This window comes from Pseudooctadecabacter sp. (genome assembly GCF_965657175.1).
Taxonomy (GTDB): Bacteria; Pseudomonadota; Alphaproteobacteria; order Rhodobacterales; family Rhodobacteraceae; genus Octadecabacter.
Genome location: NZ_CBFHNH010000015.1, coordinates 1 through 56552 on the forward strand (window position 1 = coordinate 1; position 56552 = coordinate 56552).

Below are 56552 nucleotides of genomic sequence, written 5' to 3' on the forward strand. Positions count from 1 at the left end.
GGCCCTTGGGTGATGCCGCATCTTGGACACAGCCGATCCCGTAGGGATCGGCGGATCGGATTTGCGCAGCAAATTCGAAAAGGTCAGATCGACATCTTCTTGAAAATAGGCTCAGGGATCAGCTTGATCACCGTCATGACCGGCCACCAAATCCACTTGGTATAGAGCGTGTTGCGCTTCGTGCTCAGGGCTTTGTGGATATCTTCAACAACGGCGTCCGCCGTTGTCATAAACGGCTGCGGGCCAAGGCCTTGGGTCATGGCCGTGTCCACCGGACCCGGCTTCACGGTCAGCACATGAACGCCGTGGCGTCCCAATGCGTTGCGCAACCCGCTCAGATAGGTGGCGAAGCCCGCTTTGGCCGCCCCATAGACGTAATTGCCCACACGGCCCCGGTCGCCCGCGACGGACCCGACACCCACAATGGCACCGTCACCGCGCGCTTGCAGGATAGGGGCCAGCATCTGCAAGACCCGCGCGGGTCCGGTCAGGCTGTCGGCGATCACGCCGTCCAGCATGCTGGGGTCCGCGTCAATCGCCTCTTGCGCGGGCATGGACCCCACGAAGACCGCGCAATTGATCGTGCCTTCCTGTGCGGCTGCCGCATCGATGATTGCCTGAAACGGTGCCGGATCGCGGGCGTCAAACATCACCTGATCGGCCCCCGCGGCCCCGCGGGCTGTGGCATCCGCAGCAGAGGCCGCAAGATAGTCCATCCGACGCCCCGCCAAAATCACATGCGCGCCCTGTTCGGCCACAGACCGAATAAAGGCCTTCGCAATGGTGGAGCTTGCGCCCAGAATTATCCAAGTGTCGGTCATGTCAGGTCCTTAGGTCTAATCTGCGGATCATGTCGGTTTTTAGGTGGCCATCAGGGTCGGCCTTGGCCGCCGCTTTGGCCCATTTGGGGTAGTCGGGGTACATCGCTTTGATCGCGGGGCCCGAAGACAACGCGTCCTTGGCCAGATAAAGCCGCCCACCGGCAGCCACCGTCGCCTCTTCCAGCCGCGCAATCAGGCGGCGGGCTTGGGGGCGGTTGGGGAAATCGATGGCCAGCGTATAGCCTTCCATCGGGAAAGACATATAGCCCGCGCGCCCCGGTCCCATCCGTTTGAGGACCGCCAAAGGTGAGGCCAGACCAGAACGCGCAATCACTTTCAGCATCTCACGCAGCGCATCGGCCTGATCCAGCGGCACCACACATTGAAACTGGTGAAAGCCGCGCTTGCCATAAAGCCGGTTCCAGTCGTGAATTTTGTCCAGCGGAAAGAAGAAGTCCTGCAAGGACCGCACCACTGTGCGCCCCGACTTCGGGACCCGCGCGTAGTAGGCCGCGTTAAAGGCTTTGACGATGGGCCCCGACAGCGCCCAATGGGGCGCATCAAGTGGGATTCTCTTGGCGGGGCGGGCTTTGGCCCGCAGCCCGCGACAGGTTTCACCCGTTTCAACGATGCCGCGCCCAAGGGCGGCGCCGGTCGCGGTCGCATCGATCCAGCCCACGGTATAGGGCGCATCGGCGTGATCCAGCAGGGCGATGTGGTGGTCCCAATCCGTGGCCCGTTGTTCGGTGACCAGCATCAAATCACCCTTGGCGGGTGTCAGCTGCAAGGTCGCTTGCGTGATAACACCGGTCTGCCCAAGGCCCCCGCAGGTGGCCCGCCACAGCGCGCCTGTTTTGGGCGTGATCCGCCGCGTTTTGTCACCCTGCATAAGCGTGACCTGCGTCACATGCTGGCAAAAGCTGCCCGCGTGATGGTGGTTCTTGCCATGCACATCCATGGCAATGGCGCCGCCCACGGTGGCAAAGCCGGTGCCGGGCATAACGGCGGGCAGCCAGCCTTGGGGGGCGAGGATGCGGGCAAGCTCACCCAAGGTGGCGCCTGCCTCAACCGTGATGACACCTGCGTCGCGATCAAAGTCGAGGATGCGGTCAATCCGCGTCATATCCGTGGCCGCACCACCGTGGTTTAGCGGCGCATCGCCATAGGACCGGCGGTTGCCAATCGCCGGAGCACTGGTATCCACGTGGCGCGCATCATCGGGGCGGGTCACATCCCCTTTGGCCTGCAGGGCGCGGCCCCAGCCCGTATAGGTTTTATCGGTGGTCATGGGCGTGCGGCGTTTGATTTGGCTTCGGCGACGGGGAAAATCGCCAGCCCGATCAAAATGGCGAACCATAGGGTCGTCAGGCGAATGACGGCCGTGGCGGGAATCGACACTTCAAGCGGGATTCCTTCGAGGGACAAAAGGGCCACCATCGCAGCCTCCGCCCCGCCGACACCGCCCGGAGCCCCCGTCAGTCCACCCGCGAGGGTCGAGAAGGTGAAAATGGCAACCGCTTTGGCAAAGCCGATGTCGGCCCCCATCCAGATCAACAACAGATGAAAGGCGTAGCCTTCAGCGATCCAGCCGATCAGGCCCAAGGTGAGTGCTGCCGCCATGATAGGCCCGTTTGAAAACACGCCCAAAGACCGCGCCGCCGTCCGCACCCGCGCCATGAGGCGGGGAAACCGACCAAGGCCGCGATAGACCCATGTGATGCAAGCCGCCAGCAGGGCAGGGCGGGTCGCAACAAAGGCCGCGATCAGGGCGACAATCGCCACAGGCATTGCCATGGCAATGCCGCCCGCTGACAGCGCCACGCCGCCTGCCAAAATCAAGGCCATCGCCGCCAGATCGGACGCGCGGTCCATCAAGACCAAAGGCGCTGTGCGTTCGACGGCCCAACCGGTTTCGCGCTTGAGCCACCGCATACGGATCAATTCGCCCACGCGGCCCGGTGTGACAGACATGGCGAACCCACCCAGAAAGTGGCGCAGGTCCTGCATCAACGCGGTGGGCAGACCCAAGCGGCGGGCAAAGACATGCCAACGCACACCCCGAAACAGGTAATTGACAAGGCTGAGCGCCAAAAGCACCGCTATTTGTGCGCCCGTCAGACGCATCAATTGTTCCTTCGTATCTTCCCAGCCCGTGGCGGCTGCCAATCCGGCAAGGCCCGCGATCACGAAGGCAAACAACACCGCCAAAAGTGCGATATCGCGCCAGCGGCGTTTGCTGCTGTCGGGGGCGGGGTGGGCCATCTGCTGGGCGGGATCTGCGCTGCTCATGCTCATCCTTTCGCGATTAGCGACAGAATAGGGCGAGAGTATGACTTTGTCGCAAAATTGGAAACGACGTACCCTTGGGATCGCTGTGTCCGGCCGAGAGGTTGGATTTAGGTATTTTTGAACCAGAGAAACGGGGCCGGACGTCAGACGGAGAAGTGGTCCGCCCATTCAGGGTGCTTGGCGCGTTGGGCGTTCACGTAGGGACACAAGGGCACGATTTTGTAGCCGTTGGATTTGGCGTCCTCAATCAGATGCAGCATCAGCTTGTAGGCAAATCCCTGACCTTCGAGGGCTTTGGGTACGCCCGTATGGTCAACGATCCGCAGGGAGGGCGAGAGAACGGAATAGGTCATCTCAGCGTCACCCTGCGGTGTACGGATGACGAAACGGCCCTTGGGGCCGTCCCGTTCTTCGGTGATCTTTGGATCAGACAAGCGTGGCTTCGGTGGCAGCGCGCACTTCGTCTTCGGTGACGCCGTCGGCGCATTCGACGATGCGCAAGCCACCCTCCACGACATCCAGCACGCCGAGGTTTGTGATAATGCGGTCGACCACGCCTTTGCCGGTCAGCGGCAGGGTGCAGGCCTTCAGCAGTTTGCTGTCGCCGTGCTTGTTCGTGTGGTCCATCACCACGATCACGCGGCCCACGCCTGCGACCAGATCCATGGCGCCGCCCATGCCTTTGACCAGCTTGCCGGGGATCATCCAGTTGGCCAGATCGCCGTTTTCGGCCACTTCCATCGCGCCCAAAATCGCCGCCGCGATTTTGCCGCCGCGGATCATGCCGAAGGAGGTGGCTGAATCAAAATAGGCCGTGCGGTCCATCTCGGTGATGGTCTGCTTGCCGGCGTTGATAAGGTCCGGGTCCTCGTCGCCTTCAAGCGGGAAGGGACCCATCCCCAACATGCCGTTTTCCGATTGCAGCGTGATATCTTTGTCGCCCACGTAATTGGCCACCAGCGTCGGAATGCCGATGCCGAGGTTCACATACCAGCCGTCTTCAAGTTCTTGCGCCGCACGGGCGGCCATTTGGTTGCGATCCCACATTATGCCGTCCTCACTGTGCGCTGTTCGATGCGTTTTTCGTGCTCACCCTGGATGATCCGGTGCACGTAGATGCCCGGCAGGTGGATGTTGTCGGGATCGAGGCTGCCTGTCGGCACGATTTCCTCAACCTCGACCACGCAGGTTTTGCCGCACATGGCCGCAGGCGGGTTAAAGTTGCGTGCGGTTTTGCGGAATACCAGATTGCCGGTTTCGTCGGCCTTCCACGCCTTCACGATGGCCAGATCGGCGAAGATGCCTTCTTCCATAATGTAGGTTTCCATGGCGCCGTTTTCGCCTGTGGGGAAATCCTTGTGATCCTTGCCTTCGGCGATCACCGTGCCCACGCCGGTCTTGGTATAGAACCCTGGGATGCCGCACCCGCCCGACCGCATACGTTCAGCAAGCGTGCCTTGGGGGTTGAATTCAAGCTCCAACTCACCGGACAGATACTGGCGCATAAATTCCGCGTTCTCACCGACATAAGACGAGATCATCTTCTTGACCTGACGGGTCTGCAACAGGATCCCGATGCCGAAGTCGTCCACGCCTGCGTTGTTGGACGCGAACGTCAGATCCTTGGTGCCCGCATCTTTGATGGCCGCCAGTAGCAGCTCAGGAATGCCGCACAGACCAAAGCCCCCTGCCGCAATGAACATGCCGTCGTGCAACAGCCCGTCTAGGGCCGACGCGGCATCTGGATAGATTTTTTGCATGGTGTCCCCCATATCGGTTTGCGCCATTGATACGGGGGGGCGGGGCGGAGTCAATGATTATGCCGCAATGCGGCGTTATTTTTGCAACCGGTTGCAATGGCGGGTAGGATAGCAGAGCGCCTAGATCACAAGGGTATTGTCGGCTTCTTCATCGCGGCTTTCATCGGCGGTGGCCAGAGCGATGCCAAAGGTCAAAAATCCCGACCCGCCCTGCGGTCATTAGGATAATGATGATCAACTTGCCTAAATCTGACAAATCCCCTGTCAGCCCCATGGACAGGCCAACCGTCCCCATGGCCGAAATCGCTTCGAACATCAAAACCTCAAACGGTGCGGTTTCGGTGAGCAAAAGAAGAAACATCGAAACCGACAACAGCACCATGTAGTACGTTAACTCGGCTGCAGCGTTTTGTCATTTGTCCAAGGGGACGCGACGTTTGAAAAACCGGATCTGGTCGCGACCCTTGAGGGTGGAGCGCACCAACCCGATCAGGGCCGCCAAGGAGGTTGTTTTCAACCCCCCGCCCGTCCCCGCAGGGGAGGCCCCGATGATCATCAGAAAGAAGAATACCATCAAAATGGCCGGGGCCATGGACCCGATGGGATGGGTGTTGTTGAACCCTGCGGTGCAAAACGCCGAAATTGCGTGAAAAATCGCGGGCCACAAAAGGTCGGCGACGCCAGCTTGTGTGAAAATGACAAACAGGACGGCGGCGCCCACGGCCTCGACCAGAAGGGTGAAGATCAGGACCGACCGGATGAACACGACGGGGGCGACATCATCGGGCAGATTGAACGCAGCCTTCGTGGTGCGGCGGCGCGCATGGCCCAATCGGTGGTGGATCGTCAGGACCATAAATGACCCGATTGTCATATAGCCCAAGCCACCCCACCTGGATCAAAAGCAGGGTCACGACCTACCCGCCGAAGGTGAACCTGCGGGCTGGGTCGATGCTGACGAGGCCTGTGGTGGACACCGCAGAGGTTGCGATGAACAACGCATCGAGCGCATTGACGCTGACCTGCTGAAAAAGAGGCAAGCACAGCAGAGCCCAGCCAATAAGAATGTAGGACAGATACCCAAATAGGAGGAGTTTGGCCGGATGAGTGGTCGTGAAAAAAACCGGTTCACCCGTGCGAGAACGCGCATTTGTTGGGCGGACTGAGGATCAGAGGCCATTTTCGGCTCCGGTGGTTACAAGTGGCAAAACCCCGGTAAAGCGCATTGGTTCTGAGTGAATTTACGTTTTCTTCGCCGCCGGTTTCTTTTTGGCGGCAGGTTTTTTCTTCGCCGCAGGTTTCTTTTTGGCCGCTGCCTCCTTCGGCGCGATCTTTTTGCCGGATTTGGCGGCGCGTTCCTCAATCAAGGTGACCGCTTGGCTCAGCGTGATGTCGGCCACCTCAATGGTGTCAGGGATCGTCGCGTTGATCTTGTCCCACTTCACGTAAGGCCCGTATTTACCGTCGAAAACGTTAAGAGGTCCGCCCACATCGGGGTGTTCGCCCAACTCCTTGATCGGCGTCGCCGCCTTGCCACGGCTGCCGCGTGAGGCGACTTTTTCGGCCAAAAGCTGGACGGCGCGATTCATGCCGACCTCCCACACCTCATCAAGACCTTCAAGATTGGCGTTGGTACCGCCTTTGAAAGACGTCGTATCGGCGTGTTTGATATAGGGGCCGTAGCGCCCGATGTTGGCCCAGACGTTGACGCCGTCCTCTGGATGCGGGCCGATGAGACGGGGCAGGGCCAGCAATTTGACCGCCGTTTCCAGCGTCACCTCTTCGGGGGCCCATTCTTTGGGGATGGACTGACGCGGTGGCTTTTTGTTGTCGTCCGTGACCTCACCCCGTTGGGCATAGGGACCAAAACGACCCTTGTGGATCCAGATTTTGTCGCCATCGTCTTCGCCCAGCATCTTGCCTTCGGGCGGAATGCCGGAGGCGTCTTCCGCACCCGGAGGGCCGAAGGCGCGGGTGTATTTGCAATCGGGATAGCGCGAACAGCCGATGAAGGCCCCGCCGGACCGCGCGGTGCGCATGGACAACCGGCCTTCATGGCAGTTGGGGCACAGGCGCGGATCGGTGCCGTCCTCATTGGGTGGGAAAATGTGCGGGGCCAGCACGTCGTTGATCTTTTCCAGCACCTCGGTGATGGAATTGTCCATGGCCTCATCGATGGTGACCTTGAAGTCGCGCCAGAAATTTTCCAGCACTTTCTTATAATTAGCGTCGCCCGCGCTGACGTGATCCAGCTCTTCCTCAAGCGACGCAGTATAATCGTAGCCCACGTATTTGCGGAAATAATTGGTAAGGAAAGCCGTCACCAGCCGTCCCTTGTCTTCGGGGATCAGACGGTTTTTGTCTTTGCGGACGTATTCGCGATCCTGAATGGTGGTCACGATTGAGGCGTAGGTGGAGGGGCGGCCGATGCCCAATTCTTCCATCCGTTTGACCAAGGTGGCCTCGGTATAACGGGGGGGCGGTTGGGTGAAATGCTGTTCCGGCGTGACGGAGGTTTTGGCCATGGCCTCACCCTCATTCATCTGCGCCAGACGCTTGTCGTCATCATCCACGACCTCATCGTCGCGGCCTTCTTCGTAGACCCGCAGGAAACCGTCAAACAACACCACCTGACCGGTGGCGCGCAATTCGACCTGACCATCGCCGCTGGCGATATCCACGGTCGTGCGTTCCATGCGCGCGGCCTCCATCTGGCTGGAGATCGTCCGCTTGTAGATCAGATCATATAGCTTGCGCTGGTCGGGGTCCGCGATCTTGGCGTCCTCGGCGGACAGGGCCAGATCGGTGGGACGCACGCATTCGTGGGCCTCTTGGGCGTTCTTGGCTTTGTTCTTATAAATCCGCGGCTTATCGGGCACGTACTCCGTGCCGTATTTGTCTTTGATGGCGTCGCGGGCGGCGGTGACGGCCTCTGGTGCCATGTCGATGCCGTCGGTCCGCATGTAGGTGATCAGGCCTGCCTCATACAAACGTTGGGCCGCGTTCATGGTCATGCGCGCGCCAAAGCCGAACTTGCGCGACGCCTCTTGTTGCAGGGTCGAGGTCATGAACGGCGCGGAGGGGTTGCGGTTGGCGGGCTTGGCCTCAACCGATTTGACGGTCAAGTCACGGGACATGACGGCCTGCTGGGCCATTTCCGCCTGCGTCGCGTTTTCCAGATCGAATTTTTCGAGCTTTTTGCCAGCCAGCACGGTCAAGCGCGCCTCGACACTTTGATTGCGCGGCGTTTCAAGCTGGGCTTTGACGGACCAGTATTCGCGGTTGTTGAACGCCTCGATTTCCATCTCGCGTTCGACGATCAGGCGCAGGGTGACAGATTGCACGCGGCCTGCGGATTTCGCACCGGGCAGGCGGCGCCACAGCACGGGCGACAGTTTGAAGCCCACCAAATAATCCAGCGCGCGGCGCGCCAGATAGGCGTCCACCAGTGGCTGGTCCACCTGACGGGGGTTTTTCATCGCCTCGGTCACGGCGGCCTTGGTGATCGCGTTGAACACCACGCGGCTGACGGGGGTGTCTTTCTTGATCGACTTGCGTTTGCGCAGCGCCTCTTCAAGGTGCCAGCTGATGGCCTCCCCCTCACGGTCGGGGTCGGTGGCGAGGATCAGGTTATTGTCCTCAGCCAGCGCATCGGCAATGGCTTTGATGTGCTTTTTGCTGTCGGAGGCGACCTCCCACTGCATCTCGAAATCTTCATCCGGATCAACAGAACCGTCCTTGGGCGGCAGGTCACGGACGTGACCATATGAGGCAAGAACGGTGTAGTCGGACCCCAAATATTTGTTGATTGTCTTGGCCTTAGCCGGAGACTCTACGACAACAACGGGCATGGGAATCCTTCCGAAATACGAATACTGAATTGGTCGGCAAGATGTGGGCGCGCTTGGCGAATTGTCAATGGAGGTTCGTGGCGGGGAATTTTTGTGCGGCTGTCACCCCGCATTTTTCACGCTCAGATTGTGCGGGCGAGGATGCCGCCGGACTGCCGGATGACCTTGCCGTCCAGTTCCAGATCAATAAGCGCGGGGGCGATGGCATTGGCGGGCGCGCCCATGGCGCGGATCAGCTGATCCTCGGCCAAAGGGCCGGGCAATAGGCGCTCAAGGATCGCATCATGCAGGGCCGCGACCTGACGCAGGGGGCGCTGCGCGGGGGCGGCTTGATGGGCGGGGGCGGCTTGATGGGCGGGGGCCGTGTCACGTGCCGGTGGCAGATCAAACGGCAGTTCAGGGGCGGCGGTTTTGGGGTCGCCCAGATGATCCAGAATATCCTGCGTGCCGCGCACCAAGGTGGCCCCGTCGCGGATCAGCATGTTGCAACCGGCCACCCGCGCATCGAAGGGATGGCCGGGCACGACCAGCACGTCGCGGCCCTGATCAAGTGCCGTGCGCGCGGTGCCAAGGCTGCCGGATTTGGCCGCAGCCTCAACCACGACAACCGCAGGCACGAGGCCAGAGACAATCCGATTGCGCGCCACGAAATGCCGTGCGCGGGGCTGAAACCCCATGGGTTGGTCGCTGAGACACAGGCCGTCTTTGGCGATTTGTTTGGCAAGTTCGGCGTTTTCGGCGGGGTAGAGGACATCAACGCCCCCTGCGACCACGGCGATGGTGCCTGTCGGAAGCGCCTTAAGGTGCGCCGCCGCGTCAATGCCGCGTGCAAGGCCTGAGACCACGGTAAATCCGGCCTCCCCCAGCTCCGCCGCCAATTTTGCGGCCATACGGGTGCCCAGTGAGGACGCGGTGCGCGCGCCGATCAGGGCCACCATGGGGGTTTTCAACAGCGATGCGCGGCCTTTGATCCATAGGGCCACGGGGGCATCGTCGATATCGGCCAAGGGGGCAGGGAAATCAGGCTCACCGGCGAAGACAAGGCGTGCCTGTGCCAAGCGGCCAGCCCTGAATTCCGCCTGTACAACGCCTTCGGGGCAGACCTGATATCCGGAGACACCTGCGGCCGCTGCAATTTGGGGGAGGGCCTCAAGGGCTGCTTGCGCTGATCCGTGTTCGGCAAGCAGGCGCCGGTAGGTCACAGGACCCACGCGGCGGGAGCGCAACAGGCGGAAGTGGGCGACGCGATCATCTTCCGTGGTGGGTGGGAGTGGGGGGTGAGTAGAAGACTTATCGTCCTGTGTCATCCGCGCCTCCGCCTGTTGCAGAATCAGAATTAAGCCAACGAGGTTAACAAGGTGTTACCTACCAAACACCATATATGGGGGGTCTTGCGGGGCTGGCCGGCGCGGGTGGGCGCGGCAGGCGACCCGACGCAAGGGGCCGTTCAAACGGTAAAGACGTCGCGGTGCATGATGCGCGCCGACAGCCAATAAAGCCCGCCAAAGGGCAGCCCGAAGATCGCGCTGACATAAACAACAGTCAGGTCAAGATCGCGGTTCACCACGGCAAAGACCACAAACGTCGCAAACATCCCCGCAAGGCTCGCCACGGCCCAACCGGCTAGCCCGCGCCGCAGCGCCCATGCCGCCGCGGGGATCGCCAGAAGGCAGGCGAAAAACGACAGGAACGGCGAAAACACAAGAAGCATTCCAGCCTCGCCCAGTTTTTGGCCCCAAGGGCCGCGCCCGATCAACATCTCGAACGCTGTGCCGACACCTGCGAGGATCAACCCCAACACAATGGGCACCAGCAACACCCCCAGCGACGCGTTCAAAATCACCAGCGCGACCCGTCCTTGGGCCGCCGCGGGATCTGTCCGGATCACAGGCCAGCGCGTCACCCGGCGGCAGCCCCGCCGACGGTAAGGCCCCCGATGAGAAGCGATGGCTGGCCCACGCCCACAGGAACCCACTGGCCCGCCTTGCCGCAGTTGCCGATGCCGGGGTCCAGTGCCATATTATTGCCGATGCCGCGAATTTGTTTCAGCGCCGTGGCCCCGTCCCCGATCAGCGTGGCCCCTTTGACGGGTGCGCCGACCTTGCCGTTTTTGACGCGGTAGGCCTCGGTGCAGCTGAATACGAACTTGCCGTTGGTGATGTCCACCTGACCGCCGCCAAAGCCCACGGCGTAAATCCCATCCTGAAGACCCGCCAGCATGTCTTTGGGGTCGGCGTCGCCGCCCAGCATATAGGTGTTGGTCATGCGCGGCATAGGGATGTGGGCGAAACTTTCGCGCCGCCCGTTGCCCGTGGGGTCAACCCCCATCAAACGCGCGTTCTGGCGGTCCTGCATGTAGCCAACCAAGACGCCGTCCTCGATCAGCACGTTTTTGGCCGATGGTGTGCCTTCGTCATCCACGGTGATGGACCCGCGCCTGTCGGGGATGGTGCCATCGTCCAGCACGGTCACGCCTTTGGCGGCGACCTGCTGGCCCATCAGACCTGCAAAGGCGGAGGTGCCCTTGCGATTGAAATCCCCCTCAAGCCCGTGGCCCACGGCCTCGTGCAGCAAGATACCGGGCCAGCCGGGCCCAAGCAGCACGTCCATCACACCGGCGGGCGCAGGTTCCGCTTCAAGGTTCACCAGCGCGATGCGCAACGCCTCACGTGCGACCGGCTGCCAATGGTCGGGGGAGGTCAGGCCAATCAGCCCCGCACGTCCGCCACCGCCCATGCCGCCGCTTTCACGGCGGCCCTGATCTTCGACGATGACCGAAATATTGAGCCGCGACATGGGCCGTGTGTCGGTGACCAGCGTGCCTTCGGGCCGCAGGATCAGAACCTCTTGATGGGAGGCCGCCAAAGTGGCGGAGACCTGAACGACCCGCGGGTCGAGGTCGCGACAAAAGGCGTCGATTTCTTTCAGCAGGTCGATTTTGGCAGGAAACGTGGCCTCGGCCATGGGGTCGGCATCGGTATAAAGGACGGTGTTGGTGCCCTTGGGGGCGTCGGCAATGGTGCCACCGCCGTCGCCGACGGCCAGCCGGGCTGTGGCCACCGCACGTTTCAGCGCGTGTTCGTCGATGGTTGTGGAATGGGCGTAGCCTGCGACCTCACCACGCACAGCGCGCAACCCGAATCCTTCGGAGGCGTCATAGCTGGCGGTGCGAATACGCCCGTCGTCGAAGGCCAGAACCTCGGACCGGCGACGTTCCAAAAACAGCTCCCCGTCATCGGCGCCTGCCGTTGCCTCACGGACCAAGGACAACGCGGTGTCGTGGTCCAGATTCGTTTCAAACGGGCGGAAGGGGTCGTGCGCCATGACAATTCCTGACTGTTTCTATGATTTGGATCAAAAAGCGACCGTTTGACACGTCTGGATCGCTTGAGTTGGTGGTCAGGATATGGGATGACCCCGCTCAAATACAATGGAATTCCGATGGGGGATTCCATCCCGATATCCGGGGAACCACCAAGTCGGCGCACAGCCCTGCGCCAAAATAGGGATCGATATGCACATGATGAAGTTTGCAAAACGTTTTGGTCTGGCCGCTGCGGGTGCAGTGGCTGCGGGTGCCGCGCAGGCACAGACCGCCATTGAGGATCTTGAGATCGTCGGCGCGCCAACACCCGGCGCCACTGGGTTCCAGCCTGCCGCGACAGAGCTGATGCGCGATCTGGTCTGGCTGGACGGCATGCTGCTGGTCATCATCACGATCATTTCGCTGTTCGTCACCGGCCTGCTGGCATGGGTGGTGATCCGCTACAATGCCAAGCGCAACCCTGAGCCTGCGACATTCACCCACAACTCCCCGCTTGAAGTGGCGTGGACAATCGTTCCCATCGTGATCTTGGTGTTCATCGGTGCGTTCTCCCTTCCGGTGCTGTTCAAGCAGCAGGAAATCCCTGAAGGCGACATCAACATCACCGTCACCGGCTATCAGTGGTTCTGGTCTTACGAATACACCGACGAAGACGTGTTCTTTGAAAGCTACATGATCGGCTACAACGAAGGTAACCTGAACGACGGCATCATCGCCCAGCTTGAGGAAGCCGGTTATTCTGAGGACGAATTCCGTCTGGCCACCGACACTGCCGTTGTTGTGCCTGTGGGCGCGACTGTTGTGATGACCGTGACAGGTGCTGACGTGATCCACGCCTGGACGATCCCGTCCTTCGGCGTGAAGCAAGACGCAGTGCCCGGCCGTTTCGCCCAGCTGTGGTTTGAGGCCGAGCAGGAAGGCATCTACTTTGGCCAGTGTTCCGAGCTGTGCGGCAAGGATCACGCTTATATGCCCATCACCGTTAAGGTCGTGGACCCAGCCGTCTACGAAGAATGGCTTGCCGAAGCGAAAGTCGAATTCCCGGCCTAAGCGTTTTCAGACCCCCGAAGGGCGGGACCTCTTCCGCCCTTCGACCGTTACCTTTTCTAAGGCAGGCTGCATCCTGCCATGCATCAAAGGAATGACATGACTGACGCCACACACCAAACACAGACCAACGAGGCACAGATGGGCGATTACTTCGCCCTGATGAAGCCGCGCGTCATGCAGCTGGTCGTGTTCACGGCCTTGGTCGGCCTATTGGTGGCACCGGTCAGCGTTAACCCCTTTGTGGGCTTTGTCGGCATCTTGTGCATCGCCGTGGGGGCAGGGGCCTCGGGCGCGTTAAACATGTGGTGGGATGCGGACATCGACGCCATTATGAAGCGCACGGTCAACCGGCCGATCCCGTCGGGTGCCGTGCAACCTGGTGAGGCGCTGGGCATCGGGCTGGCGCTGTCTTTCTTTGCGGTGATCCTGCTGTTTCTGGCGACCAACGCGTTGGCTGCGGGTCTGCTGGCCTTCACGATCTTCTTTTATGCCGTCATCTATTCCATGTGGCTTAAGCGGTCGACGCCGCAGAACATCGTGATCGGTGGGGCGGCGGGTGCCTTCCCGCCCATGATCGGTTGGGCTGTCGCCACGGGCAGCGTGTCGATTGAAAGCGTGTTGATGTTTGCGCTGATCTTCATGTGGACACCGCCCCACTTCTGGGCGCTGGCGCTGTTTGTGAAATCTGACTACGGCAACGCAAATGTGCCCATGTTGACGGAAACCCACGGCCGCAGATCCACACGCAACCACATTCTGGCTTATTGTGTGCCGCTGGTGCTGGTGGCGATTGGCCTTGGCTTTACCTCCATCGGCGGGCCGTTCTATCTGGCCGTGGCACTGGGCCTAAACGCATGGTTCCTCAAGGGGTGCTATGACATCTGGACACGGACCGATGCGGACAGTGAGGCGGACAACCACGCTGTTGAAAAGCACGCGTTCAAGGTGTCTCTCTATTATCTGTTCGGCCACTTCGGTGCCCTGCTGGTTGAGGCACTGCTGCGCGCAAACGGCCTGACAGCTTGGGCGGGGTGGTAGGTCATGGCGATCAAAGTCGAACATGAAATGCACGAACGCCGCAAAGGCCGGAATATCGGCGTGTTTGTCCTGTTGCTGGGCCTGATCGGGATCGTATTTGGCCTGACTGTTGTGAAGGTCCTTGGCCTGACTGACATCCGCCAGATGGAACGCTTTGATCACGTGGCCCGCCCGGCACTGGAACCCGGCGCGCTTGAGGCCGCCGAGCGACGCGCCGCAGAACTCGCCGCCGAAGCCGAAGCCGAAGCAGAGGCGAACACCGCAACAACAGGGGGTGACAACTGATGTTCAACCCATTTTCTCGCATCCCCGAAGGCCCGACCCGCACCGCGACCCAAGCGGTCAGTGTGGTGATCCTGATGGGCGGCCTCGCCTGGGCGTCTGTGCCGTTTTACGACTGGTTCTGCCGCGTCACGGGCTTTGGCGGGGCGACGAACGTGGCCTCTACGGGGTCCGACGTGATCCTTGACCAGACCATCACCGTCCGCTTCGAGAGCTCAACCGCGCGGGACATGCCGTGGACGTTTGAACCCGTGCAGCGCGAAATGGAAGTGCGCATTGGGGAAACAGCGCTGGCCTTTTATGAGGCCACGAACCCCACGGATGAACCTATCGCAGGGACAGCCTCCTACAACGTCGCCCCCTATGAGGCCGGCGCGTTCTTCGACAAGATCGATTGTTTTTGCTTTGAACAGCAAATCCTGCAACCCGGTGAGACGATCAACATGCCGGTGACCTTCTTTGTGGACCCTGCCATCGTGGATGACCGCGAAGGACAGTATGTTCATACGATCACTTTGGGATATACGTTCCACCGAAACGATATGCCGACCGAACAAGCCGCGCTGGACACACCGGCGCAACCAACCGAATTGAATTAAGACCAAACGCCGTAAGGGAACAAACTCATGGCCCACGAAAAGAACCACGATTATCACATCCTGCCGCCGTCCATCTGGCCGCTGTTGACCGGCGTTGCCGTGTTTGTCATGCTGTTCGGTGCCGTGATCTGGATGGACACGAAAGACAACCCTTACATGTTCCTCATGGGCTTTGCGGGCGTGCTGTACTGCATGTACGCATGGTGGGCCGAAGTCATCGTCGAAAGCGGTCAGGGCGATCACACGCCGGTTGTTCGCATCGGCCTGCGCTATGGTTTCATCATGTTTATCATGTCCGAAGTCATGTTCTTTGCCGCATGGTTCTGGTCCTTCTTCAAGCACGCGATGTACCCCATGGGGCCACAGTCGCCTGCGGTTGACGGTCAATTCCCACCTGCCGGCATCGAAACATTCGACCCATGGCACCTGCCGCTGATCAACACGCTGATCCTGCTGTGTTCCGGTGCCGCCGCCACGTGGGCGCACCACGCGCTGGTTCATGAAGACAACCGCGAAGACGTGAAATCCGGCCTGATCCTCGCCGTGGTTCTGGGCGTGATCTTCACCTTCTTCCAGGCCTATGAATACAGCCACGCGGCCTTCGGCCTTGCGGGCAACATCTACGGCGCGAACTTCTTTATGGCGACAGGGTTCCACGGCTTCCACGTGATCATCGGTACGATCTTCTTGTTCGTGTGCTACCTGCGTGTCCGTCGCGGCCACTTCACCGCCGAAAAGCACATCGGCTTTGAGGCTGCGGCTTGGTACTGGCACTTCGTCGACGTTGTTTGGCTGTTCCTTTTCGCAGCCGTTTACGTCTGGGGCCAATAGGCCCGCGCGGCGGGGGTTGACCTCCGCCAGTTGACAGGGACAAAACGCGCGAGAGCAGCAGACATTGCCGCCCTCGCGCGTTTTCAATTTTAGGACCCAGTGATGCGTAAGCTTCTGTTTCCCCTTCTGATCGGTGCCGGTGGCATCGCGATCTTGCTGTACCTGATGGTGTGGCAGTTGAACCGGCTTGACTGGAAAGAGGGAGTCATCGCCGAGATTGAGACGCGTTTGGCCGCCGACCCTGTCCCCTTACCGGCCACCGTCACAGCGGAGGCCGACAACTACCGCACCGTCATTATGCAAGGCTCCGCCACGGGCGAAGAAATCCGGTTTCTGGACAGTGGCACCGCGGCAGGCACCGGCCACCACATCATTTCCGCATTTGAAACCCGCGAGGGGCGGCGCGTGATGCTGGATCAGGGGCTGTTGGAAATCAACGATGCCGCAGCGCAAGCCGCCGATCCGCTGACCGACACGGTGACCGTGCAGGGCAATCTGATCTGGCCCGATGACGTGTCCGAACAAGCGCCCGAGGGCGACGAATGGTACGCCCGCGACGTGGCCGCCATGGCGCAGGCCCTCAACACGGAACCGGTGCTGGTGGTCTTGTCCGCCGCAACCGCCTACGATCCGCGCTTGGCCCCCTTGCCGCTGAGCACGCGAAACATCAAAAACGACCATCTGGAATATGCCATCACGTGGGGGCTTCTGGCGCTTGTGTGGCTGGCGATGACGATCTTTTACGTGGCGCGGGGGATGCGCCGGAAGGACGACTGAAATGCAGTATATTTCAACCCGTGGCACCGCCCCGAAACTGACGTTCGAAGAGGCGATGATGACCGGCCTTGCCCGTGATGGCGGCCTGTATGTCCCCGAAGACATCCCCAGCCTGTCCCACGCACAGATCGCTGCCATGGCGGGGCAATCCTACGAAGACGTGGCCTATGCCGTGATGCGCCCCTTTATTGGCGACACCTTCACCGACGATGAATTCCGGGGCCTGATTGACGCGGCCTATGCCGGGTTCAACCACGCCGTGCGCGCGCCCCTGAAACAACTCGACAGTAACCACTTTTTGCTTGAGCTGTTTCACGGCCCCACACTGGCGTTCAAAGACTTTGCCATGCAGCTGATCGGGCAGATGTTTCAGGCGTCGCTCACGCGGTCCGGCAAGCGGATCACGATCGTCGGGGCCACTTCCGGCGACACGGGATCGGCGGCGATTGAGGCGTTTCGCGGCCTCAGCAACGTGGATGTCTTCATCCTCTTTCCCCATGGTCGCGTGTCCGAGGTGCAGCGCCGTCAGATGACAACGCCCACCGAAGACAACGTGCATGCGCTGGCGCTGGATGGTGACTTTGACGACTGCCAAGCCGCCCTCAAAGACATGTTCAACGATTTCGATTTCCGCGATGGGGTGAACCTTGCCGGTGTGAATTCGATCAATTGGGGCCGCGTGCTGGCGCAGGTGGTCTATTTCTTCACCTCCGCCGTGGCCGTCGGTGCGCCCCACCGGCCCGTCAGCTTCACCGTGCCCACGGGCAACTTTGGCGACATTTTCGCAGGCTACATCGCCAAGCGCATGGGGCTGCCCATCGACAAGCTGGTGATCGCCACAAACCAGAACGACATCCTGCACCGCACGCTGGAAACCGGCGCGCAGGTGAAGGAAGGGGTCACGCCCTCCATCAGCCCGTCCATGGATATTCAGGTGTCGTCCAATTTCGAACGCGCCTTGTTCGAGGCCTACGGGCGCGATGGGGCCACGGTGGCCGAACAGATGGATGACCTTAAATCCAAGGGCAGGTTTACAATCAGCCAAGGGGCGATTGACATGCTTCGCGACACTTTTGCCTCTGGCCGCGCGTCTGAGGATGAAACCTATCATGCCATCAGCGCGGAACTGACGCGGTCGGGCGAATTGCTTTGCCCCCATTCCGCTGTGGGCGTGCATGTGGCGGACGCCCATCAATCCGATGTGCCAATGATCACACTGGCCACAGCACACCCTGCGAAATTCCCCGCTGCCGTTGAAAAGGCCACAGGCATTCATCCCCCCTTGCCGCCGCACATGGCCGACCTGTATGACCGGTCGGAACGCGTTGAACGGGTCCCCAATGATCTGGCCGCGCTGCAAACCCTCATCAAGGAGCGGATCGCCAAGTGACCGTCCAACAACACACGCTGTCCAACGGCTTTCGCATTGTCACAGAACAGATGCCCGGCCTGAAATCGGCCTCCATCGGGATCTGGGTCATGGCAGGCGGGCGGCATGAACGCCCCGACCAGAACGGCATTGCGCATTTTCTGGAACACATGGCGTTCAAGGGCACCCAGCGCCGCAGCGCCTTGCAAATTGCCGAAGAGATTGAGGACGTGGGCGGCTACATCAACGCCTATACCTCCCGTGAGATGACGGCCTATTACGCACGCGTGCTGGAAAACGACGTGCCGCTGGCCTTGGACGTGATCGCGGACATCCTGCTGAACCCCGTCTTTGATCCCGCCGAGATTGAGGTAGAACGAGGCGTGATCCTGCAAGAGATCGGCCAATCCCTCGATACACCTGACGACATCATTTTCGACTGGCTTCAGGAGGAGGCTTTCCCCGATCAGGCCCTTGGCCGTACGATCCTTGGCCCCACAGAACGTGTCAGCAGCTTCGCCAAATCGGACCTGAGCGATTTTGTCGGTGAACATTATGGCCCCGACCAGATGATCCTGTCTGCGGCAGGCGCAGTGAACCCTGATGCGCTGTTGGCGCTGGCTGAAAAGCTGTTTGGTCATTTGCCCAGCCGGTCCCAGCCCAAAGCAGCAGAGCCTGCGGCCTTTTCGGGCGGCGAACGGCGTGTGGTGAAAGGTCTGGAACAGGCGCATTTCGCATTGGCGTTTGAATCGCCCAACTACCGCGATCCAGGGATCTATGCGGCCCAAATCCACGCCATTGCCATGGGCGGCGGTATGTCGAGCCGCCTGTTTCAGGAACTGCGCGAAAACCGTGGCCTGTGCTACACGATCTTTGCCCAAGCGGGCGCCTATGCTGATACTGGGATGATGACGGTCTATGCGGGAACCTCATCCGAGCAGCTTGGTGAATTGGCGACCTTGACCATGGACGAGATGAAGCGCGCCGCTGACGATATGACCGCCGAAGAGGTCGCGCGGGCGCGTGCCCAGATGAAGGCGGGGATGTTGATGGGGCTGGAAAGCCCGTCCAACCGCGCCGAACGGCTGGCCCGCATGGTCGCGATCTGGGGTGAGGTCCCCACGATCGACGACACCATCGCGCGCATTGATGCGGTGACCACCGGTGACGTGCGCGCCTTTGGTGGGCGGTTGATTACCGACGCCGGATCGGCGCTGGCGCTTTATGGTCCGGTGGAAGACGCGCCCGCGCTTGAGGCGCTGAAGGCGCGACTGGTCGCCTGATGCTCCGGACGCGGCGCAAGGTCCGGTTGGAGACAGAGCGGCTGACGTTGCGGCCCCCGTCCCATGCCGATTTCCGCCAATGGGCGGCGCTGCGACAGGAGTCCGCCGAATTCCTGCAACCGTGGGAACCCACATGGGCCGGCGATCACCTGACCCGCAAGAGTTTCACAAACCGCGTCTATTGGGCCCAGCGGTCCATCGCCAATGGCACCGCCGTGCCACTGTTTTTGATCCGCCGCAGTGATGACAGCGTTCTGGGCGCGATCACGTTGGATCACATCCGCCGTGGCCCCGCGCAGGCGGGCACCACCGGTTATTGGATCGGGGAGGCCTATGCGCGGCAGGGCTATATGCGCGAGGCCATCGAGGCTGTGGTGCATTATGCTTTCACCACATTGGATTTGAGCCGCATTGAGGCGGGGTGTCTGCCGGAAAACACGCCCTCACGCGGGTTATTGGAGAGTTGCGGCTATAAATACGAGGGCGTGGCGCAGGCCTATTTGCAGATCAACGGGCGCTGGCGGAACCATGTTCTCTATGCCAACTTGCGTCATGACCGGCGCGGAAAGACCGACGTCGGATAGCGGGGGTCGATCTGACGATCGGGTCCTGCGGACGGCGGGGGGCGCCCCTGCGGGGCGCTGGTGGATGTGAGTGAGGTTATTCTGGATCAGGGCGGAGGAGGGGGCGCTGCCCCCCGGCCCTTCGGGTCCGTCCCCCGGGATATTTTTGAGACAAAGACACAAGGAGCGTGCGGCTATGGAAACCCTGTCATCTGCAACGGGTGCTGTGTTGGAGCGGATCAGGGCGGCGTTGCCCGAGGCTGCGTTTCAGGCTGATCCGGCGGCGTTCTTGGAAGAGCCGCGGGGCCGTTGGAGCGGGCAGGGTGTGGTGGTGTCGCCTGCGTCGGTGGATGAGGTGTCTGCCTTGATGGCGGTGTGCCATGCGGCACGAGTGCCCGTGGTGCCCTATTCCGGCGGGACCGGATTGGTTGGTGGGCAACTGTTGGAGAGCGGTGCGGTACCTGTGGTTTTGTCGCTTGCGCGGATGGCCCGTATTCGCGCAGTTCATGCCGATGAGAACGTGATCGAGGTCGATGCGGGCGTCATTTTGGCGGACGTGCAACGAGCGGCGGCGGATGCGGGGCGGTTGTTTCCTCTGTCTCTTGCGTCTGAGGGATCAGCGCGGATTGGCGGTCTTTTGGCCACGAACGCGGGCGGGTTGAATGTGATCCGCTATGGCAATGCGCGCGCGCAATGTCTGGGGTTGGAGGTCGTTCTGGCCGATGGCACGATCTGGAACGGGATGAGCCGGTTGCGCAAAGACAACACCGGGTATGACCTGCGCGATCTGATGATCGGATCCGAGGGGACATTGGGCATCATCACCGGCGCGTCGCTGCGCATGATGCCGCGTCCAGCAGAAGAGGCAACGGCGATGTTCGTGGTCCCGTCGCCGCGCGCGGCGGTGTCGCTGCTGGGCGTGGCGGGCGACCATTTGGGTGAGGTGATCAGCGGGTTCGAATTGATCCACCGGCAAGGGTTTGATTTTCTGGATGAAACGGGCCTCAGCTATCACGCGCCATTTGCCACGACGCCGGAATGGTCGGTCCTGATGAAGGTCGGCATGGGGGCGGGCAGCGATCCGCAGGACGCGCTGGCAGGGGTGTTCGAGGCGGCCGGTGATTTGGTGCGCGATGGTGTGATTGCGCAGTCCCAACAGCAGGCAGACAACCTTTGGGCAATCCGTGAGATGATCCCCGAAGGCAACCGGCGGATCGGGTCCGTGTCGTCCCATGACATATCCGTGCCGATTTCCTGCGTGCCGGAGTTTATTGACCGCGCGCCCGCTTTGCTGGCCAAAATCGACACCTTCCGGATCAATTGTTTCGGCCATCTGGGTGACGGCAATCTGCATTACAACGTCTTTCCCTTGCCCGGCAAAACCCGTGCGGATCACCAGCATCAACGTGATGCGGTCAAGACGACTGTGCATGATCTGGCGGCGTCCCTTGGCGGGTCCGTCAGTGCGGAACATGGCATCGGGCGGCTGAAGGTGGGCGATCTGGAAACCTATGCCGATCCCGCCAAACTGACGATGATGCGCGCGATCAAGCAGGCGTTGGATCCGCGTGGCATCCTCAACCCCGGTGCGGTTTTGCGGGCCTGACCTTGCGTCCGTGGCCCCCGCAGAATAAAGGGGGCGCGAACATGCGACAGGGAAGATTATGCCAGTTCTGGTGATGAAATTCGGCGGCACATCGGTCGCCACATTGGACCGCATCAAACGCGCCGCCAAACGGGTGGGCGTTGAGGTTGCCAAAGGCTACGACGTGATCGTCATCGTGTCCGCGATGTCGGGCGAAACCAATAAGTTGGTGGGCTTTGTGGGCGAAACATCGCCCCTTTATGACGCGCGCGAATATGATGCGGTGGTGTCGTCGGGGGAGAACGTGACCGCAGGTTTGATGGCGCTGACGCTGCAGGAAATGGACGTCCCAGCGCGCAGCTGGCAGGGCTGGCAGGTGCCGGTCAAAACCACCTCTGCCCATTCCTCCGCCCGAATTGAGGAAATCCCCACGGACAACATCACGGCCAAATTCGGTGAGGGCATGAAGGTGGCCGTCGTCGCGGGCTTTCAGGGGGTCAGCCCCGAGGGCCGCATCACCACGCTGGGGCGCGGCGGGTCAGACACCACGGCTGTGGCCTTTGCCGCCGCCTTCGAGGCCGAGCGCTGCGACATCTACACCGACGTCGATGGCGTCTACACCACCGACCCGCGCGTGACCGACAAGGCCCGCAAGCTTGACAAGATCGCGTTTGAGGAAATGCTGGAATTGGCGTCCTTGGGGGCCAAGGTGTTGCAGACACGGTCAGTCGAATTGGCCATGCGGTACAAGGTGCGCCTGCGCGTGCTGTCATCATTTGAAGAACAATCCGACGAGGCCGGAACCCTCGTTTGTGCGGAGGAAGAGATTATGGAATCCAACGTGGTGGCCGGTGTGGCCTTCAGCCGTGACGAAGCAAAGATGACGCTGATTTCTGTGGCGGACCGCCCCGGCATTGCCGCCGCGATCTTTGGCCCGCTGTCTGAGGCAGGGGTGAATGTCGATATGATCGTGCAGAACATCTCCGAAGAAGGGCGGACGGATATGACGTTCTCTTGCCCTGTGGATCAGGTGGCGCGCGCTGAGAAAGCGATGGAAGAGGCCAAGGCCGCAGGCGACATCAATTTCCATGATCTGGTGGCCGATCAGAACGTGGCGAAAGTGTCGATCGTGGGCATCGGCATGCGGTCCCACGCAGGCGTGGCGGCCAAGATGTTCGAAACCCTGCGCGACGAAGGCGTCAACATCAAGGTGATCACCACCTCTGAGATCAAAGTCAGCGTGTTGATCGACCGCAAGTATATGGAACTGGCCGTGCAGTCCCTGCACGATGCGTTCGGGCTCGATCAAGCGGCATGATTGTCCGGCCCATCACGCAGGCGGACAGGTCCGCTTGGGATGCGCTTTATGCAGATTACGCGGCCTTTTATGAGGCCGCCCAGACCCCGCAGATGCGCGCGCGGGTCTGGGAGTGGATCATGGACCCAGATCATGAGGTCGACGGGCTGGTCGCTGATGCGGATGGTACCTTGATCGGGTTTGCCCATATCCGGCCCTTTGCACGGCCCCTTGCGTCCACCACGGGCCTTTTTCTGGATGATCTGTTCGTGGGGGAAACCGCACGTGGCACAGGGGCTGCGCAGGCCTTGATTGAGGCTGTGCGCCAGCACGCCGAGGACGCGGGCCATACCTCTGTGCGGTGGATGACGGCCCATGACAACGCCCGTGCCCGTAAGGTCTATGATCAGGTGGCAGCGCCCATTCCCTTCACGACCTACGACATGAGCGTCTAGGCCCCCCGTGTTCAATCCATGATTGCGGGGCGCTGATTGCACGGATAGTCTGGCGGCGAGGACACGAGGAACACCATGCCAGCCAGTTTTGAGACCGAAAGCCGCAAATTGCTCGGCCGTCTCCGCGATGTCATGGCATCGGGGGGCGAAGGACAGGCGCGTTTGGACGAAATCGTGCGTCTGATCGCATCGTCCATGAAGGCCGAGGTCTGTTCGATCTATCTGTTCCGTGACGCCGAAACGCTGGAACTTTGCGCCACCGAAGGGTTGGAGCAAGAGGCCGTGCACCAAACGCGGATGCGTCTGGGTGAAGGTCTGGTGGGCCGCGTGGCGACCACCAAACAGGTCGTGAACACCGCCGACGCCCCCGCCGCGCGCGGGTTCCGCTATATGCCTGAGACCGGCGAAGAACGCTATTCCAGTTTCTGCGGCATTCCCGTGCAGCGGTTGGGCACCACCATGGGCGTGTTGGTTGTGCAAAGCCGCGCCAGCCGCGAATTCACTGCAGATGAGGTTTACGCGCTTGAGGTCGTGGCCATGGTTCTGGCTGAGATGACCGAACTGGGCGCCTTTGTGGGGGAGGGCGCCGCCCTTAAGGCGCGCCACCAGGAACCGGTCATTTTCCGGGGCAATGTGGGCCAAGAAGGGGCCGCGGGTGGTAACGTCTACCTGCACGAACCCCGTGTGGTCGTGACCAATGTGATCGCCGATGATCCCGAGGCCGAACTGGCCCGCCTGCGCGATGCCGTCGATACCCTGCGGGTGTCAGTGGATGATATGCTGACCCAGACGTCGACCGTGAATAACGATCAAAAACAGGTGCTTGAGGCCTACCGCATGTTCGCCAATTCCCGTGGCTGGATGCGCCGGATGGAGGCCGACATCGCCCAAGGTCTGTCGGCTGAGGCCGCCGTGGAAAAGGAGCAATCGCTGGCGCGCAACCGCATGGGGCAGGCCGACAGCTATCTGCGGGACCGTCTGCACGACCTTGATGATCTGTCCAACCGCCTGCTGCGCATTCTGACGGGGCAGGGGTCCGATACGGGCGCTGAAATGCCCGCCAATCCGGTGCTGGTGGCGCGCAATATCGGCCCGGGTGAGCTGTTGGATTATGGCAAAACTCTGAAGGGGATTGTTCTTGAAGAAGGCTCCGTAGGATCGCACGCCGCGATCGTGGCGCGCGCTTGGGCGATCCCGCTGGTGATCCGCGCCCAAGGCATCACGACCGAGGCGTTGAACGGCGATCCGATCCTCGTGGACGGCGAACAGGGCATTGTGCACCTGCGTCCGGACGAACAGGTGCAATCGGCCTTCAAAGACAAAATCGCCATGCAGACCGAGGCGCAGCTGCGCTACGCCAGCATCCGTGATCTGCCCGCGCAGGCGCGCTGCGGGTCGGTGGTGTCTTTGCACATGAACGCGGGCCTGATGGCGGATTTGCCGTCGTTGGAAAATTCCGGTGCCGAAGGCGTCGGGTTGTTCCGCACGGAACTGCAGTTCCTTGTGCGCAGCCAGATGCCCCGCCGCGCTGAATTGTCGGCGCTTTATTCAAGGGTGATGGATGCCGCCCAAGGCCGCCGCGTTGCCTTTCGGACATTGGACATCGGGTCGGACAAAGTGCTGACCTATATGAAGCCCAACGATGAACCCAACCCTGCGATGGGCTGGCGCGCGATCCGCGTGGGGCTGGAAAAGCCTGGCGTGCTGCGGATGCAGTTGCAGGCGCTGATCCGGGCGGCCAACGGGCGGCCTTTGACAGTGATGTTCCCGTTCATCGCCCAGTTGGAGGAATTCCGCTCTGCCCGTGCGGAATTCGACAAAGCGATGGAACGCGAACGCATTTTGGGCCATCCGCTGCCAGCCTCGGTGGAAATTGGCGCGATGCTGGAAACCCCCAGCCTCGCTTTCGCGCCGGATGTGTTCTTTCAAGAGGTCGATTTTATCTCCATCGGGGGCAATGACCTTAAACAGTTCTTCTTTGCCGCGGACCGTGAAAACGAACGGGTGCGCCGCCGCTATGACACACTGAATGTCAGTTTCCTGACCTTCTTGGAAAACCTGATCGCGCGCTGTCACGCCCACAACACACCCGTCAGTTTCTGTGGGGAGGACGCAGGCCGCCCGATTGAGGCCGTGGCCTTTGCCGCCCTCGGCTTGCGCAGCCTGTCCATGCGTCCGGCCTCCATTGGGCCGGTCAAGCACCTGCTGCGGCGGCTGAACCTTGATGATGTTCGGGATGTCATCCACGAGGCGCGTGTCAGGGGCGACATGTCCGTGCGCAGCGCCATCAGTGACCATCTGCGCGAACAGATCTAGGAAATCTGCAAATTAAATGTGCGTGCGCCGAAACTATGGGCGCGCGCGCCCCGTTCCTTTCAGCACACCCCCCGAAGAACAGGGGGAGGATGACACTGTCTTGAAAGGACACTTCCCATGCTTATGCGTCTTATGACCACAACGACCGCCCTTACATTGACCGCCGGTATCGCTGCCGCAGATGGCCACGCCTCAACCATGGGCTATGCCCTTGCCAATGACGGCATGACACTGGTGGCGATGGACAGCATCGCCGCCCCCGCTGAGGCGCAGATGTTCGATCTGGCACAAAAGGTCGACGCGATTGCCTATCGTCCGGTGACGGGCGATTTGTTGGGCTACACCAACGGCGCAATCTTTAAGATCAACCCTGCCACTGGTGAATTGACAGATCTGGGCGCCACCTTTGCCGATGATGCGATGATCATGGACGGCGCCACCGTGGCCTTCGATTTCAACAACGCGATCGATGCGGTGCGTGCCGTGGCGACATCGGGTGAGAACCTTGTCTATTTCCCCGAAGGCTTCGGCGACATGGATGACCGCGCCAATTCCGTGCTGCGGTTCACCGATCTGGCCTATGCAGAGGGCGACGTGAACGCCGACGTGACACCGGGCGTCTATGCAAACGCCTACACCAACGCCATTGCCGGTGCGACCGCCGAAAGCACTTTTCAGTATGCGCTGGACTATAACGCCAATGCCTTGATTTCACTGGCCAACAACGCGGGCACATTGGAGACGGTGGCCTATCTGACAGTCGACGGCGACACCGTCGATCTGTCTTCCATGGGTGGGTTCGACATCGTATCGCCCGAGGTTGGCACAGACGCGGCCTATGCCATCTTGCAGATGGATGGCTCTGAGACAGCTGGCCTTTATGCCATCGACCTTGAAAGCGGTGCGGCAACGTTGCTCAGCGATCTCGGGATGGGCGGCATCACCAGCTTCGCAGTTTCCATGGGGATGTAATCCCCATTGGACAGAGGCGGGGAAACCCGCCTCGGACGGCGGCGCATCAGGGGAGGGTGCGCCGCCATTTTTATGGCGTCCAAAGTGCCGTATCGGGATGGAACTGTGACCACGCAAACCAGAAGGCCTGATGCGATCCAAGGTCTTCGCCGTCCTGCCCCACGGCGCGAATGCCACCCGCGTCCAGCGCCAGACGCACGTTTTCAAACGTCACCTCAGCGCCCGATTGCAACGCCAGCTGGGCCGCACCCCGTTCGAACGCCACCGGCGTGCCCGACGCTGTGACAACGCCGATCACGTCATCCTGCACGGCCAATCGCGGGTCCACATCGCCCACCGGAAAGATCGGCCCGTTCGCATCGCGTCCGTTGCGAAAGTCAAAATCGCGGCCCAAGGCCAGTTCTTCGACCAAAACCGTGGTGTCGGGATGCGCCTCTTTCCACGCGCCCCATGTGGTCGTCAGAACGGTCGCTTGGTCCAGCACGACACCGGCCTCAGCCAAGGGGCCTGTCACGGCGCGGCCCAGAAAGGTGTCAAACACCGACCACGTTGCGCGGTCATACATGACCTTGTTGGACCGGATCAAAAGGCCCGAGGTGCGCAGCACGGGGCGGGTCACAGCGCCTGGCACATCATCGGTGAAATAGGCCTGCATGGCGCCGCACAACGTGCAATAGGGAATGCCCAGATCACGCCCGCCCAAGGTGTCGTTCACCATCTCACGGACCTCCATGATCTGGCGCGGATAGGCGCGGGCCTCCCCGTTGATTTCGATGCCGAAGACGACGTCATCCTCGTCCAGCCACGTGGCCTCAGCAGCGGTTTCAACCTCAGGGTTGTCGACGGCGGGGATGCAATTGCACAGCTCATCCATGCCGAAGGGGCGGTCATCGATCAGCACGCCGCCCCAGCTGACCATGCGCCAATCGATGTCGCCTTCGACAAAAATGCGGTCCCAGCCGGGCACGAAATGGGTGAAAATCCCGCGTTTGTGGGCGAGGTATCCGGGATAGGCGGGGATGTCCCATGCGATCAGGTGGTTCGTCAGTTCGTCCCAGCGGCGAAAGGCCGTGTATTCGATGCCCAACAGGTCGGCTGCGGCCTGCGCCAGCGCATCGTCAAAATCGCGCCGCCATGTGAACCGCATCATGTCGCTGATGAGCCACGCCAGACGGGGGTCATCGGCGGCCACGATGTCGGCCAAAGCCTCTTGCTGATTGGTGGTCCACAACGACTGGGCGAGGCTTTCGACAAAGACCACGGCCACGGCCTGTTGCAGATCGGGCGACAAGTCACCGGTCGGAATGGCGGGGGGCGTGCCAAATTCAGCGATGACATAATCCGGCAGATCCGCCTGCGCGCTGGCGGCCTGCGGCCCGATCAGGGCGAGGCCCAAAAGCGATACATCCAAAAGCGTGCGAAACCGAGAACGGGTGGGGCGGGACATCGAAGCAACCTTTCGATCAGGACTGCGCGCAGCATTCCCGATTGGCGCCTGACGTGCCAATCAAACTCTCGTCAGTGGGATGTTAGGCGCGCAGGACCGGTGGCTTTTGCAGTTTGCCAAGTTCTTCATGAAAGGCATCTGCGACGGCTTGGGTGCCATAGCGGCGGGCCAAAGCCCGCAGTCCGAAATGGACATGCGCCAGATCGGTATAATAGCTGACGAAGGTGTAATTCGTGCCTGCCCCGGCCGCAGCGCCCAAGATCGGGACGGTCTGGCTGGCGAGTTTCTGTCCTAACACGGTGGCAAAGCGCGGGGCGACTTTGCTGATCAGTTTGTTGATCGCAGCGCCCGACAGGCCCAGCCGCGCGCCGATGAACGTGGTGTCGATCCCGTCATCCTCCGCCCCCGGTCCGCCCTTGCCAAAGACATGCAAGCACTGCGCACGTGTTTCAGGCGACATGGGGTCTTCGCCATGGTGTTCCGCGATTTGCTGCACGGCGCGGAAGATCACGGTGGTGGCAAGCGGCAATTCCGCGACGGCTGTGGGCAGGCCGCCAAGGCCGCCCAAAGCCCCCGAAACAGAGGCCAGCGCCTTGTGCGCGCGGTCAGTGGCAACCAAACGGCCCAGCCCGCCTTGCGACCGGCCCGCCGCATCGTAGCTGGCGCGCAAGGCCCGCGTCGCCGCGCCGTCAAGGCGGGCTTTGGTGCTGGGAGGAAGGATTTTCAGGCCGTCTTCGACCTGACCGCCAAGAAAGGTGATGACCTGCATCAAAACACCTGACGCATTGTGCTGACGCGCGGCGATGGCCGCGATCTGCGCCCGTGCCTCAGGCGGTAAGGGGGCAGGGGGGGCGTCTGGATTCACGACGCGCATCGTCTCATTTTCAGCTGTCATGGGTTTTATGTGGGGGAGGGGCGCCGGATTTTCAATCCGGCAGCGCGTCAAGGCGTTTGCGCACGCGGCCTCGCACGCCGGCCCATGGGCCAAACCCGAGCACACGGTCGGGGTTTGTGGGGGGTGGCATGACCACCCCGCTGAGACGCCGGAACCCGAAGCGTTCGTAGTAAGGCGCGTCCCCCACCAGCAACACGCGCGGCCAACCGGCCCCGCCCGCACGCATCAGAACATCGCGGATCATCAGCCCGCCCAGCCCTTCACCCTGACGGGTAGGGTGAACGGCCACGGGGCCCAGAAGCAGCGCGTCATGGTCCTCAACGCGGATGGGCCAGCAGCGGATGGCGCCGCCCACACTGTCACCGTCCTTGACGACGCTGCAAAAGGCGGGGAGGGGGGGGACCTCATCGCGCAGCCGGTAGGACGACAGCGCCTTGCGACCGGGTGCAAAGCACAGATCGTAAAGGGCCTCCACTTGGGGCGTGTCGTCCGGGGTCTCGAAGGTGAGTTCCATTGCCGTTGTTGAACCGATGTTTCGTTCACTTTGCAACGGGGTTATCACGAGGCACACAATCGGAGCGACCCCCATGTTCTACGAACCCAAAGACGGCCACGGCTTGCCGCATAATCCATTCAACGCCGTTGTGGCCCCGCGCCCTATCGGCTGGATTTCAAGCCGTGGGGCGGATGGTGCGGACAATCTGGCGCCCTATTCGTTCTTTAATGCGGTCGCTTACCTTCCGCCGCAGGTGATGTTTGCATCGACCTCTGCCAAAGAGGATCGCGGGGATACGAAGGATTCGGTGGCCAACATCCGCGAAACGGGCGTATTTACGGTCAATATCGTCGAATACGCCATGAAGGGTGTGATGAACCGGTCCAGCGGCCCATGGGCGCGCGATGTGGATGAATTTGCCGATGCGGGAATCACCAAGGCCGCGTGTCAGACGATTGATTGCGCCCGTGTGGCGGATGCGCCGGCGGCTTTGGAATGCCGGATGACCCAGATCGTGAAGATCGAAGGGGAGGCGAATTTTGTGGTCTTCGGGGAGGTCACAGGCGTCCATCTGCGCGACGATTGCATGGTTGAGGGCAAGTTCGATGTGACCCGTTTCACGCCACTGGCGCGGATGGGGTATCAGGACTACACCGCCGTGCGCGAGGTTTTCCCCCTCAAACGGCCAGAATAGGATCGGCGGGGCGGGACTGTTTGGCCCCGCGGCCCAAAGGCGCCCGCCCGCCGACCCGTTTGGTTTAATGCCCGCCGATGATGCCCGTGCGAACGGAGTAATCCACCGCGATTTCGTAGTCGGGGTCATCGTCGCTGTCGACCACAAGGTGTCCGGCTTTCGACAGCAATGCATGACAGTCGCGGGTCAAATGGCGCAGTTGCACGGATTTGCCCAGGTCTTCGTATTTGGCGGCCACGGCCTCAATCGCCTGAAGCGCCGATTGGTCGGCCACGCGGCTGCCTTCGAAGTCGATGATCACGGTTTTGGGGTCTGCTTCGACCTGAAACAATTCCATGAACCCGTCGGAGGAGCCGAAGAACAAGGGGCCATTGATCTTATAGACCTTCGCGCCCTCAGGCGTGGTGTAGGTGCTGGCGTAGATGCGTTTCGCATTCGACCATGCGTAGGCCAAGGCGGACACGATGACACCCACGACCACGGCAGTGGCAAGGTCCGTCATCACGGTGACGATTGTGACCAGAACGATGACGAAAGCGTCGGTGCGCGGCACCTTGGTCATGATCTTAAAGCTGTTCCACGCAAAGGTGCCGATCACGACCATGAACATCACACCGACCAAGGCGGCCAGCGGGATTTGTTCGATCAGGCCGGAGGCAAAGAGGATGAAGGCCAACAAGAACAGGGCCGCAACCGTGCCCGCGATCCGTGTGCGACCGCCGGATTTTACGTTGATCATGGACTGGCCGATCATCGCACAGCCGCCCATGCCGCCAAAGAAACCGGTGACCGTGTTGGCCACACCTTGGGCGATACATTCTTGACTGGCGCCGCCGCGTTTGCCGACGATTTCGCCCACAAGGTTCAAGGTCAGTAGGCTTTCGATCAGGCCGATGGCGGCCAGGATCAGCGCATAGGGCAGGATGATATAAAACGTCTCAAGCGTGAACGGCACGGCCGGAATATGGAACGGCGGAAGGCCGCCTTCGATGCTGGCCAAATCCCCCACCAGCGGCACATCCAGACCCAAGGCAATGACCAGAATGGCCACGATGCCGATGCCCGCCAAGGGCGCGGGGATCAGGTTGGTGACACGCGGCCAGACCCAGATGATTGCCATGGTCAGCGCTGTCAGCGCCAACATCAAATAGAGTTTCGGCCCCGACAGCCATTCACCGCCCGACACGCCGTGTCCCGCGATCTCACCCGATCCGGGCACTTGAAATTGGGTCAGCTGGGCCAAGAAAATCACGATCGCCAGACCGTTTACAAAGCCCAACATCACCGGATGCGGCACCAGTCGGATGAATTTGCCCCAGCGCATGAAGCCCACGAAAAGCTGGATAATCCCCATCAGGACAACCGTCGCGAACAGGTATTCAACACCGTGGACAGCCACCAGCGACACCATCACGACCGCCAAGGCCCCCGTGGCCCCGGAAATCATCCCCGGGCGCCCCCCGATGAGCGCTGTGATCAGACCGACGATGAACGCCGCATACAGCCCCACCAGCGGTTCCACCCCGGCCACAAAGGCGAAGGCCACGGCCTCTGGCACCAACGCCAGCGCTACGGTCAGACCGGAGAGGACCTCAATCCTGAGCCGGTCTGGCGTCAGGTTTCGTGAGGAGGGCTTCAGATCGGCATCTTCGAGACGACCGACGAGCTTGGCGAACATGGATTGACGCAACGGATCACCTTGGCAGTTGAGGGGTGTTTTCGGGCCGTGTATCGGAGGCGCGCAGGCATGTCACCCCCCGCAGCGGAGGCGCATTGGTCTGTTGCGTCTTCACAAGCCCCTCATCACACGGCTAGGTTGCGACAAGGTTAAGGCAGGATGCATATGCAGACGAAAATCGGAATTATTGGCGGGTCGGGGCTTTATGACATTGACGGGGTGCAGGACGCCGCCTGGCAAACCGTGGACACGCCGTGGGGTGCGCCGTCTGACCAGATCCGCACCGGCACGCTGAACGGGACGCCCATGGCGTTTCTGCCGCGCCATGGGCGCGGTCATGTGCATTCGCCCTCAACCGTGCCGTACCGCGCCAACATCGACGCGCTTAAACGGTTGGGGTGTACGGATATCATCGCCGTCAGCGCCTGCGGGTCCTTTCGGGACGACATGGCACCCGGCGATTTTGTGATCGTCAGCGATTTTATCGACCGCACCTTCGCGCGGGAAAAATCCTTTTTCGGCACCGGCTGCGTGGCGCATGTCAGTGTGGCCCATCCGGTCTGCGCGCGTCTTGGCGATGCCTGTGAGGCCGCCGCCCGTGCCGCCGGTGTCACCACTCATCGGGGCGGGACGTATCTTGCCATGGAAGGCCCGCAGTTTTCGTCCATCGCCGAAAGCCGGCTTTATCGCGATGTCTGGGGCTGTGATGTGATCGGGATGACCAATATGCCTGAGGCGAAATTGGCGCGTGAGGCTGAGATCTGCTATGCCTCCGTCGCAATGATCACGGATTATGACAGCTGGCATCCGGGTCACGGGACCGTTGATATCTCAGATATTATAAAGACTTTGGGCGGCAATTCGGCGGCGGCGAAAACCATGGTCGCGGATATTCCCGCCCGTCTTGGCCGCGACCGTGCCCCGTGCCCCTGTGGCTGCGACCGCGCGTTGGAGCATGCCATTATGACTGCCCCCGACGCCCGCGATGGGGCGCTGGTTGCCAAACTCGACGCTGTTGCAGGCCGCGTGCTGTGATCTGCGCACCATGCCCCACCCAAACAAGGACCACCCCATGAAAACCGTTCAGGATTATATCCGCACGATCCCCGATTTCCCCCATGAGGGGATCATGTTCCGCGATGTCACGACGCTCTTTGCCGACCCGCGCGGGTTTCGCATGGCGGTGGATCAGCTGCTGCATCCCCATGCGGGCGCGGACATTGATGTGGTTGTCGGGCTTGAGGCACGGGGGTTCATTCTTGGCGGGGCAATCGCGCACCAGCTGGGCAAGGGGTTCGTACCGATCCGCAAGAAGGGCAAGCTGCCGGGCAAGACCATCGAACAGGCCTATACGCTGGAATACGGTGAGGCCGTGATGGAGATGCACGACGACGCGATTGAGGCGGGGGCCAAGGTGCTGGTGGTCGACGATCTGCTGGCCACGGGCGGCACCGCAGAGGCAGGGATCAAGCTAATTGAACGTCTGGGCGGGGTCGTCGTGGGCTGCGCCTTCGTCATCGACTTGCCGGATTTGGGCGGTCGCAAGAAACTGGAAGGGATGGGGATGGACGTCCACATCCTGTGTGAATTCGAAGGCGACTAAGCGGCCACAGATCAAGCGGGGTGGGGTTGGCCGTCGTAGGTTTCAAACAGCCCCGTGTTGGTGATGTTCAGCGCGTCAAAACGGGCGATCAGCCCTGCAGCGCTGTCCTCAGGCGATACGGCGGCGGAGGCCCCGCCCATATCGGTGCGCACCCAGCCGGGGTGATAGGCGCCCACGGCCACGCCGTCTGACTTAAGGTCTGTGGCCAGATTGAACGCCAAGTTCGTCGCGGCGGCCTTGGATGCGCGGTAGATATATCCGCCACCGGAGGCTTTGGTCGACGCGCCCATCTGGCTTGAGATGATGGCGATTTTACCCTTGGCCGCCCGCAAATTCGGCAGCAAGGCCTGCACCGTCAGGAACACGCCCGTTACGTTGATGGCGAAAACCTCGGCCCACATGTCGGCAGGAAAACCGGTGGTCAGGTCTTCGCCCCGATCCGGGTAAACGCCTGCATTGCACACCAGCAAATCCAGCGGTCTGTCGCCAAAGGCATCCGCCGTCGCGCGGATTGATGCCGCATCAGAGACATCGACGGCGATGTCGCGCCCCTGACGGGCCGTTGCGGTCACCGTATCGCCCCGCGCCTCAAGCTGGGCGGTCATCTGCGCGCCAATGCCGCGGCTGGCCCCCGTGATCAAAACCTGCATCAATTCGTCTTTCGTTTGGGCATGAATGGGAGGGGGGCTACGGGGATCCCGTCCTCGATCAGCTTTTTCGCGTCGTCCAACTTGGCCTCACCGTAGATGGCCCGTTCAGGGGCGTCGCCGTCATGCATTTTGCGCGCTTCGGTGGCAAAGGACATGCCGACGTAGTCGCTGTTGTCCTCGACGTGTTTTCGCATCTTGGTCACCGCGTCCTCAGCCTCTGACATCGGGGCTGCCAAGTCCGCCGTGTTGGATTTCGCGGGCACGGACGGGGCCATAAGGCTGCGTGTCACCTGTGCCGACCCGCAGACCGCGCAGGCCAGATGACCGGCCTTTTCCAGCGCATCAAAGGCGGAAGAGGACGCGAACCAGCTTTCGAACCGGTGGTCTTGGTCGCAGGTGAGGGTGTAGCGGATCAATGATAGCCCCTTTGGTCTGCCCAATAGATAGGGCGCGACCGGTGGCAGAGCAATATGGCACGGGCCCGTCGGGCGTCAGGCAGGCTGAAAGCGCAGGATGATTTCACCCAGTTCAGCGTCGCTGACCATGGCGGCGGCTTTCTTGCGCGACACCCACTTGCGCTGACGTTCTTTTTTCTCAGGCCAGCGGCTGTGCACCTTTTTGACCCTGAGGGCGTAAAGAACGGCCATGCAGGGCAATTCATCTTCCGTGCGGACTTTGTAATAGCTGAACACGCCCACAGGCTGGGGCGATATCTTGCCTTCGACCCCGGCCTCTTCAAAGGCTTCGGTTGCGGCGGCGTCCATGGGGGTTTCGCCGTTCATCGGCCAGCCTTTGGGCACGATCCACCGGCCCGACCGGCGCGACGTCACGAGGCAAAACTGCAGTTTGTCGTTTTTGATGCGGTAGCACAGCGCCGCAAATTGGGTGCGAAGATCGGTTTTGGCGGCATCGCCCAAATCAATCTCTTGCTGTTGCAAACCTTTCATGTTTGCCATGGGTACGGTTCTTCTTCTTAACTCGTTTAACGTCCTCAATGACTTCAACCTAGACTGGCGCGCTCCAAATTGCAACGAATCGTGCAAAAACTCCTTTATTTACTGTGTGCGGCGGGCCTTTTGACGGGCGCTGCTGCGGCGGAACCCATCACCGTCTTCGCCGCCTCGTCGCTGCGCGAAGCGGTGGAGGAGTTGGCCGAGGATGTTGAAGCCGCAACGGGGGCCGACGTGGTGACGGCCTATGCCGCAAGCTCCGCGCTGGCCCGGCAGGTGGCCTTGGGCGCGCCTGCGGATGTGGTGTTGTTGGCAGACCGCGATTGGGCCGATTGGCTGGTGTCCGAAGGGGTGGTGTCGCAGGCACAGGATTTCGCCTCCAACCGGTTGGTCTTGTTGACCCGTGACGGACAAATCGTTGATGACATGTCGGAATTTTCCGACATACTGGGCAACGGCCTACTTGCCATGGCCCAGATTGAGGCCGTCCCTGCAGGGCGATACGGACGTGAAGCACTGGGGGAGCTGGGCCTGTGGTCCACCCTTGAAGCGCGCGTCATTCAGGCCGCCAATGTCCGCGCCGCCTTGCGTTTTGTTGACCGAGGGGAGGCGCCCTACGGTATCGGCTACGCCAGCGATCTGGTGGCTTTCCCGACCTTGGTTGAGGCCTATGCCTTTGCCCCGGACAGTCACATTCCGATCACCTATGCAGGTGCGGCCCTCACCACGGATGGGGCGGCGATGATGGCCTTAGTGCTGTCGCCTGATGGGCAAGCCGTTCTTGCACGTTGGGGCTTTTTGCCCCCGCCGGAGGGGTCATGACCGATTGGCTGGGCCCTGCGGAATGGACCGCACTTTGGCTGTCCCTAAAGGTCGCGTTTTGGGCGACTTTGTTCAGCCTGCCGGTGGGCTTTGGTGTGGCCTATGCCCTGTCGCGGGGCGATTTCTGGGGGCGTCAGGCGCTGAACGTGCTGGTGCATTTGCCGCTTGTCATGCCGCCCGTGGTCACGGGCTATCTGCTGTTGTTGGGCTTTGGCCGCACCGGCCCGCTGGGTGAGGCGTTTGAGGCGCTGTTAGGTCTGGTCTTTGCCTTTCGCTGGACGGGGGCTGCATTGGCCGCCGCGATCATGGGCTTTCCGCTGATGGTCCGTGCGATCCGGCTGTCGCTGGACGCCATTGATCCGGGGTTGGAGGAGGCCGCAAGTGGGCTGGGTGCCACGCGCCTGCGGGTGTTGCGAACGGTGACCCTGCCATTGGCATGGCCGGGCATTCTGGCAGGGGCGGTGTTGGGTTTCGCCAAGGGCATGGGCGAATTCGGCGCGACAGTGACGTTTGTGTCCAACATTCCCGGTCAGACGCAAACGCTGGCACTGTCCATCGACACCCTGCTTGAAGTTCCGGGGGGTGAACCTTTGGCCCTGCGCCTTGCGGTCGTGTCCATCGCCATCGCTGCCGTCGCCCTGATCGTGTCCGAAGCTCTGGCCAGCCGTGCTGCGCGGCGCAGGGGGCGGTGATGTTGCAGGTGGATATCCGCAAGACGTTTGACGCCTTCACGCTTGACGCCGCGTTCGATGTACCTGCGGGCATCACGGCGGTCTTTGGCCCGTCAGGGTCGGGCAAAACCAGCCTGATCCGCGCCATTGCGGGCTTTCTGCGGTGCGATCAAAACACCGTCACCCTTGATGGCCGCGCCCTGTCCGCCTTGCCGCCGCACCGGCGCCGCATCGGTTACGTCTACCAAGACGCCCGTCTTTTTCCGCATATGACGGTCCTGCAAAATCTTCGCTACGGGGGCCGCGTGGATGAGGAGAAGATCATCGCGCTGCTGGGGCTTGAGGCACTTTTGGATCGCACCCCAGCCACCTTGTCGGGGGGCGAAGCGCAGCGCGTGGCGTTGGGCCGTGCCCTGATGTCGGGGCCGGATGTCTTGCTGTTGGACGAACCCCTGTCGGCATTGGACGCGCCGCGCAAGGCGGAGGTCATGCCCTATCTTGAGGCGCTGCGCGACCAGACGTCGATCCCGATGATCTACGTCAGCCACGACATGGCCGAGGTCGCACGCCTTGCCGGCCAGATCGTCGTGCTGGACCGGGGTCAGATTGTCGTGTCAGGTTCGGTCGACGCGGTCCTGTCGGACCCCGCTGCCGTCCCCTTCATCGGTGTGCAGGACGCTGGCGCCGTCTTGACGGGCCGCGTGGTGGGCCATGCGGATGATGGTCTGACCAAAGTTGAAACCGACGCCGGTGCCCTTTGGGTCCCTGGCCCCGTAGGCCGCGCGGGGGGCACCGTGCGCGTGCGGGTGCCCGCGCAGGACGTGATCCTGTCGCGCACAGCGCCTAAGGGGATGTCGGCGCTCAATATCTTGGCGGTGCAGATTTCTGCTGTGGATCAGGGGCAGGGCGATGGCGTGGTTGTGGGACTGCAAGCCGGTGAAGCGCGGCTTTTGGCGCGGGTGACACAGCGGTCGGCCAAGGCCATGGGCTTGGCCGTGGACGAGCGCATCTATGCGATCGTGAAAACCACAGCCATCGCCTCGGCCCGCGTCAGCTAGCGGCCCCATAGGTCGGGATCAGGTCACCCGCAGCCGGTGTCGCTGCATAGACCGCACGCGCAATGGCACGGCTGAGGCAAGTGGCCGCCGCCGCCCCCACAGGCGCATAGCCCGCCACATCCAAAGGTGCGCCGGTGCCTGTGGACACACCAAACACCAAATCCCCATCAAGCGGCGTATGCGACGGTACAATCGCGCGGGCCATCCCGTCATGGGCGTTGACCGCCAGCCTGTGACATTGGGTTTTTGTCAGCGGCGCATCGGTGGCGACAATGGCAATCGTTGTGTTCGCCCCTTTGGCGGCATGCAGGCCCATGGCCTGTTCTTTCAGACTGGGATCAGGCGTGGTGTAGGCCACGTGCGGGTCCGGGCCGAACCCGCCGAATTCATCGCCCATCTCAAACGGGGCGGCCCAGAAATGGCGGTCGCCCGGTGTCGTGACCGACCCCAGCGCGTTGACCACCACCAGGGCACCGACCGTCGTGCCATCCGGCAAAACCACCGAGGCGGACCCCAGCCCGCCTTTCTGGCGGGCCGCCATTGCGCCGGTGCCCGCACCGGCGGTGCCTATGGCAAAGTCGACCCCTGCCGCATTGTACGCCGCGCGCCCCAAATCCGGATAGGGGTTGGCCCCCCACGCCTTGTCGCCCCCGTTGATCAGGTCGAACACGATGGCGCCGGGGACGATGGGGACGGTCACATTGCCCACCGCAAAGCCGCGTCCGGCGTCTCGCAGGGCGTCGGCCACGCCCGAACAGGCGTCCAGACCAAAGGCGGACCCGCCCGACAGCACCAGCGCGTCCACCTGTTGGACGGTCTTGTCGGGGGCCAGAAGGTCTGTTTCCCGCGTGCCGGGCCCACCACCCATCACATGGACCGACGCCGTAAACGGCACGTCCCCCAGCAACACCGTGCTGCCGGATTTCAGGGTTTCGTCCTGCGCATTCCCGACCGTCAGGCCGGACACATCGGTGATCAGGTTTCGGGGGCCGGTGGTGTAGGTCATTGTGTCATCCATGATAGGCCGCAACGGTCTTGAGGGTGGAAAAGCCGTAGAGCGCTTCGAACCCTTTTTCGCGACCATGGCCTGATTTTCCCACGCCGCCAAAGGGCAATTCCACGCCGCCGCCTGCGCCGTAGTTGTTGATAAAGACCTGACCCGATTTCAGCGCCCGCGCCAGCCGCATCTGCCGTGCGCCGTTTTCCGACCAGACGGAGGCCACAAGGCCAAAGTCGGTTCCATTTGCAATGTCCAAGGCTTGGGCTTCATCTTCAAAGGGGATGAGAACCTGCACAGGTCCAAAGATTTCGCACTGGGCCAAGGCGTGATCCGGGGGGACATCGTCAAACAAGGTAGGTGCCACATAGTGCCCCGGCGTGTCGGTGACGATCTGCCCTTGGGCCGCGATCGTGAGGTCCGCACCTTGATCCAAAAACCCCTCAACGATGGATTTTTGCTTGGCTGAGATCAGCGGGCCGACGTTCAAATCCTCAAGCGCGGGGCCTGTGCGCAGACGTCGGTAGGCGTCGGCCATGAGGTCGCGGACGCAGGTGTAGATGCCGCGCTGCACAAGGATGCGCGAGGAGGCGGAGCAGGTTTGGCCTGCGTTCTGGATGCCCGCATTGACGAGGAAGGGTATGGCACGGTCCAGATCGGCGTCATCAAACACCAGTTGCGGGGATTTGCCGCCCAGTTCCAGCGTGATGGGGATGACATTTTTGGCAGCGGCGGCCTGTATTGCTTCGCCCGTTGCGACGGATCCGGTGAAGGACATGTGCTGGATGCCGGGATGCGCGGCGAGGGCCGCACCGGCCTCTGCCCCCAGCCCCGTGACCACGTTCAGCGCCCCCTCAGGCAGGCCCGCGTCTGTGGCGATCTGGGCAAAGGCCAGTGCCGTCAGGCAGGCGTCTTCGGCGGGTTTCAGCACGCAGGCGTTGCCCATGGCCAGCGCCGCCCCGACGGACCGCCCGATGATCTGCATCGGGTAATTCCACGGGATGATATGGCCTGTGACGCCATGGGGTTCGCGCAGGGTATAGACGGTATAGCCGTCCAGATAAGGGATGGTTTCACCCGTGATTTTATCCGCCGCCCCGCCGTAGAATTCCAGATATCGGGCCAGCGCCAAAGCGTCGGCGCGCGCCTGCGTCAGAGGCTTGCCCACGTCGCGGGATTCGAGCTGGGCCAGCGCATCGACATGGGTCAACACGGCCTGCCCAATGCGGGTCAGGATGCGGCCCCGGTCCAGCGCGGTCATGGCGCCCCATGCACCGTCACGGGCTGTCTGGGCGGCGGCCACCGCGCGGTCGATGTCGGCAGCGGTGCCGCGCCCGATGGTGGTCAGCGGGCTGTTGTCGGAGGGATCGGTCACAGAGATCGTATCTGCGGCCTGCACCCATGCGCCCCCGATCAGGTGGTGGGCTTTGGGGATGTTGAAGGGGGTCAGCGGCATATCAAACCTCAGCAAAATCGGGGAGGTGCGGGGCAGCGGCCAGCAGCTCTTTAGTGTAAGGATGTTGGGGTGTGTCGTAGACTTGGCCCGTCGGGCCGTCCTCAACAATGCGGCCCTTTTGCATGACCAGAACACGGTCGGTCACAGCGCGCACCACGTGCAGATCGTGAGAGATAAAGAGGTAGGCCAGCCGCCGCTTTGTCCCAAGATCGGCAATCAGATCAAGGATTTGTGCACGCACGGAGACATCGAGGGCAGAGACGGCTTCGTCGAAAATGATCAAATCCGGTTGGGTGATCAGCGCACGGGCGATGGCGATGCGCTGACGTTGGCCGCCGGAAAATTCGTGGATGTATTTGTCGGCATCAGACGGGGTGAGGCCCACGTCGGTCAGGGCCTGCGCAATCAGATCGCCCCCGTTTTGTGGCTTGTTCTCCAGCAGGTGCCACGGTTCCGACACCAGCCGCCCCACGCGATGGCGCGGGTTGAACGACCCATAGGGGTCTTGGAACACGACCTGCATTTTGCGCCGCACAGAGAGGTTGGGGCGGTTGCTGGCAAAGACCGGATCACCGTCAAGCGTGATGGTCCCCGTCTGCACATCCTCCAACCCCAGAATGGCCCGCGTGAGGGTGGATTTGCCGCAACCGGATTCGCCCACAAGGCCTACACGCTCCCCCGGTGCAATCGTCAGGCTGACGTCATCAAGGGCGCGAAAGTGGGGGCGGGGGCCAAAGACATTCTGGCGTGGCAGGGGGTAGGTGCGGGTCACGTTTTGGACGACAAGGCCGGGGGGGGCGGGCGTCTGGCTGGCGGATGGCTCTTGTTTGGCTGGCTGATGGCTGGACGCGGCCAGCAGGGCCTTGGTGTAGGGGTGCTGCGTTTGGGTTAGCACGCGGGTCGCGGCACCGGTTTCCACCACGCGGCCTTGTTGCATGACAGTAATCGTATCCGCCACATCGGCCACCACGGCAAGGTCATGGGTGATCAGGATCAACCCCATGTCAAATTCATCCACCAGCGATTGCAGCAGGGTCAGGATGCGCGCCTGCGTGGTCACATCAAGCGCGGTCGTGGGTTCATCCGCGATCAACAGTTTGGGACGCAAGGCGATGGCCATGGCGATGACGACGCGCTGACGCTGGCCGCCGGACAACTCATGCGGATAACGGTCGGGCGGCACCTCCAGCCCCACACGTTTCAGCATCGTCGCGGCCTGCGCCATAGCGTCAGATTTTGAAGCTTTGGTATGGATGCGGATGGTTTCGGCCACTTGGCTGCCGATGGTGTGCACTGGGTTCAGCGCGGTCATGGGTTCTTGGAACACCATGCCGATGTCATTGCCCCGGATGTCACACAAATCCGGTTCGGATGTTTGCAGCAGGTCGCCGCCTTCAAAAGTAATCGTGCCGGTGGTGGCAGAACCCTTGGGCAGCAGGCCCATGATGGCCAGCGCCGTCATGGATTTGCCAGACCCGCTTTCGCCCGTGATGGCGGTGATCTTGCCCGCCTCAACGGTCAGGTCCACGTCATGAAGGATCGGGTGGGGGCCGATATTGAGGGTCAGGTTCTGCACGCTCAAGAGGGTCATGCGCGGTCCACCCGAAGGCGCGGGTCAAGCCAGTCGCGCAGCCCGTCGCCCAAAAGGTTCAGCCCCAGCACCATAGCGATGATCGTACAGCCGGGGATCAGCGCGGTGTGCGGGGCGATGGCCGTCAGGGTCTGGGCATCGGCCAGCATCCGGCCCCAGCTGGCGGTGGGCGGCTGCGCGCCAAGACCGATATAGGACAGCGCGGCCTCGGCCAGAATACCAAGGCTGAACTGGATGGTACCTTGGACGATCATCAGGTTGGTGATGTTGGGCAGGATATGTTCGGCGGAAATACGGGCAGGGCCTTTGCCTGCCACGCGGGCGGCGAGGATGAAATCGCGTTCCCACAGCGGCAGGGCTGCACCACGGCTCAGGCGCGCAAAGACGGGAATGTTGAAGATGCCGATGGCGATGATCGCATTGGTGGCCGACGCGCCGTAGACGGCGGTGATCAGGATCGCGATGACAAGGCTGGGGAAAGCGAAAACCAGATCGTTGCCCCGCATAATGACTTCGTCCAACCACGTTCCCCGCCGGGCGGCGGCCAGCAGACCAAGGGGGACACCCACCGCGATGCCGATGCCCACGGCCAAAAGCGCCACGGCAATAGAGGTGCGCGCGCCCATCATGATCATGCTGAGGATGTCGCGTCCGAATTGGTCAGTGCCCAGCAGGTAACTCACATTGGGACGTTGCAGTTTGTTCGGAATGTCGAGGGACTGGATGTCATAGGGCGTCCAGACAAAGGACAGCGCGGCCAGCGCAAGGAACAGCGCCGTCAGCGCGGCCCCGATGTAGAACGACAGCTTCATGCGCGCCGCCTGAGGCGCGGGTCGACGGCGGCATAGGCCAGATCGACAGCAAAATTCACCACGATGACAGTGAAGACCAACAGCATGACCACACTTTCCACCACGATCAGGTCACGGGCGGAAATGCTTTGAAAAATAAGCCGCCCGAGGCCGGGCAGAAAGAACACCTGTTCGATGATGATCCCACCGGCCAGCAGGAAGGAGAATTGCAAGCCAATGATGGTGAGCACCGGGATCAGCGCATTGCGCACAGCATGCCGCCAGAGCGCTTGGCGGCGGGTGAGGCCCTTAGCGCGGGCGGTGCGGATGAAATCCTCCCCCAGCATATCCAGCAAGGACGAGCGCATGACGCGGGCCAGAATAGCGGCCTGTGGCAGGGCGAGCGCTATGGCAGGCAGGGTGAGGGATTTGAGCGCCAACGTAGGATCCTCCCACCCCGGAAAGCCACCGGCGGAAAACCAACGCAGATTGATCGCAAAGATCAACACGAGGATCATGGCGAACCAGAAATTGGGGATGGCCACGCCAAGTTGCGTGGCCCCCATGATGCCCAGATCAGCAGGACCGCCACGGCGCGCAGCAGCCATGATGCCTGCGGGAAAGGCAATAAGCGTGGAAAGTGTCAGCGCGTAGATCGCCAGCGGCAGGGACACCCAGATGCGGTCGGCCACCAGATCGGCCACGGGGGTTTTGTAGGTCCACGACGTGCCCAGATCGCCGGTCAACATGCCAGTGACCCAGTCGAAATAGCGGACAGGCAGCGGGTCGTTCAAACCCATCTGGTCGCGCAGTGCGGCCAGCGTGTCTTCGCGGGCGTTGACGCCCAGCATGAAGGACGCGGGATCGCCGGGGATGACTTCGATCACGGCGAAGATCACGATGGAGGCGGCGATGAGGCTGAGGATGAGGGACGCGAGGCGACCGGCGGCGTAGCGGATCATTGCAGCGTCTGCGCCTGCGTCGGGCATGATTGCGCTTGCGGCGGGCGGGGGGCCAAAATTCCGGAATTTTGGCGTGGCGTGAGGGGGGCGCTGCCCCCGTGATGTGTCCGCGCGCGCCCCGGAGTATTGAGGGTAAAGCGAAACAGGGCGGCGGGGTGGCGCCGCCCTGTTCGGGTTTGGATCATTCGGACCAAGACACGCCTGTCAGATCAACGGCCGCTGTGGGCTGGTCTGTCCACAGGCCATTCAGGCCGGCCTGCGCCACTGTGGGCACGGCGAGTTGGAAGAGGTAGCCGTTGACATAATCCTCGGAGATGATGGTCTGGGCTGCGGCCATCAGTTCCGAGCGCATAGCGGGATCCGTGGTCGCGTTCTGCTTTTCCATCACCGCTTGGAAGACGATGTTGTCATATTGGAAATAGTAGTCCGGGTTCGCATAGATGCCGATATCCATGGGTTCGGTGTGGCTGACGATGGTCAGGCCGAAGTCTTTGGCTTTGAACACCTCTTCGAGCCATTGGGCCCATTCGAGGTTGGTGATCTCAGCCTCGATCCCGACCTCTCGCAGCTGGGCTGCGATGATTTCCCCGCCACGTCGCGCGTAGGAGGGGGGCGGCAGTTTCAAGGTCGTGGTGAAGCCGTCGGCAAAGCCCGCTTCGGCCAGCAATGCACGGGCGCGATCGGGATCGTGGGGGGAGTTGCCGAGCAGATCCACGTAGTCGGGGTTGTGAGGCGCAAAGTGCGTGCCAATGGGCGTGCCGTAGCCGAACATCGCGCCGTCGATGATGGCTTGGCGATCAATGGCCAGTGCCACGGCTTCACGCACCAGCACGTTGTCAAAGGGCGGCATCTGGTTGTTGGTGGACAGGATCGTCTCACCTTCGGTGTTGCCGACGAGGACTTGGAACCGTGGGTCCGCTTCGAACTGGGGAAGGTTTTCGGGGGCGGGGAAGCCCACGAAGACGTCCACGTCTTCGGCCATCACAGCCGCAAACGCCGCCGTCGGGTCGGAGATGAAGCGGAAAGTTGCGGTTTCCAGCGCTGGGGCGTCGCCCCAATAGGCGTCATTGCGGGTGAGTTCCAGCCGGTCGCCCTGCACCCAGTCGGTAAAGGTGAACGCACCGGTGCCCACCGGGTTGGAGGCGATGGTTTCGATGCTTTCGGGGGCCACGATCACGGCATCTCCCCAAGCCATGTTAAACAGGAACGACCCGTTTTGTTGGGACAAGGTGATTTCGACCGTCTGCGGGTCGATCACCGTGACCTCTGCGATATCAGCGAACAGGCCCTTTTGGGCGTTCGTGCTGTCCTCGGCGCGGGCGCGGTCGAGGGAGAATTTGACATCCTCGGCGTCCATGGTGGTGCCATCATGGAAGGTCACGCCGGAGCGCAGGGTGAAGGTATAGGTCAGCCCGTCTTCGGAAATGTCCCAGCTTTCCGCGAGGCCCGGCACGACGGAGCCGTCGGCCATAAAACGTGTCAAACCTTCGAAAACGTTGGAATAAAGCACACTGTCGATGGCTTGGGCGGCGCCCCCCGTTGGGTCAAGGTTCGGTGGCTCAAGCTGGATCGCGACAGTGATATCGGTCTGGGCGGTTGCGGCACTCGCCATCAGGGCGAGGCCGGACACGGCGGTCAGGCGGCTGAGAAAGGTCATGGTAGGTCCCCTGTTTGAATTGCACACAGTCTTTACGCCGCGGCGCGGAATTTCAAGCAATTGGTTGATGTGACGTTGGGCGACGCTGTTTGAGGCCCGGCCTCAAACGCGCCCCGCCCACCGTCCCGTTACGGCAAAAGGATGGTCGTGAGGCTAAGCGCCATGACCTTGGCCGAGGCAATCATATCGGCCACGTCGATGTATTCATCGGGTTTATGGGCCAGTTCAAGAATGCCCGGCCCATAGGCGATGCAGTTTTTCAGCCGCCCGATCCGGTCGATGTGTTTTTGGTCATAGGTGCCAGGGGAGGCCACATAGGCCGGGGTTTTGCCCATCACGTCCTCAATCGCTTGGCTGACGGTTTGCACCACGGGCGCGTGTTTGTCTGTCATGGACGGCAAGACGGAATTGAGTTCGCGCAGGGCGTAGGTGAAATTCGGCCGGTCGGATTTAAGCCCCTCCAAAATTGCTGCGATTTCCCCGCGCACGGTGTCGAGGGGTTCTTCGACCAGAAAGCGGCGGTCTATGATGATGCGGCAGCTGTCGGGCACGCAGTGGGCGGGCAGGCCGGTAAAGTCGTCGGCCTGTTCGGTCTGACCGCCGTGGATGGAGTTGATGTTCATGGTAGATTGCCGTGCGCCTTCGGGGACGACGGGCATATCTGTGCGGCGTTGGGCCATGGCGGGGAACAGCTCGGCCTCGAATTTCTCAAGGACGGCCCCCATGTGACGCACGGCGCAATCGCCCAAGAACGGCATGGAGCCATGGGCGATTTCGCCAAAGGTCTCGATTTCGGCCCACCAGCCGCCACGATGGCCCAGACAAATGCGGTCATGACCCAGCGGTTCGGGAATGATCACGTGTTGCACGCGCGTGGGGTCAAAATAGCCCTGTTCGGCCAGATAGGCGACACCGCCGTAGCCGCCTGATTCCTCATCCGCCGTGCCAGAGATTTCGATGGCACCGGCGAAGTCGGGATATTCCTCCAAAAACGCCTCAGCGGCGATGATGGAGGTGGCCAGCCCGCCTTTCATATCGCAGGCCCCGCGCCCATAGATGCGCCCGTCGATGAGGGCGCCTCCAAAGGGGTCTTTCGTCCAGCCTTGGCCAACCTCAACCACGTCGGTGTGGCTGTTGAAATGCACGGTGTCGCCGGGGGACGTGCCGTCACGGCGGGCGACGATGTTCCATCGGGGGTATGTGTCGCTGTCACCGGGGGTGCCGTGGGCGCGGATCAGTTGGGTGGCAAAGCCCGCAGCGCCCAAGCGGCGATCGAGATAATCGCAGATGTCGCGGTAGCAATCACCCGGTGGATTCAGTGTCGGAATGCGGATCAGATCCTGTGTCAGCGCGATCAGATCGTCGGTTTTTGCATCAATGCGCGCCAGCAGCGCGCTGTGGGGATCAGGGGTGGTCATCGGGTCAGACTGGCGCGGAACGGCTGGCGCTGCAAGCGCCAGCGCGGCAGAACGTTTAGCCAATTCGCTAAGCGATCAAACTTTGCACAAATACGGTGCGGCGGCTTGACGCGGGGGGAAACACCCCACTCTTGGCTCAAAGTCTGACCTTGGAGGGATCACTACAACGCGACGCAATTTTGGCACAACGGCATTGATGGGGGCGGCGTTTGCGACGTTGGCCCTTGGTGCATCGGCGGAAACCCTGCGCTGGGCGTCCAACACCGATCTGCAGACGATGGACCCCCATGCGGTGAACTCCGCCCCTGTTTTGTCCTTTCTAAACAACGTCTACGAAGGTCTGTTGCGCCGTGGTGAGGACATGTCGATTGAGCCGTCTTTGGCCACATCGTGGGAACCGCTGGAGGGCGAAAACGGCTGGCGTTTCACGGAGCGTGAAGGTGTGACCTTCCAAGACGGGTCTGCGTTCAACGCCGAGGACGTGCTGTTTTCCTATCAACCCGCGTCCAATGAAGCCGCCGATGTGCGGTCTTGGTTCGCGCCTGTGAGCGATTTGCGCGTGGTCGATGACTTCACGATTGATTTTGTGACCACAGCGCCGAACCCGCTGTTTCCCGACAGCATCGCAAACTTTATGATCCTCGACAAAGACTGGGCTGAGGGCAACGATGCCGCCTTGCCTGCGCGCGACGCGGAAAACTTTGCGACGATGAACGTCAATGGCACGGGGCCCTTTACGCTGGTCGGACGTGACCCCGGTGTCCGCACCGTTTTAGTCCCGTTTGAGGGCTGGTGGGACGATGCCCAGCACAATGTGACCGAGGCCGTGTTCACGCCCATCGGCAATTCCGCGACCGGATTGGCCGCGCTGTTGTCTGCTGAGATTGATTTCATCCAGCCGATCCCCTTGCAGGACGTCGCACAGGTCGAAGGCCGCGAAGGGTTCAAGGTGTTGGAAGGCGAAGAAACCCGTGTGATCATGTTCGGCTTTGGCCATGAACACGATACTCTTCTCTATTCCGAGGACGTGACCGACGCCAACCCGTTCCAAGACCCGCGTGTCCGTCTGGCCGCGGCCCATGCGCCGGACATCGAGAGCATCGACCGGGTGTTGTTCCGTGGCAAGATCGAAGCCGCCAACCAATTGGTGCCCGCAGGCATCTCCGGCTATTTGGAGGCCAACACAGACCGTCCCGCCTATGATCCCGACCGCGCACGCGAATTGCTGGCCGAGGCGGGCTATCCTGACGGGTTCTCCTTTGGTCTGAAGTGCACGAACGACCGCTACATCAGTGATGAGGCCCTGTGCCGTGCGGCGGCGTCCATGTTTGCCGCCATTGGTCTGGATGCAGAACTGTCCACAGGTCCCGTGCGCGATTACTGGCCGCAGCTGCGTGAGGACGATTTCGATATGTATCTGCTTGGCTGGTCGCCTGGCACCTTTGGCATGGAACACCCCATTCGTTTCCTGATGCACAGCCAAGATGATGAGGCCTAGCTGGGATCGTGGAACTTCGGGAGTTATGCCAACGCACGCGTGGATGAATTGCTGCCCATGATCCAGCAAGAGATCGATCCCGCCGCCCGTCAGGCGATGATCGATGAGGTCGTGGCGATCACGCAAGAGGAGGTCGCCTATCTCCCTCTCTATACCCAGCCGCTGATCTGGGCTGCCAAAGACAATATCGATCTCGTGCGACGTGCGGATAACTTCTTCATGTTGCGGTGGGTCACGGTCAACTGACCAGATAGAAAAGCAAACAGGCGATGGTCTATTTCATCCTCAAACGGCTGGTGCAGTCGGTCTTTGTAATGCTGGCCGTCGCCTTTTTGGCATTCTCGCTGTTCCGGTTCGTGGGGATACCGGCGGGGGTCTATACCGCGCTCAGGCCGAGGGGGGTGGCCGCACAGGCCATTTTGATGACCACGCTGGTCGGCGTGTCGATCCCCACCTTTGTCATTGGCATCATGTTGATTTTCATTTTCGGGGTGCAGCTGGGCTGGCTTCCGACCTTTGGGCGCGGTGGCACGGTGCAGATCGGCGGCTGGGAAAGTTCTTTGTTCACGATCGAAGGATGGCGGTCACTGCTGCTGCCTGCGATCACGCTTGGCGTCTATCAACTGACCCTGACCATGCGCCTTGTGCGCGCCGAGATGATGGAGGTCATGCGCTCCGACTACATCCGGTTCGGCATGGCGCGCGGGGTGCCCATGGGGCGGCTGCATTACCGTCACGCGCTGGCCAATACGATGGTGCCGGTGATCACCATCATCGGGTTGCAATTCGGCGGTGTCATCGCCTGTTCCATCGTCACCGAAAGCGTCTTTCAATGGCCCGGCATGGGGCTGCTGTTTCTGGAATCCATCCGCTTTGTCGATATTCCGGTGATGGGGGTTTATCTGGTTGTCATCGCGTTTTTCTTTGTGCTGGTGAACTTGGTCGTGGACCTTTTGTACGTGGCCATTGACCCGCGATTGCGGGTGAGGGACGTGTGATGGTCAACTGGCTCAAACGCCGCGAAGGCGTATGGTTGTTCGTCCATTCCCCCGCCGCGATTGTTGCGGCGATTGTGGCGCTTGCGATCATTTTTGGCGCGGTGTTTGCGACGTGGATTGCGCAGGTCGACCCCTATGACCTGTCGTCGTTCAGCCTGTTTGACGGGCTGCTGCCACCTGTGTGGGAAGACGGCGCGAAACCCAGGTACCTGCTGGGTACGGATGAACAGGGGCGCGATATGATCTCGTCGATCCTATACGGGGCGCGGCTGTCGCTGGTCATCGGGATTTCCGCGCTGACCATTGCCCCTGTGCTGGGGGTCGGGCTGGGCCTTGCCGCAGGGTTCTACGGCGGACGGTTTGACGCGGTGGTCATGCGCATCGCCGATGTGCAACTGGCGCTGCCCGCGATCCTGACGGCGCTGTTGATTGACGGCATCGCGCGGGGCGTGTTGCCCGCATCGGTGCAGGCGGATGTGCGGGTGGCGGTGCTGATGCTGGCCATTGCGCCGTCGCTTTGGGCGAATTTTGCGCGCACGGCGCGGGCCTCCACTTTTGTGCAGATGCAAAGGGATACGTGCAGGCGGCGTCATAATGGGCCAGCGGCCCGTGCGGATCATGTTTGTGCACATCCTGCCCAATATCCTTGGGCCGTTGCTGGTGATCATGACCGTCGATCTGGCGAGCGCCATTTTGCTGGAGGCCACGTTGTCGTTTCTGGGCATCGGCCTGCCTGCGGACAGCCCCAGCCTTGGCACGCTGATCCCCATCGGAATTCAGTTTTTGCTGTCGGGGGAATGGTGGATTCTTTGGATTCCCACGCTGTTTCTGGTCGCCTTAGTGGGGTCGATCAACATCCTTGGCGACTTCCTGCGGGATGTTTTTAACCCGAGGCTGCGCTGATGTTGGTGATCAAAGATCTGGCCGTAAAGTTCCCGTCACGGTTTGGCAATTTTACCGCGATTGAGGACGTGGATATGGTCATCCGCCCCGGTGAGATTCACGGGCTGGTGGGCGAGAGCGGGGCAGGGAAATCGACCGTGGGGGCCGCCGTCATCGGGCTGTTGTCCAGCCCCGGCTACATCGCGGGGGGTGAGATTACGCTGGGTGACACAGACCTACGCGCGTTGACCCCGGCTGAGGCCCACGCCGTGCGCGGCGACCGGATTTTGATGATTTTCCAAGACCCGCAGACATCCCTCAACCCGCTGATGACGATCGAAGATCAGCTGATCGAGACCATTCAGGCCCATTCCGATGTGACCCATGCAGAGGCCCTTAAACGCGCCGTTGATTTGTTGGAGGAGATTGGGATGAAGGATGCGGCCAAACGCATCAAGGCCTTTCCGCACCCGTTTTCGGGGGGCATGCGCCAGCGGGTGGTGATTGCGCTGGCCATTTGCACGGACCCCGAATTGATTATCGCGGATGAACCCACAACGGCGCTGGATGTGTCGGTGCAAAGCCAAGTCCTCGACCTGATCAAACGGTTGGCGCGGGACCGCGATATCGCCTTCATGCTGATCACCCACGACATCGGCGTGATTGCGCAAGTGGCCCACCGTGTGACGGTCCGCCCCGGCACGATCATGGGGCTGGTGGGCGAAAACGGGTCGGGCAAATCCACGCTGGCCAAGGCCATCACGGGGCTGGTCAGCCCTGCGTCCGGTGAGATGCGTCTGGGGGATGCTGAATTGCCAAACGGTAAAGCGCGCAGCCGGCATCATCCGCCACGGCAGCTGATCCAGATGGTGTTTCAGGACCCATATTCGAGCCTGAATTCACGCCACCGGATCGGGGATATCTTGGAGGAGCCGCTGTGGTTCTACGGCTTCGTACCCGACAAAGCGCAAAGGCGCCGACTGGCGGCGGCGATGCTGGAACTGGGGGGCATGGCGCCAGATGCAATCGACAAATACCCCCACCAGTTTTCAGGCGGTCAGCGGCAACGGATCGCCGTGGCACGTGCGCTTTTGGCGCGGCCACGGTTCTTGATTTGCGATGAGCCGACCTCAGCACTGGACGTGTCGATACAGGCGGAAATCCTGAATTTGCTGAAGGATTTGCAATCCACATTTGGCCTGTCGATCCTGTTTATCAGTCACAATCTGGCGGTGGTCCGGCAGATGGCCGATGACACGGCTGTCTTGCGGGGCGGACGGATTGAGGAGGTTTCCTCAACCGAAAGCTTGTACGAAAATCCGCAGGCCGACGACACGCGGTCGCTACTGGCGTTGACGCCTGTGATGCCCCAAGACTAGGGCGCGCGATAAGCTCCGTTTGCGTCGCACGTCAGGCCAGCGCGCGCTCCAGCCCATAAAATCAAGCGTTTCGAACCCCTTTGTCCTGCGCGCAATGATCTTGCAACATAATTCTTGCAACCGGTTGCAAACTCTCTAGAGTGAACGGTGGCGAAAGTGGGAATCGCTTTGTGCAGTGGTGAGGAGGCCGCTGCACGTAAGGGAACAGACCTCAGGTCGACAGACCTGTGACGTCCACTTTCAGCATCAAACGGCCTTGTTGCGCGTCACGTGTGGCAAGGCTCCGGTGAGATCAAAAATGAGGCGCGCCGGACGCCTGTTCCTAGGGAGGACACCATGAACAAACTTATCCTTGCGACCGGTATCACGGCTCTGATGGCAACATCCGCCATGGCCCAGACCATCGGCGCATCCATTGCCCGTTTTGACGACAACGGCCTGACCATCATGCGCAACGGCATGACCGACCACATCGGCACGCTGGACGGTGTTGAACTGCAGATGGAAGACGCCCAAGACGACGTGGCGCGTCAGCTGGACCAGATCAACAACTTCATCGCCGCAGGCGTGGACGCGATCATCGTGAACGCCGTGGACACCAACGCCACCGAGGCGATGTCCAACGCTGCGGCCTCCGCAGGTGTGCCGCTGGTTTACGTCAACCGTCAGCCGATCAACATGGACACTCTGCCCGAAGGTCAGGCGTTTGTGGCCTCAAACGAGATTGAATCCGGCACGCTTCAGGCGTTCCAGATCTGCCGCAACCTGCGTGCAGAAGGCAAATCCGGCGGTGCCACGGGCTATCTGATGAACGGTCAGCTGTCCAATCAGGCCGCCGTGCAGCGGTCCAAGGACGTCTATGACGTGATCGGCATGGACATGTGTAACTTCATGACGCTGATCGATGAGCAGACAGCCAACTGGTCCCGCGACGAAGCACAGGATCTTATGACCAACTGGATGTCGTCCGGTGAGCCCTTCGATTTCGTCATCGCAAACAACGACGAAATGGCTGTCGGCGCGATTCAGGCCATGAAGGCAAACGGCATGGATATGGCCGAAGTACAGGTCGGCGGCGTTGACGCGACACCCGATGCGCTGGTGGCGATGTCTGCCGGTGATCTGGATGTGACCGTGTTCCAGGACCTTGCAGGTCAGGGCGCCGGGTCCATCGACACCGCACTGGCGCTGGCCGCCGGTGAGGACGTGGACAAGACGGTGTTCATCCCGTTCATCCTCGTGACGCCTGAGAACGCCGCAGAATTCCAGTAAGTGCTCGCACATAAGATCCGAGGCGGCGCGCTCCAGCGCCGTCTCACCCCGACAAAATTTCCCGAAAATTGCTGAGGACATAAGGAGCAACCGATGGCGGATACGTCCCACGGAACAGGCGGGCTGACGTTCGACAAGACAAAACGGTCCTTGCCCGGTGAGATCAACATCTTTCTGGCTTTGATCATCATCGTGGTGATCTTTGAGGTGCTGGGGCAGGCGTTGCCCTACATGAACGGCCAAAGCTTTCTGTTCGATACCCAAGACCGCTTCGACAGCATTTTCAACGAGGCGCGGTTGCGCATCATTATCCTTCAGGTGTCGATCATCGGCATTATCGCGCTGGGGGTCACACAGGTGATTATCCTCGGCGGGATTGATCTATCCTCCGGCCCCTTGGTGGGGGCGACGGCGATGATCGTGATGTCCTTTGCGCAAACCGAACTGGTCAACGGCAACCCCAACCCCAAAGCCGTGTTTGACTGGGCTTTCGATCTGCCGGTGATCCTGCCGGTGCTGGTGGGCCTTGCTTTTGGTGCGTTCATCGGGGCGATCAACGGGTCGCTCATTGCCTTCACCCGCATCCCGCCATTCATTGCCACCTTGGGCATGTTCCTGATCTGTCGCGGCATTGCACAGGCGTGGACGCGCGGCCAGCCGGTGTCATTCCCGACCGAAAGCTATGCCACCTTGGGCAAATCCATGAACCCTGTGTTCTGGTTCATCGGCCTTGCGATCGTGCTGCACTTCGTCATGAAATACACGCTTTATGGCAAGCACACCTATGCCATCGGATCAAACGAGGACGCGGCGCGGATGTCCGGCATCAACGTCCAGCGCCACAAGGTGCGGGTCTATATGGTGGCGTCCATGCTGGCGGCTTTTGCGGCCATCATCCTGTCGTCCAAGAACCTTACGGCGCAATCCGGCATGGGCATCTTTTACGAACTTTACGCCATCGCCATGGCCGTCATCGGGGGCGTGTCCCTGACCGGTGGGCGCGGTTCGATCATCGGCACGGTGCTTGGCGCCATGGTCTTCGGCGTCATCCAGTCGGGCTTTACCTATGTCAAACTGGACGCTTTCTATCAGCTGATGGCCATGGGGGCGATCATCATCAGCGCCGTGGTCCTTGATAAAATGCGCCAAGAGCGCGCAACATCGCGACGCTGAGGGAGGCTGTCATGAGTGAGATCATTCTAGAAACCAAAGGCCTGACAAAGCACTACGGCGGTGTTGAGGCGCTCAACAACGCCAATTTCACCCTGCACAAGGGTGAACACGTTGCAATTATGGGCGACAACGGCGCGGGCAAGTCCACTTTCGTGCGCCAGATCACCGGCGTGGAACAGCGCACCAGCGGTGACATCGTCTTTGACGGGGCGCCGGTGCATTTTTCGGGCCCCATCGACGCCCGTGAGGCAGGGATCGAAACCGTGTTCCAAACGCTGGCCTTGGCCGACGATCTGGACGTGCCGGACAATCTGTTCCTGGGCCGTGAGATCACCAAATGGAACTGGCTGGGGCCGTTCCGGGTGCTCGATTACAAAGCCATGCGGGCGGCCACCATCGAAGGACTGCAGCGCACGGCGGTGAAAATCCCCAACATCCGCAACACGATCCAGAACATGTCGGGCGGGCAACGTCAGTGTGTGGCGATTGCACGGACGGCGACCTTTGCGTCCAAGCTCACGATCATGGATGAACCCACGGCGGCCCTGGGTGTGCAGGAAACCGAACAGGTGGAAAACATCATCCGCACGCTGAAGGAGGCGGGCGAGCCGCTGATCCTTGTCAGCCACAACATGCGGCAGGTCATGGACCTTATGGACCGGATCGTTGTATTCCGGCGCGGACGGATCGTTGCTGATCTGCGCAAGGAAGAAACGGACGGTCAGGACATCGTCGCCTATATTACGGGCGCGAAGACCCAGCCGCAATTTGAGGGCGCCGCCTAAGTTGGTTGTAACACTGAAAGATGTGGCCGAACGGGCCGGAGTATCCCGGTCGGCCGTATCGCGTACATTTACCGAAGGCGCGTCGGTGTCAGCGCGCACCCGTGAAAAGGTCGAAACCGCGGCTGCGGCCTTGGGCTATAGCCCCAATGCGCTGGCGTCATCCCTGACCACGGGGCGGACAAAAATGATCGGCGTGGTGTCGAACAACTTTCACAACCCCATCTTTCTTGAGGTCTTCGACCTTGTCACCAAAGAGCTTCAGAACCGTGGCCTGCGGCCTTTGTTGGTGAACCTCAGCGATGAAACAGACCCCGCGAAATCCTTGGCCATGTTGCGCCAGTATTCCGTGGATGGTGCGATTGTCGCGTCCTCAACCCTGCCGGTCACATTCGCGGAGGCCTTTCAGGAGGCCGGGCTGACCGTCGTGCATCCCTTTGGCCGCCAGACGGCGGACCCCAAGGTCACGACCATCGGCATCGATAACCATGCCGCAGGCGTGCTGGCTGCCTCCACATTGATCGCGCGCGGTTATCGCCGGATCGCCTTTCTCGGCGGCCCCGAAAGTGCCACATCCACCCAAGACCGCCACGCGGGCTTTCTCGATGAAGTGGCCAAGCATACGGATGTGGAGGCCAACGTCTCCTATGCCGCCAGCTATTCCTTCGAGGGCGGCCGCGATGAAATGCAACGTCTGATTGGCACCGATCTGGCGGAGGCTTATTTTTGCGGTGATGACGTGGTGTCCATCGGCGCGCTGTCCGCATTGCAATCGGCAGGCATCGACGTGCCGGGGCAGGTGGGGCTGATCGGGCTCAATGACATGGAAATGGCCGGTTGGGCCAACATCAACCTGACAACCATTCACAACCCCATCGGGGACATCATCCGCGAAAGCGTCGATTTGATTGCCGAGCAGGTGGGGTCAGGCCCGCGCCCGCCCGAGGCGCGTTTGCACTCAGGCTGGATCGTGGAACGGGGCACCCTGCGACCTTTGCCGCAGGGCTAGGGATTTAGCGGAACATCGGCGGACGGGCATCGACCCATGCGCCCCCGTCTTTGGCAGACGCCACCGACTGATGCACAGCCGCCATGGAACGTAAACCGTCTTCGGCGGTGGGGTAGGCGCCATGGGCCTCCCCTCGGATCGCAGCAGCCAGATCAACGTAGATATTGGCCACAGCCATGGGAAAGCCTTCGGGGTGAGCAATGGCCACACGGCTGAGGCGGCTGGCCTCATCCGACAGCCCGCCTTCGCCCTTTTCCATGATCTGCGTGCGCCCGCCCACGGGCGTGTACATGACTTGGTTGGGCTGCTCGGACAGCCATTTCATACCGCCGGTTTCGCCGAAGACCTGAATGTCAAACCCGTGCTGGCGGCCAATGGCCACTGAAGAGGTCCAAAGCCGCCCCACGGTGCCGCCTTCCATGCGGAAATTGACCATGGCGTCGTCTTCCAGCTCTCGGCTGGGAATGGTTGAGGCAAAATCGGCAGAAAGCGAAGCAACTTCATCGCCTGCAATAAAGCTGGCCATGTGCATCGCATGGATGCCGCAATCGGCAAATTGGCCCGACACACCGGCCATAGCCGGATCATAACGCCAGCGCACACGCGGGTTGTCGGCGTCGGTGGCATCGCCGTGATGGCCGTGGCTGAAATTGGCGACGATCAGACGGACCTTGCCAATCTCGCCCGAGGCCACCATGTGCCGCATTTCGCGCACCATCGGGTAGGCGGAATAGCAGTAATTCACTGCGCAAATCTTGCCCGTGGCGCGCGCGATCTTCACGATCTCCTCACCCTCTTCGACGGTCACGGTCATGGGCTTTTCGCACAGCACATTGAACCCTGCCTCAAGAAAGGATTTGGTGATCTCGAAGTGGGTGGAATTGGGCGTGGCCACGGTCACCAGATCAACGCGGTCATCACGCTTTTGCTCCCCCGCCAGCATCTCACGCCAGTCGCCATAGGCGCGGTCGGCGGCCACGCCGAGACGTTGGGCATAATCGCGCCCGCGGTCCGCGTCGTGATCCAGCGCGCCTGCGGCCAGCACGAAGTTGCCGTCGGCCTGTGCCCCCAAACGGTGCGCCGGCCCGATCTGGCTGCCTTCACCGCCCCCAATCATACCCCAGTTCAATCGTGTCATCTCGTCATCTCCTGTGGGGCGCAGGTCCTTTATTCATCTGGCCCAAAAAACTCTCCCCGAAGGGCCGGTTGGCATCAAAAACCGATGCTCTGCAAATAAGCGCGGTTCAGTTTGGCGTCGTG

Annotated in this window: 56 protein-coding genes and 2 pseudogenes (1 of these 58 running past the window's edge); 30 read left to right on the forward strand and 28 right to left on the reverse strand. The window is 61.4% G+C overall.

Going from position 1 to position 56552, the window contains the following annotated elements; all coding sequences use genetic code 11:
* Positions 1-83: 83 nt before the first annotated feature.
* The 8 genes from ACTG36_RS12270 to ACTG36_RS12305 all read right to left on the reverse strand — a co-directional run bounded on the left by ACTG36_RS12270 (position 84) and on the right by ACTG36_RS12305 (position 5726).
* On the reverse strand, positions 84-821 hold the full coding sequence (locus ACTG36_RS12270) for an SDR family NAD(P)-dependent oxidoreductase (protein WP_439142476.1): 738 nt from the start codon (positions 819-821) through the stop codon (positions 84-86).
* Between the two features lies 1 nt (position 822).
* Entirely contained in the window at positions 823-2109 is a 1287-nt protein-coding gene (locus tag ACTG36_RS12275) for an FAD-binding oxidoreductase (protein ID WP_375280316.1), read from the reverse strand.
* The gene (locus ACTG36_RS12280) at positions 2106-3110 is read right to left on the reverse strand and encodes a lysylphosphatidylglycerol synthase transmembrane domain-containing protein (RefSeq protein ID WP_375280317.1); all 1005 of its coding nucleotides are present in this window, start codon (positions 3108-3110) and stop codon (positions 2106-2108) included. Before ACTG36_RS12280 ends, ACTG36_RS12275 begins: the two co-directional genes overlap by 4 nt.
* A 143-nt stretch (positions 3111-3253) precedes the next feature.
* On the reverse strand, positions 3254-3544 hold the full coding sequence (locus ACTG36_RS12285) for a GNAT family N-acetyltransferase (RefSeq protein ID WP_375280318.1): 291 nt from the start codon (positions 3542-3544) through the stop codon (positions 3254-3256).
* Positions 3537-4160 carry a 3-oxoacid CoA-transferase subunit B gene (locus ACTG36_RS12290; protein ID WP_375280374.1) on the reverse strand — a complete coding sequence of 208 codons (624 nt, stop codon included), beginning with the start codon at positions 4158-4160 and terminating at the stop codon, positions 3537-3539. Before ACTG36_RS12290 ends, ACTG36_RS12285 begins: the two co-directional genes overlap by 8 nt.
* The gene (locus tag ACTG36_RS12295; protein ID WP_375280319.1) at positions 4157-4870 is read right to left on the reverse strand and encodes a CoA transferase subunit A; all 714 of its coding nucleotides are present in this window, start codon (positions 4868-4870) and stop codon (positions 4157-4159) included. Before ACTG36_RS12295 ends, ACTG36_RS12290 begins: the two co-directional genes overlap by 4 nt.
* 160 nt (positions 4871-5030) lie before the next feature.
* On the reverse strand, positions 5031-5231 hold the full coding sequence (locus ACTG36_RS12300) for a potassium transporter TrkG (RefSeq protein ID WP_375280320.1): 201 nt from the start codon (positions 5229-5231) through the stop codon (positions 5031-5033).
* A gap of 51 nt (positions 5232-5282) precedes the next feature.
* Positions 5283-5726, reverse strand: coding sequence for a hypothetical protein (locus ACTG36_RS12305; RefSeq protein WP_375280321.1), 444 nt, complete (start codon positions 5724-5726; stop codon positions 5283-5285).
* A 2-nt stretch (positions 5727-5728) separates the two neighbouring features.
* Here ACTG36_RS12305 and ACTG36_RS12310 point away from each other — a divergent pair, with 2 nt between their 5' ends.
* On the forward strand, positions 5729-5899 hold the full coding sequence (locus ACTG36_RS12310; RefSeq protein ID WP_375280322.1) for a hypothetical protein: 171 nt from the start codon (positions 5729-5731) through the stop codon (positions 5897-5899).
* A 212-nt stretch (positions 5900-6111) separates the two neighbouring features.
* Here the strand turns inward: ACTG36_RS12310 and topA are convergent, their stop codons facing one another.
* The 4 genes from topA to tldD all read right to left on the reverse strand — a co-directional run bounded on the left by topA (position 6112) and on the right by tldD (position 12045).
* Positions 6112-8721 (reverse strand): type I DNA topoisomerase, encoded by a 2610-nt coding sequence (gene topA / locus ACTG36_RS12315; protein ID WP_439142480.1) that lies wholly within the window; start codon positions 8719-8721, stop codon positions 6112-6114.
* A 122-nt stretch (positions 8722-8843) separates the two neighbouring features.
* A complete protein-coding gene (dprA, locus tag ACTG36_RS12320; protein ID WP_375280324.1) occupies positions 8844-10028 on the reverse strand; it encodes a DNA-processing protein DprA in 1185 nt (394 codons plus the stop codon).
* Positions 10029-10168: 140 nt separating this feature from the next.
* Positions 10169-10609: a hypothetical protein gene (locus ACTG36_RS12325; RefSeq protein WP_375280325.1), complete on the reverse strand. Its 441-nt coding sequence runs from the start codon at positions 10607-10609 to the stop codon at positions 10169-10171.
* Between the two features lie 11 nt (positions 10610-10620).
* Positions 10621-12045 (reverse strand): metalloprotease TldD, encoded by a 1425-nt coding sequence (gene tldD, locus ACTG36_RS12330; protein WP_439142483.1) that lies wholly within the window; start codon positions 12043-12045, stop codon positions 10621-10623.
* A 196-nt stretch (positions 12046-12241) separates the two neighbouring features.
* On the opposite strand from tldD, the gene coxB reads away from it, so the two are divergent.
* The 14 genes from coxB (at position 12242) to ACTG36_RS12400 (ending at position 26463) form a co-directional block, all read left to right on the forward strand.
* Positions 12242-13096, forward strand: coding sequence for a cytochrome c oxidase subunit II (gene coxB / locus ACTG36_RS12335; RefSeq protein WP_375280327.1), 855 nt, complete (start codon positions 12242-12244; stop codon positions 13094-13096).
* Between the two features lie 96 nt (positions 13097-13192).
* On the forward strand, positions 13193-14134 hold the full coding sequence (gene cyoE, locus ACTG36_RS12340; protein ID WP_375280328.1) for a heme o synthase: 942 nt from the start codon (positions 13193-13195) through the stop codon (positions 14132-14134).
* 3 nt (positions 14135-14137) lie between these two features.
* Complete coding sequence (locus tag ACTG36_RS12345) at positions 14138-14419, forward strand: hypothetical protein (RefSeq protein ID WP_375280329.1); 282 nt, start codon at positions 14138-14140, stop codon at positions 14417-14419.
* Positions 14419-15015 carry a cytochrome c oxidase assembly protein gene (locus ACTG36_RS12350; RefSeq protein ID WP_375280330.1) on the forward strand — a complete coding sequence of 199 codons (597 nt, stop codon included), beginning with the start codon at positions 14419-14421 and terminating at the stop codon, positions 15013-15015. Before ACTG36_RS12345 ends, ACTG36_RS12350 begins: the two co-directional genes overlap by 1 nt.
* A 27-nt stretch (positions 15016-15042) precedes the next feature.
* Positions 15043-15846 carry a cytochrome c oxidase subunit 3 gene (locus ACTG36_RS12355; protein WP_375280331.1) on the forward strand — a complete coding sequence of 268 codons (804 nt, stop codon included), beginning with the start codon at positions 15043-15045 and terminating at the stop codon, positions 15844-15846.
* A 102-nt stretch (positions 15847-15948) separates the two neighbouring features.
* Positions 15949-16623, forward strand: a complete 675-nt coding sequence (locus ACTG36_RS12360) for an SURF1 family protein (protein ID WP_375280332.1) — start codon at positions 15949-15951, stop codon at positions 16621-16623.
* A gap of 1 nt (position 16624) precedes the next feature.
* Positions 16625-18013, forward strand: a complete 1389-nt coding sequence (gene thrC / locus ACTG36_RS12365; RefSeq protein WP_439142487.1) for a threonine synthase — start codon at positions 16625-16627, stop codon at positions 18011-18013.
* On the forward strand, positions 18010-19275 hold the full coding sequence (locus ACTG36_RS12370) for a M16 family metallopeptidase (RefSeq protein WP_375280334.1): 1266 nt from the start codon (positions 18010-18012) through the stop codon (positions 19273-19275). The genes thrC and ACTG36_RS12370 overlap by 4 nt, the downstream gene beginning before the upstream one ends.
* Entirely contained in the window at positions 19275-19859 is a 585-nt protein-coding gene (locus ACTG36_RS12375) for a GNAT family N-acetyltransferase (protein WP_375280335.1), read from the forward strand. Before ACTG36_RS12370 ends, ACTG36_RS12375 begins: the two co-directional genes overlap by 1 nt.
* A gap of 175 nt (positions 19860-20034) precedes the next feature.
* Positions 20035-21444, forward strand: coding sequence for an FAD-binding oxidoreductase (locus ACTG36_RS12380; RefSeq protein WP_375280336.1), 1410 nt, complete (start codon positions 20035-20037; stop codon positions 21442-21444).
* Positions 21445-21502: 58 nt separating this feature from the next.
* Positions 21503-22741: an aspartate kinase gene (locus tag ACTG36_RS12385; RefSeq protein WP_375280337.1), complete on the forward strand. Its 1239-nt coding sequence runs from the start codon at positions 21503-21505 to the stop codon at positions 22739-22741.
* The gene (locus ACTG36_RS12390) at positions 22738-23175 is read left to right on the forward strand and encodes a GNAT family N-acetyltransferase (protein WP_375280338.1); all 438 of its coding nucleotides are present in this window, start codon (positions 22738-22740) and stop codon (positions 23173-23175) included. Before ACTG36_RS12385 ends, ACTG36_RS12390 begins: the two co-directional genes overlap by 4 nt.
* Before the next feature lie 75 nt (positions 23176-23250).
* Positions 23251-25491: a phosphoenolpyruvate--protein phosphotransferase gene (gene ptsP / locus ACTG36_RS12395; RefSeq protein ID WP_375280339.1), complete on the forward strand. Its 2241-nt coding sequence runs from the start codon at positions 23251-23253 to the stop codon at positions 25489-25491.
* 117 nt (positions 25492-25608) lie between these two features.
* Complete coding sequence (locus tag ACTG36_RS12400) at positions 25609-26463, forward strand: DUF4394 domain-containing protein (RefSeq protein ID WP_375280340.1); 855 nt, start codon at positions 25609-25611, stop codon at positions 26461-26463.
* Between the two features lie 70 nt (positions 26464-26533).
* Here ACTG36_RS12400 and ACTG36_RS12405 read toward each other — a convergent pair whose 3' ends face one another.
* The 3 genes from ACTG36_RS12405 to ACTG36_RS12415 all read right to left on the reverse strand — a co-directional run bounded on the left by ACTG36_RS12405 (position 26534) and on the right by ACTG36_RS12415 (position 29319).
* Positions 26534-27910 (reverse strand): DUF3179 domain-containing (seleno)protein, encoded by a 1377-nt coding sequence (locus ACTG36_RS12405; protein ID WP_375280341.1) that lies wholly within the window; start codon positions 27908-27910, stop codon positions 26534-26536.
* A gap of 82 nt (positions 27911-27992) precedes the next feature.
* Positions 27993-28805 carry an EcsC family protein gene (locus ACTG36_RS12410; protein ID WP_375280342.1) on the reverse strand — a complete coding sequence of 271 codons (813 nt, stop codon included), beginning with the start codon at positions 28803-28805 and terminating at the stop codon, positions 27993-27995.
* Between the two features lie 31 nt (positions 28806-28836).
* On the reverse strand, positions 28837-29319 hold the full coding sequence (locus tag ACTG36_RS12415; RefSeq protein WP_375280343.1) for a GNAT family N-acetyltransferase: 483 nt from the start codon (positions 29317-29319) through the stop codon (positions 28837-28839).
* A gap of 73 nt (positions 29320-29392) precedes the next feature.
* Between ACTG36_RS12415 and ACTG36_RS12420 the strand changes: the two genes are divergently transcribed.
* Entirely contained in the window at positions 29393-29995 is a 603-nt protein-coding gene (locus ACTG36_RS12420) for a flavin reductase family protein (protein WP_375280344.1), read from the forward strand.
* Between the two features lie 64 nt (positions 29996-30059).
* Here ACTG36_RS12420 and ACTG36_RS12425 read toward each other — a convergent pair whose 3' ends face one another.
* Complete coding sequence (locus tag ACTG36_RS12425; protein WP_375280345.1) at positions 30060-31673, reverse strand: SulP family inorganic anion transporter; 1614 nt, start codon at positions 31671-31673, stop codon at positions 30060-30062.
* A gap of 165 nt (positions 31674-31838) precedes the next feature.
* Between ACTG36_RS12425 and ACTG36_RS12430 the strand changes: the two genes are divergently transcribed.
* Together ACTG36_RS12430 and ACTG36_RS12435 are read left to right on the forward strand one after the other, a co-directional pair.
* On the forward strand, positions 31839-32708 hold the full coding sequence (locus tag ACTG36_RS12430; RefSeq protein WP_375280346.1) for an S-methyl-5'-thioadenosine phosphorylase: 870 nt from the start codon (positions 31839-31841) through the stop codon (positions 32706-32708).
* A gap of 37 nt (positions 32709-32745) precedes the next feature.
* A complete protein-coding gene (locus ACTG36_RS12435; protein WP_375280347.1) occupies positions 32746-33276 on the forward strand; it encodes an adenine phosphoribosyltransferase in 531 nt (176 codons plus the stop codon).
* 11 nt (positions 33277-33287) lie between these two features.
* Here the strand turns inward: ACTG36_RS12435 and ACTG36_RS12440 are convergent, their stop codons facing one another.
* From ACTG36_RS12440 to ACTG36_RS12450, 3 genes are all read right to left on the reverse strand, one after another.
* The gene (locus tag ACTG36_RS12440; RefSeq protein WP_375280348.1) at positions 33288-33926 is read right to left on the reverse strand and encodes an SDR family oxidoreductase; all 639 of its coding nucleotides are present in this window, start codon (positions 33924-33926) and stop codon (positions 33288-33290) included.
* Entirely contained in the window at positions 33926-34342 is a 417-nt protein-coding gene (locus ACTG36_RS12445) for a DUF1178 family protein (RefSeq protein WP_439142494.1), read from the reverse strand. Before ACTG36_RS12445 ends, ACTG36_RS12440 begins: the two co-directional genes overlap by 1 nt.
* 75 nt (positions 34343-34417) lie before the next feature.
* Complete coding sequence (locus ACTG36_RS12450) at positions 34418-34882, reverse strand: NUDIX hydrolase (RefSeq protein WP_375280350.1); 465 nt, start codon at positions 34880-34882, stop codon at positions 34418-34420.
* A gap of 81 nt (positions 34883-34963) precedes the next feature.
* Between ACTG36_RS12450 and modA the strand changes: the two genes are divergently transcribed.
* Genes modA through modC form a run of 3 tightly spaced genes read left to right on the forward strand, consistent with a single transcriptional unit; the run spans position 34964 to position 37427 of the window.
* Positions 34964-35698, forward strand: coding sequence for a molybdate ABC transporter substrate-binding protein (modA, locus tag ACTG36_RS12455; RefSeq protein WP_375280351.1), 735 nt, complete (start codon positions 34964-34966; stop codon positions 35696-35698).
* Positions 35695-36390: a molybdate ABC transporter permease subunit gene (gene modB / locus ACTG36_RS12460; protein WP_375280352.1), complete on the forward strand. Its 696-nt coding sequence runs from the start codon at positions 35695-35697 to the stop codon at positions 36388-36390. Before modA ends, modB begins: the two co-directional genes overlap by 4 nt.
* Entirely contained in the window at positions 36390-37427 is a 1038-nt protein-coding gene (modC, locus tag ACTG36_RS12465) for a molybdenum ABC transporter ATP-binding protein (protein ID WP_375280353.1), read from the forward strand. The genes modB and modC overlap by 1 nt, the downstream gene beginning before the upstream one ends.
* Here modC and ACTG36_RS12470 read toward each other — a convergent pair.
* From ACTG36_RS12470 to ACTG36_RS12500, 7 genes are all read right to left on the reverse strand, one after another.
* The gene (locus ACTG36_RS12470) at positions 37420-38433 is read right to left on the reverse strand and encodes a P1 family peptidase (RefSeq protein ID WP_375280375.1); all 1014 of its coding nucleotides are present in this window, start codon (positions 38431-38433) and stop codon (positions 37420-37422) included. The two genes, modC and ACTG36_RS12470, sit on opposite strands and share 8 nt — an antisense overlap.
* Positions 38434-38437: 4 nt before the next feature.
* Positions 38438-39880: an aldehyde dehydrogenase family protein gene (locus ACTG36_RS12475; protein ID WP_375280354.1), complete on the reverse strand. Its 1443-nt coding sequence runs from the start codon at positions 39878-39880 to the stop codon at positions 38438-38440.
* Position 39881: 1 nt separating this feature from the next.
* Entirely contained in the window at positions 39882-41471 is a 1590-nt protein-coding gene (locus tag ACTG36_RS12480) for an ABC transporter ATP-binding protein (RefSeq protein ID WP_375280355.1), read from the reverse strand.
* Positions 41468-42283, reverse strand: coding sequence for an ABC transporter permease (locus ACTG36_RS12485; RefSeq protein ID WP_375280356.1), 816 nt, complete (start codon positions 42281-42283; stop codon positions 41468-41470). The genes ACTG36_RS12480 and ACTG36_RS12485 overlap by 4 nt, the downstream gene beginning before the upstream one ends.
* Positions 42280-43224: an ABC transporter permease gene (locus ACTG36_RS12490; RefSeq protein WP_375280376.1), complete on the reverse strand. Its 945-nt coding sequence runs from the start codon at positions 43222-43224 to the stop codon at positions 42280-42282. The genes ACTG36_RS12485 and ACTG36_RS12490 overlap by 4 nt, the downstream gene beginning before the upstream one ends.
* Before the next feature lie 181 nt (positions 43225-43405).
* Positions 43406-44881 (reverse strand): ABC transporter substrate-binding protein, encoded by a 1476-nt coding sequence (locus ACTG36_RS12495; protein WP_439142502.1) that lies wholly within the window; start codon positions 44879-44881, stop codon positions 43406-43408.
* Between the two features lie 128 nt (positions 44882-45009).
* On the reverse strand, positions 45010-46299 hold the full coding sequence (locus ACTG36_RS12500; RefSeq protein ID WP_375280377.1) for an acetylornithine deacetylase/succinyl-diaminopimelate desuccinylase family protein: 1290 nt from the start codon (positions 46297-46299) through the stop codon (positions 45010-45012).
* 196 nt (positions 46300-46495) lie between these two features.
* Here ACTG36_RS12500 and ACTG36_RS12505 point away from each other — a divergent pair.
* From ACTG36_RS12505 to ACTG36_RS12545, 9 genes and pseudogenes are all read left to right on the forward strand, one after another.
* Positions 46496-48043, forward strand: a pseudogene (locus tag ACTG36_RS12505) (ABC transporter substrate-binding protein).
* Between the two features lie 23 nt (positions 48044-48066).
* Positions 48067-48795 carry an ABC transporter permease gene (locus ACTG36_RS12510; protein WP_375280358.1) on the forward strand — a complete coding sequence of 243 codons (729 nt, stop codon included), beginning with the start codon at positions 48067-48069 and terminating at the stop codon, positions 48793-48795.
* Positions 48795-48914: pseudogene (locus ACTG36_RS12515) on the forward strand (ABC transporter permease); the annotation flags it as partial. The gene ACTG36_RS12510 and the pseudogene ACTG36_RS12515, both read left to right, overlap by 1 nt.
* A 499-nt stretch (positions 48915-49413) precedes the next feature.
* Complete coding sequence (locus ACTG36_RS12520; RefSeq protein ID WP_375280378.1) at positions 49414-49698, forward strand: ABC transporter permease subunit; 285 nt, start codon at positions 49414-49416, stop codon at positions 49696-49698.
* The gene (locus ACTG36_RS12525) at positions 49698-51056 is read left to right on the forward strand and encodes an ATP-binding cassette domain-containing protein (RefSeq protein WP_375280359.1); all 1359 of its coding nucleotides are present in this window, start codon (positions 49698-49700) and stop codon (positions 51054-51056) included. Before ACTG36_RS12520 ends, ACTG36_RS12525 begins: the two co-directional genes overlap by 1 nt.
* Before the next feature lie 336 nt (positions 51057-51392).
* Entirely contained in the window at positions 51393-52328 is a 936-nt protein-coding gene (locus ACTG36_RS12530; RefSeq protein WP_375280360.1) for a substrate-binding domain-containing protein, read from the forward strand.
* Between the two features lie 93 nt (positions 52329-52421).
* Positions 52422-53501 carry an ABC transporter permease gene (locus ACTG36_RS12535; protein ID WP_375280361.1) on the forward strand — a complete coding sequence of 360 codons (1080 nt, stop codon included), beginning with the start codon at positions 52422-52424 and terminating at the stop codon, positions 53499-53501.
* Positions 53502-53512: 11 nt separating this feature from the next.
* On the forward strand, positions 53513-54286 hold the full coding sequence (locus ACTG36_RS12540; protein WP_375280362.1) for an ATP-binding cassette domain-containing protein: 774 nt from the start codon (positions 53513-53515) through the stop codon (positions 54284-54286).
* Between the two features lies 1 nt (position 54287).
* A complete protein-coding gene (locus ACTG36_RS12545; RefSeq protein WP_375280363.1) occupies positions 54288-55292 on the forward strand; it encodes a LacI family DNA-binding transcriptional regulator in 1005 nt (334 codons plus the stop codon).
* A 4-nt stretch (positions 55293-55296) separates the two neighbouring features.
* Here ACTG36_RS12545 and ACTG36_RS12550 read toward each other — a convergent pair whose 3' ends face one another.
* Together ACTG36_RS12550 and ACTG36_RS12555 are read right to left on the reverse strand one after the other, a co-directional pair.
* On the reverse strand, positions 55297-56430 hold the full coding sequence (locus ACTG36_RS12550; RefSeq protein WP_375280364.1) for a Gfo/Idh/MocA family protein: 1134 nt from the start codon (positions 56428-56430) through the stop codon (positions 55297-55299).
* A gap of 74 nt (positions 56431-56504) precedes the next feature.
* Positions 56505-56552, reverse strand: partial view of a TIM barrel protein gene (locus ACTG36_RS12555; protein WP_375280365.1) — the 3' end only. Its footprint extends 840 nt past the window's final position; the window shows 48 of its 888 coding nt (coding positions 841-888); its start codon lies off the right edge, out of view; it ends in the stop codon at positions 56505-56507.

Coding starts and splice junctions, on each gene's coding strand:
- ptsP (WP_375280339.1), top strand. CDS start 23,251: ATGCCAGCCAGTTTTGAGACCGAAAGCCGCAAATTGCTCGGCCGTCTC.
- ACTG36_RS12535 (WP_375280361.1), top strand. CDS start 52,422: ATGGCGGATACGTCCCACGGAACAGGCGGGCTGACGTTCGACAAGACA.
- tldD (WP_439142483.1), bottom strand. CDS start 12,045: ATGGCGCACGACCCCTTCCGCCCGTTTGAAACGAATCTGGACCACGAC.
- ACTG36_RS12390 (WP_375280338.1), top strand. CDS start 22,738: ATGATTGTCCGGCCCATCACGCAGGCGGACAGGTCCGCTTGGGATGCG.
- ACTG36_RS12435 (WP_375280347.1), top strand. CDS start 32,746: ATGAAAACCGTTCAGGATTATATCCGCACGATCCCCGATTTCCCCCAT.
- cyoE (WP_375280328.1), top strand. CDS start 13,193: ATGACTGACGCCACACACCAAACACAGACCAACGAGGCACAGATGGGC.
- ACTG36_RS12280 (WP_375280317.1), bottom strand. CDS start 3,110: ATGAGCAGCGCAGATCCCGCCCAGCAGATGGCCCACCCCGCCCCCGAC.
- ACTG36_RS12480 (WP_375280355.1), bottom strand. CDS start 41,471: ATGACCCTCTTGAGCGTGCAGAACCTGACCCTCAATATCGGCCCCCAC.
- ACTG36_RS12310 (WP_375280322.1), top strand. CDS start 5,729: ATGACCCGATTGTCATATAGCCCAAGCCACCCCACCTGGATCAAAAGC.
- ACTG36_RS12380 (WP_375280336.1), top strand. CDS start 20,035: ATGGAAACCCTGTCATCTGCAACGGGTGCTGTGTTGGAGCGGATCAGG.
- ACTG36_RS12270 (WP_439142476.1), bottom strand. CDS start 821: ATGACCGACACTTGGATAATTCTGGGCGCAAGCTCCACCATTGCGAAG.
- ACTG36_RS12400 (WP_375280340.1), top strand. CDS start 25,609: ATGCTTATGCGTCTTATGACCACAACGACCGCCCTTACATTGACCGCC.
- thrC (WP_439142487.1), top strand. CDS start 16,625: ATGCAGTATATTTCAACCCGTGGCACCGCCCCGAAACTGACGTTCGAA.
- ACTG36_RS12300 (WP_375280320.1), bottom strand. CDS start 5,231: ATGTTTCTTCTTTTGCTCACCGAAACCGCACCGTTTGAGGTTTTGATG.
- ACTG36_RS12375 (WP_375280335.1), top strand. CDS start 19,275: ATGCTCCGGACGCGGCGCAAGGTCCGGTTGGAGACAGAGCGGCTGACG.
- ACTG36_RS12405 (WP_375280341.1), bottom strand. CDS start 27,910: ATGTCCCGCCCCACCCGTTCTCGGTTTCGCACGCTTTTGGATGTATCG.
- ACTG36_RS12530 (WP_375280360.1), top strand. CDS start 51,393: ATGAACAAACTTATCCTTGCGACCGGTATCACGGCTCTGATGGCAACA.
- dprA (WP_375280324.1), bottom strand. CDS start 10,028: ATGACACAGGACGATAAGTCTTCTACTCACCCCCCACTCCCACCCACC.
- ACTG36_RS12345 (WP_375280329.1), top strand. CDS start 14,138: ATGGCGATCAAAGTCGAACATGAAATGCACGAACGCCGCAAAGGCCGG.
- ACTG36_RS12430 (WP_375280346.1), top strand. CDS start 31,839: ATGCAGACGAAAATCGGAATTATTGGCGGGTCGGGGCTTTATGACATT.
- ACTG36_RS12485 (WP_375280356.1), bottom strand. CDS start 42,283: ATGAAGCTGTCGTTCTACATCGGGGCCGCGCTGACGGCGCTGTTCCTT.
- coxB (WP_375280327.1), top strand. CDS start 12,242: ATGATGAAGTTTGCAAAACGTTTTGGTCTGGCCGCTGCGGGTGCAGTG.
- ACTG36_RS12355 (WP_375280331.1), top strand. CDS start 15,043: ATGGCCCACGAAAAGAACCACGATTATCACATCCTGCCGCCGTCCATC.
- ACTG36_RS12275 (WP_375280316.1), bottom strand. CDS start 2,109: ATGACCACCGATAAAACCTATACGGGCTGGGGCCGCGCCCTGCAGGCC.
- ACTG36_RS12450 (WP_375280350.1), bottom strand. CDS start 34,882: ATGGCAAACATGAAAGGTTTGCAACAGCAAGAGATTGATTTGGGCGAT.
- topA (WP_439142480.1), bottom strand. CDS start 8,721: ATGCCCGTTGTTGTCGTAGAGTCTCCGGCTAAGGCCAAGACAATCAAC.
- ACTG36_RS12295 (WP_375280319.1), bottom strand. CDS start 4,870: ATGCAAAAAATCTATCCAGATGCCGCGTCGGCCCTAGACGGGCTGTTG.
- ACTG36_RS12510 (WP_375280358.1), top strand. CDS start 48,067: ATGGTCTATTTCATCCTCAAACGGCTGGTGCAGTCGGTCTTTGTAATG.
- ACTG36_RS12475 (WP_375280354.1), bottom strand. CDS start 39,880: ATGCCGCTGACCCCCTTCAACATCCCCAAAGCCCACCACCTGATCGGG.
- ACTG36_RS12525 (WP_375280359.1), top strand. CDS start 49,698: ATGTTGGTGATCAAAGATCTGGCCGTAAAGTTCCCGTCACGGTTTGGC.
- ACTG36_RS12440 (WP_375280348.1), bottom strand. CDS start 33,926: ATGCAGGTTTTGATCACGGGGGCCAGCCGCGGCATTGGCGCGCAGATG.
- ACTG36_RS12350 (WP_375280330.1), top strand. CDS start 14,419: ATGTTCAACCCATTTTCTCGCATCCCCGAAGGCCCGACCCGCACCGCG.
- ACTG36_RS12470 (WP_375280375.1), bottom strand. CDS start 38,433: ATGACCTACACCACCGGCCCCCGAAACCTGATCACCGATGTGTCCGGC.
- modB (WP_375280352.1), top strand. CDS start 35,695: ATGACCGATTGGCTGGGCCCTGCGGAATGGACCGCACTTTGGCTGTCC.
- ACTG36_RS12495 (WP_439142502.1), bottom strand. CDS start 44,881: ATGACCTTTCTCAGCCGCCTGACCGCCGTGTCCGGCCTCGCCCTGATG.
- ACTG36_RS12500 (WP_375280377.1), bottom strand. CDS start 46,299: ATGACCACCCCTGATCCCCACAGCGCGCTGCTGGCGCGCATTGATGCA.
- ACTG36_RS12415 (WP_375280343.1), bottom strand. CDS start 29,319: ATGGAACTCACCTTCGAGACCCCGGACGACACGCCCCAAGTGGAGGCC.
- ACTG36_RS12550 (WP_375280364.1), bottom strand. CDS start 56,430: ATGACACGATTGAACTGGGGTATGATTGGGGGCGGTGAAGGCAGCCAG.
- ACTG36_RS12425 (WP_375280345.1), bottom strand. CDS start 31,673: ATGTTCGCCAAGCTCGTCGGTCGTCTCGAAGATGCCGATCTGAAGCCC.
- modC (WP_375280353.1), top strand. CDS start 36,390: ATGTTGCAGGTGGATATCCGCAAGACGTTTGACGCCTTCACGCTTGAC.
- ACTG36_RS12360 (WP_375280332.1), top strand. CDS start 15,949: ATGCGTAAGCTTCTGTTTCCCCTTCTGATCGGTGCCGGTGGCATCGCG.
- ACTG36_RS12490 (WP_375280376.1), bottom strand. CDS start 43,224: ATGATCCGCTACGCCGCCGGTCGCCTCGCGTCCCTCATCCTCAGCCTC.
- ACTG36_RS12410 (WP_375280342.1), bottom strand. CDS start 28,805: ATGACAGCTGAAAATGAGACGATGCGCGTCGTGAATCCAGACGCCCCC.
- ACTG36_RS12420 (WP_375280344.1), top strand. CDS start 29,393: ATGTTCTACGAACCCAAAGACGGCCACGGCTTGCCGCATAATCCATTC.
- ACTG36_RS12385 (WP_375280337.1), top strand. CDS start 21,503: ATGCCAGTTCTGGTGATGAAATTCGGCGGCACATCGGTCGCCACATTG.
- ACTG36_RS12540 (WP_375280362.1), top strand. CDS start 53,513: ATGAGTGAGATCATTCTAGAAACCAAAGGCCTGACAAAGCACTACGGC.
- ACTG36_RS12305 (WP_375280321.1), bottom strand. CDS start 5,726: ATGGTCCTGACGATCCACCACCGATTGGGCCATGCGCGCCGCCGCACC.
- ACTG36_RS12520 (WP_375280378.1), top strand. CDS start 49,414: ATGTTTGTGCACATCCTGCCCAATATCCTTGGGCCGTTGCTGGTGATC.